The organism is Pseudomonas sp. GW456-E7 (assembly GCF_059424105.1).
Window position 1 is genome coordinate 1 of record NZ_JBWKZB010000009.1, and the last position, 57,671, is coordinate 57,671.

At 60.6% G+C, this 57,671-nt stretch carries 47 protein-coding genes and 1 pseudogene (1 of these 48 running past the window's edge); 24 read left to right on the top strand and 24 right to left on the bottom strand.

Features of this window, described 5'->3' with window-relative positions:
• The first annotated feature begins 134 nt into the window (after nucleotides 1-134).
• The 6 genes from AC07YV_RS08215 (at nucleotide 135) to yccS (ending at nucleotide 9,696) form a co-directional block, all read left to right on the top strand.
• On the top strand, nucleotides 135-1,577 hold the full coding sequence (locus tag AC07YV_RS08215; RefSeq protein ID WP_102699226.1) for a TldD/PmbA family protein: 1,443 nt from the start codon (nucleotides 135-137) through the stop codon (nucleotides 1,575-1,577).
• The gene (locus AC07YV_RS08220) at nucleotides 1,577-2,914 is read left to right on the top strand and encodes a TldD/PmbA family protein (RefSeq protein WP_102699227.1); all 1,338 of its coding nucleotides are present in this window, start codon (nucleotides 1,577-1,579) and stop codon (nucleotides 2,912-2,914) included. The genes AC07YV_RS08215 and AC07YV_RS08220 overlap by 1 nt, the downstream gene beginning before the upstream one ends.
• Nucleotides 2,915-3,047: 133 nt before the next feature.
• A complete protein-coding gene (gene mdtD / locus AC07YV_RS08225) occupies nucleotides 3,048-4,475 on the top strand; it encodes a multidrug transporter subunit MdtD (protein WP_007975478.1) in 1,428 nt (475 codons plus the stop codon).
• Nucleotides 4,476-4,580: 105 nt separating this feature from the next.
• The gene (gene dbpA, locus AC07YV_RS08230; RefSeq protein WP_238540823.1) at nucleotides 4,581-5,918 is read left to right on the top strand and encodes an ATP-dependent RNA helicase DbpA; all 1,338 of its coding nucleotides are present in this window, start codon (nucleotides 4,581-4,583) and stop codon (nucleotides 5,916-5,918) included.
• 152 nt (nucleotides 5,919-6,070) lie between these two features.
• The gene (locus AC07YV_RS08235) at nucleotides 6,071-7,249 is read left to right on the top strand and encodes a BaiN/RdsA family NAD(P)/FAD-dependent oxidoreductase (RefSeq protein ID WP_102699317.1); all 1,179 of its coding nucleotides are present in this window, start codon (nucleotides 6,071-6,073) and stop codon (nucleotides 7,247-7,249) included.
• A gap of 263 nt (nucleotides 7,250-7,512) precedes the next feature.
• Complete coding sequence (gene yccS, locus AC07YV_RS08240) at nucleotides 7,513-9,696, top strand: YccS family putative transporter (protein WP_102699229.1); 2,184 nt, start codon at nucleotides 7,513-7,515, stop codon at nucleotides 9,694-9,696.
• A 155-nt stretch (nucleotides 9,697-9,851) separates the two neighbouring features.
• Here the strand turns inward: yccS and AC07YV_RS08245 are convergent, their stop codons facing one another.
• On the bottom strand, nucleotides 9,852-10,589 hold the full coding sequence (locus AC07YV_RS08245; RefSeq protein ID WP_102699230.1) for a substrate-binding periplasmic protein: 738 nt from the start codon (nucleotides 10,587-10,589) through the stop codon (nucleotides 9,852-9,854).
• A 257-nt stretch (nucleotides 10,590-10,846) separates the two neighbouring features.
• Between AC07YV_RS08245 and AC07YV_RS08250 the strand changes: the two genes are divergently transcribed.
• On the top strand, nucleotides 10,847-11,299 hold the full coding sequence (locus AC07YV_RS08250) for a GNAT family N-acetyltransferase (RefSeq protein ID WP_102699231.1): 453 nt from the start codon (nucleotides 10,847-10,849) through the stop codon (nucleotides 11,297-11,299).
• A 96-nt stretch (nucleotides 11,300-11,395) separates the two neighbouring features.
• Here the strand turns inward: AC07YV_RS08250 and AC07YV_RS08255 are convergent, their stop codons facing one another.
• The 3 genes from AC07YV_RS08255 to AC07YV_RS08265 are packed head-to-tail and all read right to left on the bottom strand — an operon-like array spanning nucleotide 11,396 to nucleotide 14,387.
• Nucleotides 11,396-11,692, bottom strand: coding sequence for a winged helix-turn-helix domain-containing protein (locus tag AC07YV_RS08255; protein WP_007894945.1), 297 nt, complete (start codon nucleotides 11,690-11,692; stop codon nucleotides 11,396-11,398).
• Nucleotides 11,693-11,729: 37 nt separating this feature from the next.
• Nucleotides 11,730-12,218 carry a YgjP-like metallopeptidase domain-containing protein gene (locus tag AC07YV_RS08260; RefSeq protein WP_102699232.1) on the bottom strand — a complete coding sequence of 163 codons (489 nt, stop codon included), beginning with the start codon at nucleotides 12,216-12,218 and terminating at the stop codon, nucleotides 11,730-11,732.
• A gap of 45 nt (nucleotides 12,219-12,263) precedes the next feature.
• The gene (locus AC07YV_RS08265) at nucleotides 12,264-14,387 is read right to left on the bottom strand and encodes a putative bifunctional diguanylate cyclase/phosphodiesterase (protein WP_102699233.1); all 2,124 of its coding nucleotides are present in this window, start codon (nucleotides 14,385-14,387) and stop codon (nucleotides 12,264-12,266) included.
• Between the two features lie 323 nt (nucleotides 14,388-14,710).
• On the opposite strand from AC07YV_RS08265, the gene AC07YV_RS08270 reads away from it, so the two are divergent.
• On the top strand, nucleotides 14,711-15,379 hold the full coding sequence (locus AC07YV_RS08270; protein ID WP_102699234.1) for a polysaccharide lyase family 7 protein: 669 nt from the start codon (nucleotides 14,711-14,713) through the stop codon (nucleotides 15,377-15,379).
• A 128-nt stretch (nucleotides 15,380-15,507) separates the two neighbouring features.
• Here the strand turns inward: AC07YV_RS08270 and AC07YV_RS08275 are convergent, their stop codons facing one another.
• The 7 genes from AC07YV_RS08275 to tkt all read right to left on the bottom strand — a co-directional run bounded on the left by AC07YV_RS08275 (nucleotide 15,508) and on the right by tkt (nucleotide 22,429).
• Nucleotides 15,508-15,924, bottom strand: a complete 417-nt coding sequence (locus tag AC07YV_RS08275; RefSeq protein ID WP_102699235.1) for a DUF3757 domain-containing protein — start codon at nucleotides 15,922-15,924, stop codon at nucleotides 15,508-15,510.
• Nucleotides 15,925-16,072: 148 nt separating this feature from the next.
• Complete coding sequence (gene fba, locus AC07YV_RS08280) at nucleotides 16,073-17,137, bottom strand: class II fructose-bisphosphate aldolase (RefSeq protein ID WP_007975467.1); 1,065 nt, start codon at nucleotides 17,135-17,137, stop codon at nucleotides 16,073-16,075.
• Nucleotides 17,138-17,396: 259 nt separating this feature from the next.
• Nucleotides 17,397-17,738, bottom strand: a complete 342-nt coding sequence (locus AC07YV_RS08285) for an MliC family protein (RefSeq protein ID WP_102699236.1) — start codon at nucleotides 17,736-17,738, stop codon at nucleotides 17,397-17,399.
• A 56-nt stretch (nucleotides 17,739-17,794) separates the two neighbouring features.
• Complete coding sequence (locus AC07YV_RS08290; protein WP_102673433.1) at nucleotides 17,795-18,016, bottom strand: hypothetical protein; 222 nt, start codon at nucleotides 18,014-18,016, stop codon at nucleotides 17,795-17,797.
• Between the two features lie 35 nt (nucleotides 18,017-18,051).
• Nucleotides 18,052-19,215, bottom strand: coding sequence for a phosphoglycerate kinase (locus tag AC07YV_RS08295; RefSeq protein ID WP_102699237.1), 1,164 nt, complete (start codon nucleotides 19,213-19,215; stop codon nucleotides 18,052-18,054).
• 12 nt (nucleotides 19,216-19,227) lie between these two features.
• Complete coding sequence (epd, locus tag AC07YV_RS08300) at nucleotides 19,228-20,280, bottom strand: erythrose-4-phosphate dehydrogenase (RefSeq protein WP_007975463.1); 1,053 nt, start codon at nucleotides 20,278-20,280, stop codon at nucleotides 19,228-19,230.
• A 151-nt stretch (nucleotides 20,281-20,431) separates the two neighbouring features.
• On the bottom strand, nucleotides 20,432-22,429 hold the full coding sequence (gene tkt / locus AC07YV_RS08305; RefSeq protein WP_102699238.1) for a transketolase: 1,998 nt from the start codon (nucleotides 22,427-22,429) through the stop codon (nucleotides 20,432-20,434).
• A 262-nt stretch (nucleotides 22,430-22,691) separates the two neighbouring features.
• Between tkt and AC07YV_RS08310 the strand changes: the two genes are divergently transcribed.
• The 9 genes and pseudogenes from AC07YV_RS08310 (at nucleotide 22,692) to AC07YV_RS08350 (ending at nucleotide 33,780) form a co-directional block, all read left to right on the top strand.
• Nucleotides 22,692-23,687 (top strand): ArsR/SmtB family transcription factor, encoded by a 996-nt coding sequence (locus AC07YV_RS08310; RefSeq protein ID WP_102699239.1) that lies wholly within the window; start codon nucleotides 22,692-22,694, stop codon nucleotides 23,685-23,687.
• An 18-nt stretch (nucleotides 23,688-23,705) separates the two neighbouring features.
• The gene (metK, locus tag AC07YV_RS08315) at nucleotides 23,706-24,896 is read left to right on the top strand and encodes a methionine adenosyltransferase (RefSeq protein WP_007975460.1); all 1,191 of its coding nucleotides are present in this window, start codon (nucleotides 23,706-23,708) and stop codon (nucleotides 24,894-24,896) included.
• Between the two features lie 270 nt (nucleotides 24,897-25,166).
• Nucleotides 25,167-26,846: pseudogene (gene ligB, locus AC07YV_RS08320) on the top strand (NAD-dependent DNA ligase LigB).
• Between the two features lie 96 nt (nucleotides 26,847-26,942).
• Nucleotides 26,943-27,338: a DUF1090 domain-containing protein gene (locus AC07YV_RS08325; protein ID WP_102699240.1), complete on the top strand. Its 396-nt coding sequence runs from the start codon at nucleotides 26,943-26,945 to the stop codon at nucleotides 27,336-27,338.
• A gap of 133 nt (nucleotides 27,339-27,471) precedes the next feature.
• Nucleotides 27,472-27,780 (top strand): DUF485 domain-containing protein, encoded by a 309-nt coding sequence (locus AC07YV_RS08330; RefSeq protein WP_102699241.1) that lies wholly within the window; start codon nucleotides 27,472-27,474, stop codon nucleotides 27,778-27,780.
• A complete protein-coding gene (locus AC07YV_RS08335) occupies nucleotides 27,777-29,423 on the top strand; it encodes a cation acetate symporter (RefSeq protein WP_102699242.1) in 1,647 nt (548 codons plus the stop codon). The genes AC07YV_RS08330 and AC07YV_RS08335 overlap by 4 nt, the downstream gene beginning before the upstream one ends.
• 22 nt (nucleotides 29,424-29,445) lie before the next feature.
• Nucleotides 29,446-30,699, top strand: coding sequence for an OprD family porin (locus AC07YV_RS08340; RefSeq protein WP_102699243.1), 1,254 nt, complete (start codon nucleotides 29,446-29,448; stop codon nucleotides 30,697-30,699).
• A 58-nt stretch (nucleotides 30,700-30,757) separates the two neighbouring features.
• Nucleotides 30,758-32,815: a phenylacetic acid degradation bifunctional protein PaaZ gene (paaZ, locus tag AC07YV_RS08345; RefSeq protein ID WP_102699244.1), complete on the top strand. Its 2,058-nt coding sequence runs from the start codon at nucleotides 30,758-30,760 to the stop codon at nucleotides 32,813-32,815.
• 650 nt (nucleotides 32,816-33,465) lie between these two features.
• The gene (locus AC07YV_RS08350) at nucleotides 33,466-33,780 is read left to right on the top strand and encodes a hypothetical protein (protein WP_102699245.1); all 315 of its coding nucleotides are present in this window, start codon (nucleotides 33,466-33,468) and stop codon (nucleotides 33,778-33,780) included.
• Between the two features lie 129 nt (nucleotides 33,781-33,909).
• On the opposite strand, the gene AC07YV_RS08355 is transcribed toward AC07YV_RS08350, so the two are convergent.
• Genes AC07YV_RS08355 through AC07YV_RS08365 form a run of 3 tightly spaced genes read right to left on the bottom strand, consistent with a single transcriptional unit; the run spans nucleotide 33,910 to nucleotide 37,379 of the window.
• Nucleotides 33,910-34,818 carry a helix-turn-helix transcriptional regulator gene (locus AC07YV_RS08355; protein WP_102699246.1) on the bottom strand — a complete coding sequence of 303 codons (909 nt, stop codon included), beginning with the start codon at nucleotides 34,816-34,818 and terminating at the stop codon, nucleotides 33,910-33,912.
• A complete protein-coding gene (locus AC07YV_RS08360) occupies nucleotides 34,815-36,233 on the bottom strand; it encodes an aminotransferase (protein WP_102699247.1) in 1,419 nt (472 codons plus the stop codon). Before AC07YV_RS08360 ends, AC07YV_RS08355 begins: the two co-directional genes overlap by 4 nt.
• A 39-nt stretch (nucleotides 36,234-36,272) precedes the next feature.
• Nucleotides 36,273-37,379: a polyamine ABC transporter substrate-binding protein gene (locus tag AC07YV_RS08365; protein ID WP_102699248.1), complete on the bottom strand. Its 1,107-nt coding sequence runs from the start codon at nucleotides 37,377-37,379 to the stop codon at nucleotides 36,273-36,275.
• A gap of 214 nt (nucleotides 37,380-37,593) precedes the next feature.
• On the opposite strand from AC07YV_RS08365, the gene AC07YV_RS08370 reads away from it, so the two are divergent.
• From AC07YV_RS08370 to AC07YV_RS08385, 4 genes are all read left to right on the top strand, one after another.
• Nucleotides 37,594-38,376: an enoyl-CoA hydratase gene (locus AC07YV_RS08370; protein ID WP_102699249.1), complete on the top strand. Its 783-nt coding sequence runs from the start codon at nucleotides 37,594-37,596 to the stop codon at nucleotides 38,374-38,376.
• Entirely contained in the window at nucleotides 38,373-39,554 is a 1,182-nt protein-coding gene (locus AC07YV_RS08375) for an acetyl-CoA C-acyltransferase family protein (RefSeq protein WP_102699250.1), read from the top strand. Before AC07YV_RS08370 ends, AC07YV_RS08375 begins: the two co-directional genes overlap by 4 nt.
• A gap of 307 nt (nucleotides 39,555-39,861) precedes the next feature.
• Nucleotides 39,862-40,983 carry an HlyD family secretion protein gene (locus AC07YV_RS08380; RefSeq protein ID WP_102699251.1) on the top strand — a complete coding sequence of 374 codons (1,122 nt, stop codon included), beginning with the start codon at nucleotides 39,862-39,864 and terminating at the stop codon, nucleotides 40,981-40,983.
• Nucleotides 40,980-42,572, top strand: a complete 1,593-nt coding sequence (locus tag AC07YV_RS08385; protein ID WP_102699252.1) for a DHA2 family efflux MFS transporter permease subunit — start codon at nucleotides 40,980-40,982, stop codon at nucleotides 42,570-42,572. The genes AC07YV_RS08380 and AC07YV_RS08385 overlap by 4 nt, the downstream gene beginning before the upstream one ends.
• Before the next feature lie 10 nt (nucleotides 42,573-42,582).
• Here the strand turns inward: AC07YV_RS08385 and AC07YV_RS08390 are convergent, their stop codons facing one another.
• The 5 genes from AC07YV_RS08390 to AC07YV_RS08410 all read right to left on the bottom strand — a co-directional run bounded on the left by AC07YV_RS08390 (nucleotide 42,583) and on the right by AC07YV_RS08410 (nucleotide 49,458).
• The gene (locus AC07YV_RS08390) at nucleotides 42,583-45,156 is read right to left on the bottom strand and encodes a putative mucin/carbohydrate-binding domain-containing protein (protein ID WP_494990278.1); all 2,574 of its coding nucleotides are present in this window, start codon (nucleotides 45,154-45,156) and stop codon (nucleotides 42,583-42,585) included.
• 265 nt (nucleotides 45,157-45,421) lie between these two features.
• Nucleotides 45,422-45,862 carry a carboxymuconolactone decarboxylase family protein gene (locus tag AC07YV_RS08395; protein ID WP_095968033.1) on the bottom strand — a complete coding sequence of 147 codons (441 nt, stop codon included), beginning with the start codon at nucleotides 45,860-45,862 and terminating at the stop codon, nucleotides 45,422-45,424.
• A gap of 235 nt (nucleotides 45,863-46,097) precedes the next feature.
• A complete protein-coding gene (locus tag AC07YV_RS08400; RefSeq protein ID WP_102699254.1) occupies nucleotides 46,098-47,540 on the bottom strand; it encodes a mechanosensitive ion channel domain-containing protein in 1,443 nt (480 codons plus the stop codon).
• A 274-nt stretch (nucleotides 47,541-47,814) separates the two neighbouring features.
• The gene (locus AC07YV_RS08405; protein ID WP_102699255.1) at nucleotides 47,815-48,498 is read right to left on the bottom strand and encodes an isochorismatase family protein; all 684 of its coding nucleotides are present in this window, start codon (nucleotides 48,496-48,498) and stop codon (nucleotides 47,815-47,817) included.
• Nucleotides 48,499-48,591: 93 nt separating this feature from the next.
• On the bottom strand, nucleotides 48,592-49,458 hold the full coding sequence (locus AC07YV_RS08410; protein WP_102699256.1) for a pirin family protein: 867 nt from the start codon (nucleotides 49,456-49,458) through the stop codon (nucleotides 48,592-48,594).
• A 105-nt stretch (nucleotides 49,459-49,563) separates the two neighbouring features.
• Here AC07YV_RS08410 and AC07YV_RS08415 point away from each other — a divergent pair, with 105 nt between their 5' ends.
• From AC07YV_RS08415 to dkgB, 3 genes are all read left to right on the top strand, one after another.
• Nucleotides 49,564-50,472, top strand: a complete 909-nt coding sequence (locus tag AC07YV_RS08415) for a LysR family transcriptional regulator (RefSeq protein WP_095968029.1) — start codon at nucleotides 49,564-49,566, stop codon at nucleotides 50,470-50,472.
• Nucleotides 50,473-50,591: 119 nt separating this feature from the next.
• Nucleotides 50,592-51,131 (top strand): PaaI family thioesterase, encoded by a 540-nt coding sequence (locus tag AC07YV_RS08420; RefSeq protein ID WP_102699257.1) that lies wholly within the window; start codon nucleotides 50,592-50,594, stop codon nucleotides 51,129-51,131.
• 232 nt (nucleotides 51,132-51,363) lie between these two features.
• Nucleotides 51,364-52,167: a 2,5-didehydrogluconate reductase DkgB gene (gene dkgB / locus AC07YV_RS08425; RefSeq protein ID WP_102699258.1), complete on the top strand. Its 804-nt coding sequence runs from the start codon at nucleotides 51,364-51,366 to the stop codon at nucleotides 52,165-52,167.
• Between the two features lie 3 nt (nucleotides 52,168-52,170).
• On the opposite strand, the gene AC07YV_RS08430 is transcribed toward dkgB, so the two are convergent.
• From AC07YV_RS08430 to mgtA, 5 genes are all read right to left on the bottom strand, one after another.
• Complete coding sequence (locus AC07YV_RS08430) at nucleotides 52,171-55,410, bottom strand: transporter substrate-binding domain-containing protein (RefSeq protein ID WP_102699259.1); 3,240 nt, start codon at nucleotides 55,408-55,410, stop codon at nucleotides 52,171-52,173.
• Nucleotides 55,411-56,037 (bottom strand): response regulator transcription factor, encoded by a 627-nt coding sequence (locus AC07YV_RS08435; RefSeq protein WP_102699260.1) that lies wholly within the window; start codon nucleotides 56,035-56,037, stop codon nucleotides 55,411-55,413.
• Nucleotides 56,038-56,145: 108 nt separating this feature from the next.
• Complete coding sequence (locus tag AC07YV_RS08440; RefSeq protein ID WP_102699318.1) at nucleotides 56,146-56,547, bottom strand: ANTAR domain-containing protein; 402 nt, start codon at nucleotides 56,545-56,547, stop codon at nucleotides 56,146-56,148.
• Between the two features lie 127 nt (nucleotides 56,548-56,674).
• On the bottom strand, nucleotides 56,675-57,391 hold the full coding sequence (locus AC07YV_RS08445; RefSeq protein WP_007999644.1) for an MgtC/SapB family protein: 717 nt from the start codon (nucleotides 57,389-57,391) through the stop codon (nucleotides 56,675-56,677).
• Nucleotides 57,392-57,531: 140 nt separating this feature from the next.
• A protein-coding gene (mgtA, locus tag AC07YV_RS08450) for a magnesium-translocating P-type ATPase (RefSeq protein ID WP_102699261.1) crosses the window boundary here: on the bottom strand, nucleotides 57,532-57,671 show its end. The gene runs 2,575 nt beyond the window's last position; 140 of the gene's 2,715 nt are visible here — the last part of the coding sequence; its start codon lies beyond the right edge, outside the window; the stop codon is at nucleotides 57,532-57,534.

A 57,671-nucleotide genomic window follows, 5' to 3' on the forward strand; every position in this document is an offset into this window, starting at 1 on the left:
CAGTAATCCCTCCCAACACCGCACCACCCTTGATCCTCCCCCCCTCGCAGGCCTAATCTAGCGCCACGCAATCGTTTCACCCCTTCCCCTCGCAGCACCGCGCCATCGCCACTCCATACCCAGGAGGTTCACGAATGTTCGACTTCTACCCCCAGCTCAAGCAGCGCTTCGCTGCCTTGCGCACGGGTGCTGAATTCTTTTCCCTGCGTTATGTGCGCGAATCCGGGCAGTACCTGTCGGTGCGCAAGAACGTCGCAGAACCGCCGAGCCTGAGCCGTGACGAAGGGGCAATGCTGACCGTGCGGGTCAATGGCGTCGAGGCTTATGCGGCGACCAACGATCTGTCACAACAAGGCCTGCAGGCCGCCCTCGAGCGCGCCGAACTCCAGGCCCGTCGACTCAAGCCCCACGCCTTGCTGGACCTGCGTTCGCAGGCTGTTTCCAGCGACCGTGCCGATTATTTTTCGCCGAACCTCGACCAGCCCTTCCCGTCACTGAACGACTGCTACCAACTGCTCGGCGCCGAGTCGGCCGCCGTGCCCAGGGACGAGCGTCTGGTGAACTGGCAGGTCAGCCTCGGCATCACTCACGTCGAGCAGATTTATCTCAATAGCGCCGGTGCCGAACTGCGCCAGGCGCAACGCTTTGTGTACCCCGGCCTGGACGTCACGGCCTACGACGGCAACGACAGCCAGACCCGCAGCCTGGGGCGCGAGAACTTCGGCCAGCAAGGCGCGGCAGACGTTATCAGCCGCTGCGGCCTGATCGGTGCCGGCGCCCAGGTGGCTGATCAGGCGCTGCAACTGCTGCTGGCGCCAAACACACCGCAAGGCAAGCGCGACCTGCTGCTGATGCCCGACCAGATGATGCTGCAAATCCACGAATCCATCGGCCATCCGCTGGAGCTGGACCGCATTCTGGGAGACGAACGCAATTACGCCGGCACCAGTTTCGTCAAAGCCGAGGATTTCGGCCGACTGCAATACGGCTCCGGCCTGCTCAACGTGACCTTCGACCCGGAGATCCCCGAAGAACTCGCCAGCTATGGCCATGACGACGACGGCACGCCCGCCAGCAAACAGTTCCTAATCCGTGAAGGCCTGTTGCTGCGCCCGCTGGGCGGTGCGTTGTCGCAATTCCGTGCCGGCATGGACGGCGTCGCCAACAGTCGCGCCTGCGGCTGGAACCGTCCGCCGATCGATCGCATGGCCAACCTCAACATCGAGCCGGGCGATCAGTCCATCGAGCAGCTGATCGGCGGTATCGAGCACGGCGTGCTGATGTCGACCAACCGTTCCTGGTCGATCGACGATGCCCGCAATAAATTCCAGTTCGGCTGCGAATGGGGCCAACTGATAGAAAACGGCGAACTCAAGGGCGTGGTAAAGAATCCCAATTACAGGGGCATCTCCGCGCAGTTCTGGAAAAGCCTCAGCGCCGTCGGCGATGCCAGTACCTTCAAGGTCCTCGGCACACCGAATTGCGGTAAGGGCGAGCCGAACCAGGTGATCCGCGTCGGCCACGCGTCACCGGCCTGCGTGTTCAGTAACGTTGATGTATTCGGAGGAGACGCCTGATGCATCCGTCAATCAGCCAGTCCGCATCGTTCAAGGCGCTGGTCAACAGCCTGCGTGCAGCGCTTCACGAGCCCGAACAGTTCACCCTCAGCTACGCCGCCGAATCCTCGGCCTTCATACGTTTCAACCACGCCAAGGTGCGTCAGGCCGGTCAGGTGCAGCAGGCGAGCATCGGCCTGAAACTGATCAACGAAGGCCGCCATGCCGATCTGCAAATCACGTTGGCCGGCGATCCCCAGGTTGATCTGCAACGTTTGAACGAAGGCCTGCAACAGCTGCGCGATACCTTGCCGTTGTTGCCTCCAGACCCGTATCTGCTGCTCAACCACAATGGCTGGCAGAGCAACAACGTGCAGGCCCAACCGCTGCCGGACACCGAACAGGTGGTCGCGCAAATCACCCAGGCCGCCGAAGGCCTGGATCTTGTCGGTTTCTACGCTGCCGGACCGATCAGTCGTGGTTTTGCCAGTTCTTCGGGCGCCTTCGGCTGGCATCAGGCCAACAGTTTCAATTTCGACTTCAGCCTGTTCCACGAGAACGGCCAGGCGGTAAAGGCCAGCTATGCCGGGCAGGACTGGAACAGCGAAGGCTTTGCCAAACGCTTCGAGCAAGCCCGCGAGCAGCTTGAGTTTCTGGGGCGGCCGCTACGCACTTTGGCGCCCGGCCAGTACCGCGCTTACCTGGCACCGGCGGCGCTGGAAGAGATCATGGGCATGCTGTGCTGGGGGGGGTTCTCGGCACAGTCGATTGCCAGCAAAAGCAGCCCGCTGCAAAGGCTCTACGGTGGCGACAGCGCGTTCAGCCCGCTGGTCTCGCTGGACGAAAAAGTCAGCGGCTCACTGAGCCCGGCGTTTTCCGATGAAGGTTATCCGCGCAGCGACCTGGGGTTGATCGTCAACGGCAAGGCCGGGGCACAACTGGTGAGTTCGCGCAGCGCCGCGGAATACGGTTTGACCGCCAACGGCGCCAGCGGCGGTGAATCCCCGAGCGCGCTGAACATGCAAGCGGGGACATTGCCTGGCGCGGACATCCTCAAGCAGTTGGGTACGGGGCTGTACATCAGCAACCTGTGGTACCTGAACTTTTCGGATCAACCGGCCGCACGCCTGACCGGCATGACCCGTTTTGCCACGTTCTGGGTCGAGAACGGCGAGATTCAGGCACCGGTCAACACCATGCGCTTTGATGACAGCGCCTTCAGCCTGCTCGGTTCGCGGCTGGAAGCGTTGACCGCGGAGCGGGAGTTGTTGCTGTCGGCGAGTACATACAGCCAGCGGGCGACGGCTTCGGCGTTGTTGCCGGGAGCGTTGGTCAGCCGGTTGACTCTGACCCTGTAAACGCAATACCTGTGGGAGCGGGCTTGCCCGCGAAAGCGGCGGATCAGTCGACATTGATGTTGAATGTTACGGCCTCTTCGCGGGCAAGCCCGCTCCCACAGGGTCCGGTTACCTGACCACCACAAGAGGTCCCATGCCCAACCGCCCGCCTCTCGACGCTGTCACCGCCCGCTGGATACCCTGGGTCGTCGCCATAGCCTTCTTCATGCAGTCCCTCGACGGGACGATCCTCAACACCGCCCTGCCGGCCATGGCCCGCGACCTGGCCGAGGACCCATTGCGCATGCAGGGGGTGATCATCGCCTACATGCTCACGGTCGCCTTGCTGATCCCGGCTTCGGGCTGGATCGCCGACCGTTTTGGCACCAGGAAGATCTTCTTCAGCGCAATCCTGCTGTTCAGTCTCGGCTCGTTGCTCTGCGCATTGTCGAGCAGCCTGAGCCTGCTGATCGGCGCCCGGGTGATCCAGGGCCTGGGCGGAGCGTTGATGCTGCCGGTCGGGCGGCTGGTGGTGCTGCGCGCCTACCCGCGCTCGGAACTGGTGCGGATCATGGGCTTCATCACCATTCCCGGGCTGCTCGGCCCGCTGATCGGCCCGACCATGGGCGGCTGGATGGTGCAGTACCTGACCTGGCACTGGATCTTCCTGATCAACCTGCCGGTGGGGCTGGTCGGTTGCTACGCCGTATGGAAATTCATCCCGGACCTGCGCGGCTCGGAACGCACCCGTTTCGACAGCCTGGGCTTCGTGCTATTCGGCGCGGCGATGATTCTGATCACCATCGCCATGGAAGGCCTGGGCGAGTTGCACCTGCCGCACCTGCGGGTAATGTTGCTGCTGTTCGGTGGCATGGCGTGCCTGGCGGCGTACTGGCTGCGCGCCGGGCACATCGAAAACCCGTTGTTCGCGCCGTCGCTGTTCAAGACCCGAACCTTTGCCGTGGGCATTCTCGGCAACCTGTTCGCCCGCCTCGGCAGCGGCGCCCTGCCCTTTCTGGTGCCGTTGCTGCTGCAAGTGGCGCTGGGCTACTCGCCGTCCCAGGCCGGGATGAGCATGCTGCCGCTGGCCGCTGCGGCGATGATCGCCAAGTGGGTGGCGCGGCCGCTGATCGAGCGTCTGGGTTACCGCATCGTGCTGACCGGCAACACCCTGGCACTGGGCATCATGCTCGCGAGCATGGGCCTGGTCAGCGAGCAGACGCCGTATTGGCTGCTGCTGTGCCTGCTGGCGATCCTTGGCGCGATCAACTCCCTGCAGTTCACCGCGATGAACACCGTGACCCTGATCGACCTCGACGACGCCAGTGCCAGCAGCGGCAACAGCCTGTTGTCGGTGGTCGCGCAATTGTCCCTGAGCCTGGGCGTTGCCTGTGCCGGTGCGTTGCTCGGCGGCTTTACGGCGGAGATTGGTAATGATGGCGTGGAAACGGTCCTGGGGGCATTCCAATTGACCTTCGTGACCGTGGGAATCATGGCGATGCTGGCCGCTACGATCTTCTCGCAACTGTCAAAAAATGACGGACGGCGAGTTAAGCGTCCGGAAGAACACATAGAGCCTTAGGGCGAATGGCCACTGGACTGGTACACTGCGCGACATTTTGTTTTGCAGGCCAGTCCCGTGACCACCATCGCCACCGAATTTAATACTTTGCCGCTGTCTGCCGCCATGCTGGCTAACCTCGAATCCCTCGGTTATGCCCAGATGACGCCGATCCAGGCGCAAAGCTTGCCGGTGATCCTCAAAGGGATGGACCTGATCGCCCAGGCCAAGACCGGCAGCGGCAAGACCGCGGCCTTCGGCATCGGCCTGCTGAACCCGATCAATCCGCGCTACTTCGGTTGCCAGGCACTGATCCTGTGCCCGACCCGCGAGCTGGCCGACCAGGTCGCCAAGGAAATCCGTCGCCTGGCCCGTGCCGAAGACAACATCAAGGTCCTGACCCTGTGCGGCGGCGTGTCCCTCGGCCCGCAGATCGCTTCGCTGGAGCACGGCGCGCACATCATCGTCGGTACTCCGGGGCGCATCCAGCAGCACCTGCGCAAGGGCTCGCTGGTCCTTCACGGCCTCAACACCCTGATCCTCGACGAAGCCGACCGCATGCTCGACATGGGTTTCTACGACTCCATCGAAGAAATCATCATGCAGGCCCCGGAACGTCGCCAGACCCTGCTGTTCTCCGCGACCTACCCGGTGGGCATCAAGCAGCTGGCCTCGAAGTTCATGCGCAACCCGCAGCAAGTGAAGGCCGAAGCGTTCCACGACGACACGCAGATCGAGCAGCGCTTCTACGAAATCTCCCCGGATGACCGCATGAGTGCGGTGACCAAGGTACTTGGCCACTTCCGCCCGGCGTCCTGCGTAGCCTTCTGCTTCACCAAGCAACAGGTTCAGGAAACCGTCGATCACCTGACCGCCAAAGGCATCTCCGCCGTTGGCCTGCACGGTGATCTGGAACAGCGCGACCGCGACCAGGTGCTGGCGATGTTCGCCAACCGCAGTACTTCGGTACTGGTCGCCACCGACGTCGCTGCCCGTGGTCTGGACATCGATTCCCTGGACATGGTGATCAACGTCGAGCTGGCCCGCGATTCGGAAATCCACATCCACCGCGTCGGCCGTACCGGCCGCGCCGGTGAGAAAGGCCTGGCTATCAGCCTGGTGGCGCCATCCGAAGCGCAGCGTGCACAAGCCATCGAGCAATTGCAGAAAACACCGCTGACCTGGGATCAGGTGGACAACCTCACCTCCAAGGGCGGTGGTCCGCTGTTGCCGCAGATGAGCACCCTGTGCATCGCTGGCGGCCGCAAGGACAAGGTCCGTCCGGGCGACATTCTTGGCGCACTGACCGGCGACGCCGGCATCCCCGGCGCCCAGGTCGGCAAGATCGCGATTTTCGACTTCCAGGCCTATGTGGCCGTGGAGCGCGGCGTCGCCAAACAGGCCCTGCAGCGCTTGAACGACGGCAAGATCAAAGGCCGTTCGTTGCGCGTGCGCATCCTGTAAAAACGCATCGCCCCCTGTAGGAGCGAGCCTGCTCGCGATGGACGACAGAACACCGCTGGGTATCAGACACCCCGCGTTATCGTTGACGTCCATCGCGAGCAGGCTCGCTCCTACAGGTTTGTTTTGTGGTGAATCATCAAGAGGACACCGTTTTGCGCTCTACCGAAGTCGTGATCATTGGCGCTGGCGCCGCAGGGTTGATGTGTGCGCTGACCGCCGCCGGGCGCGGGCGCAAGGTGCTGCTGCTCGACCACGCGAACAAGGCTGGCAAGAAAATCCTGATGTCCGGCGGTGGCCGCTGCAATTTCACCAACATGTACACGGAACCGGGCAATTTTCTCTCGCAGAATGCCCATTTCTGCAAATCCGCCCTGGCTCGTTACACCCAGTGGGATTTCATCGGCATGGTGGCCAAGCACGGCGTGCCGTACCACGAGAAAAAACTCGGCCAGTTGTTCTGCGATAACAAATCCAGCGACATCCTCGAAATGCTGCTGAACGAGTGCGACCAGGTCGGCGTCAGCCTGCACCTGGACACCTCTATCCAGACCATCGAGAAGCTTGAGAAGGGCTATTTGCTGGACACGACGCTCGACCAGATCACCTGCGAATCCCTGGTGATCGCCACCGGCGGTCTGTCGATCCCGACGCTGGGCGCCACCGGCTTCGGTTACCAGGTGGCCAGGCAGTTCGGCCACGAGCTGCTGCCGACCCGCGCCGGCCTGGTGCCATTCACCATCACCGATCAGCTCAAGGTGTTGTGCACCGAGTTGTCCGGTACCTCGGTGGATTGCCTGGTGAGCTGCAACGACCAGAGCTTCCGCGAGAACATCCTGTTTACCCACCGCGGCCTCAGCGGCCCGGCGATCTTGCAGATCTCGTCGTTCTGGGAGTCCGGCGATACCGTCGAGATCAACCTGATGCCGGATCACGACGTGCCGGGCTGGCTGCAACAGCAACAGGCCGAACGCCCCAACAGCGAGCTGAAAACCCTGCTCGGTGAAATCTTCACCAAGAAGATGGCCAACCTGCTGGCGGACAACTGGTTCGTCTCCAAACCGATGAAGCAGTACACCCACGCGGAACTGGCTGACATCGCCGAGAAACTGGCGAGCTGGAAAGTCGTGCCGGCGGGCACCGAAGGTTATCGCACCGCCGAGGTGACCCTGGGCGGCGTCAACACCAATGAAGTGTCGTCCAAGACCATGGAATCGCTGAAAAGCCCGGGCCTGTATTTCATCGGTGAAGTGCTGGATGTCACCGGGCATCTGGGCGGATTCAACTTCCAGTGGGCCTGGGCTTCGGGCTACGCGGCGGCGCAGTACGTCTGATCCAGAAACCTACACAATCCCCCTGTGGGAGCGAGCTTGCTCGCGATGGCGGCCTATCAGTCAACATCTCTGTTGAATGTTATGGCCTCATCGCGAGCAAGCTCGCTCCCACAGGTTTCCAGGCCAGCCACAAAACTTGTGATCAACCCAGATCACCAATGCTCAAGGGAACAGATTTTGCTGTCTGATGTGATCGGCGCCATTGCGTCGGCGTCATTAGTGGCTCAATTTAGCGTCATTGCCTCGGAAGGCCTTCGCACTTCATGTCATCGACTTCGTTCCGCCAGTCTCTGCGGCGCCTTTGGGCGCTGGATAAATTCAGCTACAGCGTGCGGGTATTCATTGCCCTGACCGGCACCATGGCGCTGTGTTGGTACCAGGACGAAATGGGCCTGCTGATCCCGTTGTTCCTGGGGATTATCGCCAGTGCCCTGGCCGAGACCGATGACAGCTGGCAGGGTCGTCTCAACGCGCTGGCGGTGACACTGGTGTGTTTCGCTGTCGCTGCCCTGTCCGTCGAACTGCTCTTCCCCTACCCCTCGCTGTTTATCATCGCTTTCGCCCTGGCCGCGTTCTGCCTGACCATGCTCGGTGCCCTCGGCGAGCGCTATGGCGCGATTGCTTCGGCAACCTTGATCCTGTCGGTCTACACCATGATCGGCGTGGACCAGCGTGGCGGCGCGGTGACCGACGTCTGGCACGAGCCGGTGCTGCTGGTGGCCGGTGCCGCCTGGTATGGCCTGCTGTCGGTGTTGTGGCAGGCACTGTTTTCCAATCAGCCGGTGCAGCAGAGCCTGGCGCGGCTGTTCCGCGAGCTGGGCTATTACCTGAAGCTGAAATCTTCACTGTTCGAGCCGATCCGGCAGATGGACGTGGAAGCGCGGCGCCTGGAACTGGCCCAGCAGAACGGTCGAGTGGTGGCGGCACTGAATGCCGCCAAGGAAATCATCCTGCACCGGGTCGGCAACGGGCGCCCGGGGTCGAAGGTCAGCCGCTACCTGAAACTGTACTTCCTCGCCCAGGACATCCACGAACGCGCCAGCTCTTCACACTATCCGTACAACGCACTCGCAGAAGCGTTTTTCCACAGTGACGTCATGTTCCGCTGCCAACGCCTGTTGCGTCAGCAAGGCAAAGCCTGCCGTGCCCTGGCCGAATCGATCCAAATGCGTCAACCGTTCACCTATGACGCCAGTTTCACCGAGGCTCTCAGCGATCTGGATGCCTCTCTCGAACACCTGCGCATCCAGAGCAACCCGGCCTGGCGCGGCCTGCTGCGTTCGCTGCGGGCACTGGCGGCCAACCTCGGCACCCTCGACCGCTTGCTCAGCGATGCCAGCAACCCCGACGCCCTGGCCGACGCCACCGACAGCAGCTTGCTCGACCGTTCGCCACGCAACCTCAAGGACGTGTGGGTTCGCCTGCGCACGCAGCTGACGCCGACCTCCTTGCTGTTCCGTCATGCCCTGCGATTGCCCCTGGCGTTGAGCATCGGCTACGCCATGGTGCATTTGATCCACCCGTCCCAGGGCTACTGGATTATCCTCACGACGCTGTTCGTCTGCCAACCGAACTACGGCGCCACCCGCCGCAAACTCGGTCAACGGATCATTGGCACTGCCATCGGCCTGACGCTGGCCTGGGCGCTGTTCGACCTGTTCCCGAACCCGCTGATCCAGTCGTGCTTCGCCATTGCTGCCGGGGTGGTGTTCTTTACCAACCGCACCACCCGCTACACCCTGGCGACGGCGGCAATCACCCTGATGGTGCTGTTCTGCTTCAACCAGGTGGGCGACGGTTACGGATTGTTCCTGCCACGGCTGTTCGATACCTTGCTCGGCAGCCTGATCGCCGGGCTGGCGGTGTTCCTGTTCCTCCCGGACTGGCAAGGCCGGCGCCTGAACAAAGTGCTGGCCAACACCCTGGCCTGCAACAGCATTTACCTGCGCCAGATCATGCAGCAGTACGCGGCGGGCAAAAGCGACGACCTGGCCTACCGCCTGGCCCGCCGCAACGCGCACAACGCCGACGCGGCGCTGTCGACCACGCTGGCCAATATGCTGATGGAGCCGGGGCATTTCCGAAAGGAAGCGGACGTGGGCTTCCGCTTCCTGGTGCTGTCGCACACGCTGCTCAGTTACCTGTCGGGCCTGGGTGCGCACCGGGAAACCCCACTGCCGGCAGACGTGCGTGAACAGTTGATCGAGGGGGCCGGGGTGAAACTGGCTGCCAGCATCGACGAGATCGCCCAAGGGCTGGCGAGCAAGACTTCGATTGCGATTCAGAGCGATGAAGAAGAAGCACTGGCCAATGAGCTGGAACAGATGCCGGATGAAATCGATGAAGGCCAGCGGCTGGTGCAGACGCAGTTGGCATTGATCTGCCGGCAGCTCGGGCCGTTGCGGACACTGGCGGCGCATCTCATCAAGGATACGAGTGAGGATTGAGATTCAGGCTGGCTGTACCGGCCTCTTCGCGGGCAAGCCCGCTCCCACAGGGTTATCTGATGGTCACAAGATTTGTGTTCACCCTCGCCCACTGTGGGAGCGGGCTTGCCCGCGAAGAGGCCATCAGCAACAGTACAGAAACTGGCACAACCCACTCACATCCCATGCTGCTTCATCAACTTTTCATAACTCCCGTCCGCCTTCATCGCCGCGATCTCCCGGTCGAATCCGGCAACGATCTGCTCATGCTGCGGGTTCTTCAGGCTGACCAGAATATGCAGGCTGTTCTCGCTCAAAGCCTTGGGCAGGAATTCCACGGCGTTTCGTACCTTGGGTGACTCGCGGGCCAGGTAATAACGGGCGACGTACTCATCTTCCAGCGTCAGTTTGACCCGGTCGGCAGCGACCATACGCACGGCCATGGCGAAGCTGTGCACGGGGACTTTCTGCAACGAGTCATCATTGTCGAACCCAGGCGAATAGGCGTAACCGCGCACGATGGCAATCGGATAAGTGTGCAATTGCTGCAGGTTATTGAATTCGATGGGCGCGTCTTTACGCTTGAGAAAGCGTACGCGGTTGAGCAGGTATTCGCCGGAAAACTGGCCGAGTCTTGTACGCTCCTCGGTGTACCAGGCGTTGACCAGCACGTCGTATCGGCCCTCACCCAATCCCATCAAGGCCCGCGCCCAGGGCACTTGTTCAAACTCACTGGCATAGCCGGCCCTGGCGAGCGCGGTACTGACAATGTCCGTGGCCAGACCACCGTTGACGAGCGTGGCATCGGTAAAGGGTGGCCAGGCATCGGCGACCAACCGCAGTTTTTCTGCCGCCGCCCCCTGAACCAGCAACAGCAATCCAATCAAGGCAAAAGCTCGATGCAATCGCGGCATGCTAGAAAATCCTTAGCGGGCGATTGCCCGACGTGTTTTCAGCCAAAACCCCAAGGCCCCTGATCCGGCAATACCCGGGTACTCAACATTAGCTCATCGAAGCCATAGCACAGCGCTTCGATCCAGATTACACAAAGAAGACATCCACGCGAGAAATGAATGATGGCATTTTGGCCTTTGTCACAGATTCTTCCGCCATAAAGACTTCTGGCGTGAGTGCGCTTAGTATCGGAACGACGTTTTCAGGGAATCAAAACATGACAGTCGATTGGATCTGCAAACATCACAGTGACCTGGGCAAGGAGCAGCTGTACGCCATTTTGCAGCTGCGCGCGGAAGTGTTCGTCGTCGAACAGAAATGCGTTTACCAGGATATCGATGGCCAGGACCTGGATGGCGACACCTGCCACGTGATGGCCTGGGACGGTAACCGGCTGGTGGCCTACCTGCGGTTGCTTGACCCGCAATCGCAGGGCGGCGACGTGGTGATCGGGCGGGTGATCATTGCCCCGCAGGCACGCGGCGTGGGCCTGGGGCATGAACTGATGGACCAGGCGTTGAAACAGATCGAGAAGTACTGGCCCGGCCTGCCGGTCTACCTTTCGGCCCAGGCGCATTTGCAGGGGTATTACGGGCGCTATGGGTTTGTCGTGGCGGGTGAGGAGTATGTGGAAGATGGCATTCCACACATTGGCATGCGTCGTCCTTGAGGGCCTCTTCGCGAGCAAGCCCGCTCCCACAGGGGACCGCATTCCAGTGTGGGAGCGGGCTTGCCCGCGAAGGCGTCGGCTCAGACACTACAGATTTCAGGGATACTCCAGCACCGCCTTGATCTGCCGCAGATTACGCTCGATCCAGCCGCGATCAATCGCACCCCACTCGCGAATCCGATAGCGCCCCGCATGGTTGCGCGCGCCCTCTTCCTGCTCGAATTCACAGACGATATCCAGATCCGCCAACGCCGCTATGGTGTCCTGCGCCGTGCGCCGGGGCATGCCGGTCACTTCGGTAAGCGCCGGGACGCTGCTGGCCAGTCCGCTGTCGATCAGGTACGCCACATACAACCGACGGTAGAAGCTGCTTTTGGTCTTGCTCACGTCCATCTGATGCTCCTTAAAAGGTCGCAGACTGCGGCAGCTCCTACAGATCCCGCCACGTCAGGTACACCCGCACATCGAACTCCACCTGGTGATACCCCGGCAGCATGTGCTCGCACAGTTTGTAGAAAGCCTTGTTGTGGTCCGATTCCTTGAAGTGCGCCAACTCATGCACCACGATCATTTTCAGGAACTCGCAAGGCGCTTCCTTGAACAGCGAAGCGATGCGGATTTCCTTCTTGGACTTGAGCTTGCCGCCTTGCACCCGGGAGATCGTGGTGTGCAAGCCAAGGGCACGGTGAGTCAGGTCCAGGCGGTTGTCGAACAGCACCTTGTCGATGGCCGGAGCATTACGCAGGTATTCCTGCTTGAGGTCCAGGGCATAGGTGTACAGCGCCTTGTCGCTCTGCACACCGTGCTTTTGCGGGTAACGCTGGCTCAGGTAATCGCCCAGCCGACCGTCGGCGATCAGCTGGCGCACCTGATCCTGCAAGGTGGCGGGATAGGCCTGGAGATATTTCAACACGGTCATCGGGGCGGCAATACAGGTCACTGAAAGGTCGCCAGTGTAGCGAATTCAGCAGGGAAGCGCGCTCCAGTCAAACGGCTGTACAAAGACCCCGGCGTCCTCGGCCATCATCGGCCGGGCCACCAGAAAGCCTTGCACATATTCGCAGCCGTTGGCCCGCAACCATTCATACTGCGCGACGGTTTCCACCCCTTCGGCAATCACCAGCACCCCGAACTGTTTGCACAGGTCGATCACACTGCGCACTAGCGCCGCATCCCGTACCGAGTCCGGCAACCGGGCTATCAAATGGCGGTCGAGCTTGAGGGTGTCCAGCTCCAGGTCACGCAGGTGCGACAGGGAGCACGGGCCGGCCCCAAAGTCATCCAATGCCACTCGTACGCCCAGATTGTGCAACAGGCGTAACTGCTTGCGGGTTTCCTCGGGGTGATGCATCAAGGCCTCTTCCGTGATCTCGACCTCCAGATGACGCGGTTGCAAGCCATGGCGCTCCAGCACCTGGCGCAGTTCGGTGGCCAGATTGGGCATGCCGAACTGTGTACTGCTCAAGCTGACGCCGAGCACCAGATCCTCGGCGAACAGGGTTTCCCAGGCTTTACGCTGCCCGGCGCTGCTGTGGTAGATCCAACTGCCCAGACGACTGATCAGCCGCGCCTCTTCCAGCAATGGCAAAAACAGCCCCGGCGGCACGTCGCCAACGCTTGGATGCTGCCAGCGCAGCAAGGCCTCGAAACCACGAATCCGACCGTCCGCAATCGCAACCTGAGGCTGATACACCAGGTTGAAATCCCGGTTCTCGATGGCCGTGCGCACACTGTCTTCCAGCATCAGCCGCGAGCGCGCCCGGCCGTTCATTTCGTGATCGTAGAAGCGATATTGCTGACGCCCGGCACGCTTGGCTTCGTACATGGCGATGTCGGCCGCCCGCAGCATCCCGTCGAGATTGGCACCACAATCGGGGAACGTAGCAATGCCGATGCTGGCACCCAGGGCGATATCGAGGCCGTCGACCTGCTGACAGATCGACACGCGCTCGATGAGCTTCTCGGCGATCTTCGCCGCTTGCTCGGGGAACTCCAGATCCAGCAGCGCGGTGAATTCATCGCCGCCCATCCGCGCCAGTATGTCGAAGGGCCGCAAGCACGCCTTCAACTGTTCGGAGACCCAGCGCAGCACCCGATCGCCGGCATCGTGCCCGAGCGAATCATTGACGCGCTTGAAGCCGTCGAGGTCCAGATACATCAAGACCCAGGAACTGTCGGAACGCTCACCGCGCAACAGCAGGTTCTCTACGGTCTGGTAGAAACCGCGGCGGTTGAGCAATCCGGTCAGCGGATCGGTGACCGCCTGAAACTCCAGTTGCTGATGCAGATGGCGCACCACCGACATGTCCAGCACGGTCACTACCATTGCATGTTGCTCGGCAGGCAAAGGCGCACAGGACAAGGCCACCGGCACCTGCTGGCCGCGCGTCGTTCGCAGCAGAGCATCGTGCAGGCGCAAGGTTTCGCCACGTTTATAGCCCGTGAAAAACTCGGAATCGGCCCAGACCGGGACATGGGGTTTTTGCAGATAGTCCAGAAATTCCTTGCCTTGCAGTTCCTGCACCGGGGCATTGAGCAGCCGCGACATCGCCGGATTGGCAAAACCGATCAGACCGTCCTCCCCCAATACCAGAATGCCTTCGGCCGCGTTATCCAGCACCGACGCATTAAAGGCCCGGGCGGATTCAAGATCATGACTCAAGCGCTGCAAGGCCCGGCGGTTGCGCTGGTGTTCGAGCAATGCCTGGACCTTGGGTGTGAAGATCTGCGGGTCGAACGGCTTGAACAGGTAATCCACCGCACCGCTGGCATAGCCCTTGATCACCGCGTCCTGGGACTGTTCATTGGCGGTCAGGAAAATGATCGGCGTGAGGCGGGTCCGCTGGCTACCGCGCATCAGGCGCGCCACTTCATAACCGTCCATGCCCGGCATCTGCACGTCCAGCAGCACCAGGTCGATATCGTGTTCAAGCAACAGGCCGAGAGCCTCGAAACCCGAGGTGGCGGTAATGACCCGCCAGCCCTGGCGCTGTAACAACGCGCGCATGCTGATCAGGTTTTCAGGGTAATCGTCTACGACTAAAAGGGTTGAGCCGCCTTCTACTGGCGTGGGTTGCGCGCATTCCATGCTGCTTCTCTAATTGCGGGGTGTCAGGCCGGTTTCTCGTGAAAACCGGACAAATACTGTGCCTTCACTCTAGACCCCGTTCTGCAAAAGCAGAAGGTATCAGTGAGCCATCATTTAATCATTGTGTCTTTTTACCGACTAACGGTCGAATGTTCAGTCCGATGAAAACCGGAAAAGATGGCATTTCGACAGGATGTTGACGTCAACCACCCGTCAGGCAAGCATTAACAAAATCCCCCGCTACGCTTATAAAGGCCGCCCAAAAGGCGCGGCCTAGAGCTTCTGGCAAGTCCGTGCAGCATGAACCCAGTGGAAGAACCGACATGATCGATCTCGCAACCTGGAACCTCAGCGTTCCCGTTGGCAGCCCGCCGTACACCGTCGAAACCGCCAAACTGGTGGATGGCTTCAAGGATCAATACTTCCATTCCGATACCGGCACATTATTTTTCTGGACGCCCGTGACCGGTTCCCGTACCGAAAACGCGATTTATCCGCGCACCGAATTACGTGAAACCTACAGCAATGGCACGTTGAAAAACTGGTATTACCCGGAAGCCGACAATTTGTTGTATGCCACGCTGGCAGTGAACCAGGTGCCGAGCTCCGGCAAAGTCGTCATCGGCCAGATCCATGCCTATCAAAGCCAGAAACCTCTGGTGAAGGTCGAATACCAATACAAAACCAGCACAGGTACGGGCAATATCGTCGCCAAGGTCCGGATGCACCCGGGTGACGCTTCAGGTCGGGTGATCATCGTTGCGACGGGGGTGAAACTCGACCAGGAGTTCAACTACCTCATTCACCTCAGCCCCGGTGGCGCCTTGGGCATCAGCGCGGCAGGTTATCAGTGGGATACGCAAATCAGCGCCACCTGGCGCGACAAGCCGCTGTACTTCAAGGCCGGGGTCTATGTGCAGGACAACACCGGGTACACCAGCGAAGGCGGCAAGGTGACGTTCAGCAAACTGGACATCGATCACAACAAATAGCGACTTCATTTAAGGACGCGTTGTAGCGTGACACCCAGTCGAGAATTAAACGCTCCAACAATCCAGAAACACTTAGCACAACTAAGAGCCTTAAATCTAAGGCTCTTAGTTGTGTGATAAAAAACGACTTAATCAAATTTGAACGAACACTCGCTCAAACCAGCCGTGCAGTACTCGTCCTTCCATGCAGGACCTACAGGTTTGGCAGGTGTTGCAAAGCGCTGCGACATCCGCACGCCTGCCGGGCCCTCGCCTTCATAGTCACAAGCGATAAAGTAGACGGGGCTGCCATTATCAGTGGTTTGCCTGATCGCCGCCGAGGTGAACTCGACTTTATCCAGGTACGACTCGGTTGCTCGAGGATTCTCACCCTTCCAGCCGCCACGAATAGAATTGGCTGCATAGTTGAATCCGCGGGTTTCGCTGATCGGTGTAGCTGTGATGTTGTTCACGGTGGGGCATGATTCAGCGGCATAGCTGGTACCGGCGAAGGCAAACAAACTAAACAGCCCGGCGACAGTCATTTTTTTGAATACTTGCTTCATGATTTTCCAACTCCAACAATTGATTGAAGTCAGATACTGCAGATTATAAAAACCGTCGCCTACTATTCGAAATAACAGGCCCGCCTGAACTTAAATAAAAAAACCCGCATTTCTGCGGGTTTTTCATGCGACTGAAACGCTGATGGTCTTAGTTGACCTTGGCGTTCAACTCACCTTTCAGGTAACGCTGATACATGCCTTCCAGGGAGATCGGCTTGATCTTCGAAGCGTTGCCGGCGGTACCGAAAGCTTCGTAGCGAGCGATGCACACGTCGCGCATGGCGGTGACGGTGGCGCCGAAGAATTTACGCGGGTCGAATTCGCTCGGGTTGGTGGCCATCAGGCGACGCATGGCGCCAGTGGATGCCAGGCGCAGGTCGGTGTCGATGTTGACCTTGCGCACGCCGTGCTTGATGCCTTCGACGATTTCTTCAACCGGTACGCCGTAGGTTTCCTTGATGTCGCCGCCGTACTGGTTGATGATCGCCAGCCACTCTTGCGGAACCGAAGACGAACCGTGCATCACCAGGTGAGTGTTCGGAATGCGCTTGTGGATTTCCTTGATGCGGTCGATCGCCAGCACGTCGCCGGTAGGCGGCTTGGTGAACTTGTAGGCGCCGTGGCTGGTGCCGATGGCAATGGCCAGGGCATCAACCTGAGTGCGTTTTACGAAGTCAGCGGCTTCTTCCGGGTCGGTCAGCATCTGGCTGTGATCCAGAACGCCTTCGGCGCCGATGCCGTCTTCTTCACCGGCCATGCCGGTTTCCAGCGAACCCAGGCAACCCAGCTCGCCCTCTACCGAAACGCCGCAGGCGTGAGCCATGGCCACGGTCTGTTGGGTGACGCGCACGTTGTAGTCGTAGTCGGTCGGGGTCTTGCCGTCTTCGCCCAGGGAACCGTCCATCATCACCGAGCTGAAGCCCAGCTGGATGGAGCGCTGGCAGACGTCAGGGCTGGTGCCGTGGTCCTGGTGCATGCACACCGGGATGTGCGGGAATTCTTCGATTGCCGCCAGGATCAGGTGACGCAGGAACGGTGCACCGGCGTATTTGCGAGCACCGGCCGAAGCCTGGACGATCACCGGGGAGTCAGTCTTGTCAGCGGCTTCCATGATGGCGCGCATCTGCTCAAGGTTGTTGACGTTGAAGGCTGGAACGCCGTAGCCGAACTCGGCTGCGTGGTCCAGCATCTGGCGCATGCTGATAAGTGCCATTGTGTGTGTCTCTCCCGGTTGAGGGTCGTTAATCGTGCCAGCCTGCCGTAGCGGCGGCGGCTATTCAAGTTATTGCAGATCGGGGGTTGGCCCGGGCTGCGAATTCGGTGTTGCGAAAATCTCAAGAACTTCCCCGGAACCCTGTGGGAGCGAGCCTGCTCGCGATGGTGGCCCAGACAGCGCGGGCATTCAGGTGCCCCGCGTTATCGTTAACGACCATCGCGAGCAGGCTCGCTCCTACAGGTACGGCGTAGTCCGTTTATTGCGCTTTACAACCGCGCCCAATCAAATCATTGGTGGCGACCCAGTAAACCAGGCCTTCCTCACCTTTTATGTGAAACGCCAGCATGTCATTGCTGTACAGCGAACCCGATGCACCCGGTTCCTGCTTCAAGCGGTAGACCTGATCGGCACCGCCCAGGCGCACGTCGACTTCCCTAAGGCTGTCGTCGGTGTAGCGCCACAGCACTTTGGCCTGGCTGTCGCAGGTCCAGGTGGTCCAGTTATCCACAGGCGCGGACGACTGGAACGGGTTCAACTGATTCATCTGAGCACAACCGGCCAACAGCGCCAGCGCCGTAACGGCGATAAAACCTTTCATCCGTGTCCCTCGACTGGCGGCGCACGCTGCCAGCCCTGAGTAATGAGTCAGACCCGTCAAGGGCAGCCATGTTCCTTGGCGGGCGTCCGGGTCTCGTATTTGTCCAGGCCTTCCGGCCCGGAACGCTTGTTGAGCACCGGGTTGGTTTCGGCCTGCCAGTCGGCCTGGTAGCAGCCCTTGTCCGACTCGGACGGCGCCGGTTCCGCAGTGGCTTTCGGGTTACTCCCGCACGCCACCAACGAACTTGCGACGATCAACAGCGCTAACGTCTTGACCATGTCAACACTCCCTTGCCTGGTCAAACGGGCGACCCTCAGGCCTTGGCCCGGCTTTCCAGGACTTCAACGGCTGGCAGCACCTTGCCTTCGACGAACTCGAGGAACGCGCCGCCACCGGTAGAAATGTAGGAGATCTGCTCGGCCACGCCATATTTGTCGATGGCAGCCAGGGTGTCGCCACCGCCGGCAATGGAGAACGCCGCACTGTCTGCGATGGCCTGGGCCAGCACTTTGGTGCCATTGCCGAACTGGTCGAATTCGAACACACCGACCGGACCATTCCACAGGATGGTCTTGGACGATTTCAGCAGTTCGGCGAAGTTCGCCGCGGTCTGCGGGCCGATGTCCAGGATCATGTCGTCGGCAGCGACGTCAGCGATCAGCTTGACGGTCGCAGCGGCGCTTTCCGCGAACTCCTTGGCAACCACTACGTCCACTGGCAGCGGCACGCTGACTTTGGCGGCGATGGCGCGAGCGGTGTCGAGCAGGTCCGGCTCGTACAGCGACTTGCCGACCGGGTGACCGGCAGCGGCCAGGAAGGTGTTGGCAATGCCGCCGCCGACGATCAACTGATCGCAGATCTGGCTCAGGCTGTTCAGCACGTCGAGTTTGGTCGACACCTTGGAGCCGGCGACGATGGCCGCCATCGGCTGGGCCGGGGCGCCCAGGGCCTTGCCCAGTGCGTCCAGCTCAGCGGCCAGCAGCGGGCCGGCAGCGGCGACTTTGGCGAACTTGGCCACGCCGTGGGTCGAACCCTCGGCACGGTGAGCGGTGCCGAAGGCATCCATCACGAACACGTCGCACAGGGCGGCGTATTGCTTGGCCAGTTCGTCGGCGTTCTTTTTCTCGCCTTTGTTGAAGCGCACGTTTTCGAACAGCACGATGTCGCCGGCCTTGACGTCAACACCGCCCAGGTAATCGGCCACCAGCGGCACTTCACGGCCCAGGGCACGGCTCAGGTAGTCGGCAACCGGCTTGAGGCTGTTCTCGGCCGAGAACTCGCCTTCGGTCGGACGGCCAAGGTGCGAGCAGACCATCACGGCCGCGCCTTTTTCCAGGGCCAGCTTGATGGTCGGCAGCGAGGCCAGGATACGCGCATCGCTGGTGACAACACCGTCCTTGACTGGGACGTTGAGGTCTTCGCGGATCAATACGCGCTTACCTTGCAGATCGAGGTCGGACATCTTCAACACGGTCATGGGTCGCACTTCCTACGGTTTTTTTGAAGTTGCTGTTTGCAGATAGTGTTCTGCAACGTCCAGCATTCGGTTGGCAAAACCCCATTCGTTGTCGAACCAGGCCAGGATGTTCACCAGCCGTGGGCCGGAAACGCGGGTCTGACTGGCATCGACGATCGCCGAATGTGGGTCATGGTTGAAATCACAGCTTGCGTGGGGTAACTCGGTGTAAGCCAGCAGGCCTTTGAGCGGGCCGCTGGTGGCGGCTTCGCGCAGGATCCGGTTGACCTCGGTGGCGTCGGTCGCGGTGGCGGTCTGCATCGTGATATCGAGGCAGGACACGTTGACTGTCGGCACCCGCACGGCTTTGGCCTGAATTCGTCCGGCAAGTTCCGGCAACAGGCGTTCGATACCACGCGCCAGACCGGTGGACACCGGAATCACCGACTGGAACGCCGAACGGGTGCGGCGCAGGTCTTCGTGGTGATAGGCATCGATGACCGGCTGATCGTTCATCGCCGAGTGAATGGTGGTGATCGACACGTAATCCAGGCCAATGGCCTGATTCAGCAGGCGCAACAGCGGCACGCCGCAGTTGGTGGTGCAGGACGCGTTGGACACCAGCAGTTCATCGCCGGTCAGGCAATCCTGGTTCACGCCGTAGACGATGGTGGCGTCGACATCGGTCTCGCTGGCCATCGGCTGGGAAAACAGCACACGCGGGGCGCCGGCGTCGAGGAAACGCTGGCCGTCTTCGCGAGTGTGGTAAGCGCCGGAGCACTCCAGCACCAGATCGATGCCCAGGGATGCCCAATCGATGCCTTCGGGGGTGGCACTGCGCAGGACCTTCACGCAGTCGCCATTAATATGCAGACAATCGCCGTCGACTTTCACTTCGCCGGGGAACCGGCCATGGGTGGAGTCGAAGCGTGTCAGGTATTCGATGCTGGCCATGTCCGCCAGATCGTTGATCGCGACAATTTCAAACCCGGCCTTGTCGCCTCGCTCGAACAACGCACGCAAGACGCAACGACCAATCCGGCCGTAGCCGTTGAGTGCAACTTTGTAGGGACGCGGTTGAGGCATGGGGTTCTCGATTACCGTGGTGAATCCGTTAGTGCAGCGTTGAATGTTCCATTGTCATCGCGAGCAAGCTCGCTCCCACAGGGTATACACCGTCCATGTGGGAGCGAGCTTGCTCGCGATAGCGTCAGTTCAGACAACCCGATTTCCGGATTTAGTCTTCCAGCAGTTCTTCAGCCTGACCCAGGATGTTTTCCAGGGTGAAGCCGAACTCTTCGAACAAGGCCGACGCAGGCGCCGACTCGCCGTAGGTGGTCATGCCGATCACGCGGCCTTCCAGGCCCACGTACTTGTACCAGTAGTCCGCATGGGAAGCCTCGATGGCGATACGGGCGCTGACCTGCAACGGCAGGACCGATTGCTTGTAGCCGGCGTCCTGGGCATCGAACACGCTGGTGCACGGCATGGAAACCACGCGAACCTTGCGGCCCTGCTCGGTCAGTTTGTCGAAGGCTTGAACAGCCAGGCCGACTTCCGAACCGGTAGCGATCAGGATCAGCTCAGGCTCGCCCGCGCAGTCCTTCAACACGTAACCGCCACGCGCGATCTCTTCGATCTGAATCGCATTGCGGGTTTGGTGCTGCAGGTTCTGGCGCGAGAAGATCAGGGCCGAAGGACCGTCCTTGCGCTCCAGCGCGTACTTCCAGCACACCGCCGATTCAACGGCGTCGGCTGGACGCCAGGTGTCGAGGTTCGGCGTGCAGCGCAGGCTGGCCAGTTGCTCGATTGGCTGGTGAGTCGGGCCGTCTTCGCCCAGACCGATGGAGTCGTGGGTGTAGACGTGGATCACACGCTGCTTCATCAGGGCCGACATGCGCACTGCGTTGCGGGCGTATTCCATGAACATCAGGAAGGTCGCGCCGTAAGGCACCAGGCCGCCGTGCAGGGCAACGCCGTTCATGATCGCGGTCATGCCGAACTCGCGCACGCCGTAGTACATGTAGTTGCCGCTGGCGTCTTCGGCGGTAACGCCTTTGCAACCTTTCCACAGGGTCAGGTTGGAACCGGCCAGGTCAGCCGAACCGCCGAGGAACTCGGGCAGCAGCGGGCCAAATGCGTTCAGCGCATTCTGGCTGGCTTTACGGCTGGCGATGGTTTCACCCTTGGCAGCCACTTCGGCGATGTAGGCCGCGGCTTTTTCGCTGAAGTCGGCTGGCAGGTCACCGCTCAGGCGACGCACCAGTTCGTTGGCTTCAGTCGGGAAGGCAGCGGAGTAGGCAGCGAAACGCTGGTCCCACTCGGCTTCGACAGCCTTACCTGCTTCCTTGGCGTCCCACTCGGCGTAGATATCGGCCGGGATTTCGAACGGGCCGTGGTTCCACTTCAGTGCCGCACGGGTCAGGGCGATTTCCGCGTCACCCAGCGGGGCGCCGTGGCAGTCTTCCTTGCCTTGCTTGTTCGGCGAACCGAAGCCGATGGTGGTCTTGCAGCAGATCAGGGTTGGCTGCGCGCTTTTGCGTGCCGTGTCGATCGCGGTCTTGATCTCTTCCGGATCGTGACCGTCGACGTTGCGGATCACTTGCCAGTTGTAGGATTCGAAACGCTTCGGCGTGTCGTCGGTGAACCAGCCTTCGACTTCGCCATCGATGGAGATGCCGTTGTCATCGTAGAAGGCGATCAGCTTGCCCAGGCCCAGGGTACCGGCCAGGGAAGCGACTTCGTGGGAAATGCCTTCCATCATGCAGCCATCACCCAGGAACACATAGGTGTGGTGGTCGACGATGTTGTGGCCAGGACGGTTGAACTGCGCCGCCATGACTTTTTCAGCCAGGGCAAGACCCACGGCGTTGGCCAGGCCCTGGCCCAGTGGACCGGTGGTGGTTTCCACGCCCGGGGTGTAGCCGAGTTCCGGGTGGCCCGGGGTGCGGCTGTGCAGTTGACGGAACTGCTTGAGGTCATCGATCGACAGGTCGTAGCCGGTCAGGTGCAGCAGCGAGTAGATCAGCATCGAGCCATGGCCGTTGGACAGCACGAAGCGGTCACGGTCGGCGAACGATGGATTGCTCGGGTTGTGCTTGAGGTAGTCGCGCCAAAGTACCTCGGCGATATCCGCCATACCCATTGGGGCACCGGGATGGCCGCTGTTGGCTTTTTGCACGGCATCCATGCTGAGGGCACGAATGGCGTTGGCACGCTCACGACGGCTAGGCATCGCTGTTCTCCTGGGGGACTTGAATAAAACGAAACGGAAAAAAGGCGAGCATTTTCCCTCACCGGGCCGCCTCGGGGCAATGACAGATAGTCATCTGAAGGCGTTTTTCCAATGGATAACGACGTATTCGCCTGATGAAACCTTTCCGCTGTTCGTTTGTTGACTGAAGCTAACGTCAAGAAGTGCCATCTATCGAGCAATATCAAAACTTTTTGATATTGCTCTTGCGATGCCTTCGACCCGTGACTAGACTGCCGGCCTTATGAATTTACGCGTGCCCTCCATTCAACATGACGATTGCGATGAGCTGGCGGCCTTGTGCAAGGCTGGCGGCGATCCCCTGCGGTTGAATGTTTTGCGCGCACTGGCCAACGATTCGTTTGGCGTGCTGGAACTGGCGCAGATCTTCGGCATCGGCCAGTCAGGCATGAGCCACCACCTGAAGGTACTGGCCCAGGCCGGCCTGGTGGCAACGCGCCGCGAAGGCAATGCGATTTTTTATCGTCGCGCCCTGCCCCACACCGAACTGCTGGGCGGCAAATTGCACGCAGCCCTGCTCGAAGAAGTGGACAACCTGACGCTGCCGGCCGATGTGCAGGCGCGCATCGCCCAGGTCCACGGGCAACGAGCAGCCGCCAGCCAGGACTTTTTCTCACGGGTAGCGGAGAAGTTTCGCGCCCAGCAAGACCTGATCGCCGGCCTGCCGCAGTACCGCGAAAGCGTGGTGGCCCTGCTCGACAAGTTGAGCCTGGGCAAAGACGCCACGGCCATTGAAGTCGGCCCCGGCGATGGCGCATTCCTGCCGGAACTGGCGCGCCGCTTCTCGCAGGTCACGGCGCTGGACAACAGCACCGCGATGCTCGAACTGGCGCGCCAGGTCTGCGAACGCGACAAGCTGACTAACGTCAGCCTGCAATTGGCCGATGCATTGAACGGCGTCAGCCTCAAGGCCGATTGCGTGGTACTGAACATGGTGCTGCATCATTTTGCCGCGCCGGCCGATGCGCTCAAGCACATGGCCCACTTGCTGCAACCAGGCGGTAGCCTGTTGGTGACAGAGTTATGTAGCCACAACCAGAGTTGGGCCAAGGAGGCCTGCGGTGATCTCTGGCTGGGGTTTGAACAGGACGATCTGGCCCGTTGGGCCACCGCTGCGGGACTCGTTCCCGGGGAAAGCCTCTATGTAGGCTTACGTAATGGTTTCCAGATCCAGGTTCGCCACTTTCAGCGACCGGCTGGCGACACTCACCATCGGTAATTTCAGGAAAACATCGAGATGAGCGAATACTCCCTTTTCACCTCCGAGTCCGTGTCTGAAGGGCATCCGGACAAAATCGCCGACCAGATTTCTGATGCGGTGCTGGACGCCATCATTGCTGAAGACAAGTTCGCCCGTGTGGCGTGCGAGACTCTGGTGAAAACGGGCGTGGCCATCATCGCCGGCGAAGTCACCACTTCGGCCTGGGTTGACCTGGAGCAGATCGTTCGTGACGTGATCACCGACATCGGCTACACCAGCTCCGACGTCGGCTTCGACGGCGCCACCTGCGGCGTGATGAACATCATCGGCAAGCAGTCCCCTGACATCAACCAGGGTGTTGACCGTGCCAAGCCTGAAGATCAGGGCGCTGGCGACCAGGGCCTGATGTTCGGCTACGCCAGCAACGAAACCGACGTGCTGATGCCAGCACCGATCACCTTCTCGCACCAGCTGGTGCAGCGCCAGGCTGAAGCCCGCAAATCCGGCCTGCTGCCTTGGCTGCGTCCGGATGCCAAATCGCAAGTGACCTGCCGCTACGAAAACGGCAAGGTTGTCGGTATCGATGCGGTCGTCCTGTCGACCCAGCACAACCCGGAAGTGTCGTACAACGACCTGCGCGAAGGCGTGATGGAGTTGATCGTCAAGCACGTGCTGCCTGCCGAACTGCTGAGCAAGGACACCCAGTTCCACATCAACCCGACCGGCCAGTTCATCATTGGCGGCCCGGTGGGTGACTGCGGCCTGACCGGTCGCAAGATCATCGTCGACAGCTACGGCGGCATGGCCCGTCACGGCGGTGGCGCGTTCTCCGGTAAAGATCCATCGAAGGTTGACCGTTCGGCGGCCTACGCCGGTCGTTACGTGGCCAAGAACATCGTTGCCGCCGGCCTGGCCGAGCGTTGCGAGATCCAGGTTTCCTACGCGATCGGTGTTGCTCAACCGACTTCGATCTCGTTGAACACCTTCGGCACCGGCAAGATCAGCGACGACAAGATCGTCAAACTGGTTCGCGAAGTATTCGACCTGCGTCCATACGCGATCACCACCATGCTCGACCTGCTGCACCCGATGTACCAGGAAACCGCTGCGTACGGCCACTTCGGTCGCACCCCGGCAACCAAGACCGTTGGTGACGACACCTTCACCACGTTCACCTGGGAAAAAACCGACCGCGCCGACGCCCTGCGTTCTGCCGCCGGCCTGTAAGACTTCCCCGCAACACCCGAAGCCCCGCACGGTTCGCGCCCTGCGGGGTTTTTTATCGGGGATTCGCTTTACACCGCGTCGCAGCCTTCGCGAGCAAGCCCGCTCCCACAGTAGACGGCGGTGTTCTGACTAACTCATAACCCTGTGGGAGCGGGCTTGCCCGCGAAGAGGCCCGCACAATCACCAGAAACACTAGGTAAAAACCCCACCCGCTGCGCCAACAGATACTGACCTAGCCTTCACACACCTCACCGAGCAAGGACGCTCAAGATGCTTCCCGACCTGCGCCTGTTTTTCGCCGCCCTACTGACCCTTGCCTGCCTGAATGCCAGTGCCACCGAGTGCCCGGACTGGCCATCCGAACGCGCCCTGAAGGAAGTCAACAAACTGCAACATCAAATCGACTTATGGGACGACAGCTATCACCGTCAGGGACATTCACTGGTCGCCGATGAACTCTACGACCAGTCCCGCGCGCGACTCACCCAATGGCTCCACTGCTTCAACCTGAACCCACCCGCAGACCCCTTGCGCACTGCGCGCGGCGCGCTGCCCCACCCCATCGTCCATACCGGCCTGGGCAAACTTCATGATCGGCCTTCCGTCGAAAAATGGCTGAGTGACCGGGTGGACGTCTGGGCCCAGCCTAAAATCGACGGGGTGGCGGTGACCCTGGTTTACCGTAATGGTCAGTTGGCTCAGGCCATCAGCCGCGGCGACGGCGAGAGCGGTCAGGACTGGACGGCTCCGGCACGACAGATTCCGGCCATCCCGCAGCAGCTATCCCAGCCTCGGGATTTGCTCGTACAAGGCGAACTGTATTGGCGCCTGACCGATCATGTGCAGGCCCGGGCCGGTAGCCTCAACGCTCGCGCCACGGTGGCGGGCCTGATGGCGCGCAAGGTCCTGAGCGCCGAACAGGCCGCCGGCATCGACCTGTTTGTCTGGGACTGGCCCCTAGGGCCGACAGGCACACTTGCCCGGGCAGAAGTACTGACGGCGCTGGGCTTCCCGAATACCACAGCCTACAGCCAGCCAATCGCCTCCGTCTTCGATGCCGAACGCTGGCGCGAACACTGGTATCGCGCCTCCCTGCCCTTTGCCAGCGACGGCATCGTCCTGCGCCAGAACCAGCGCCCGGCCGCCGAACGCTGGCAAGTCCGGCCACCCTACTGGGCCATCGCCTGGAAATATCCCTTCGCCCAGGCACTGGCCGAAGTCCGCCAGGTTCATTTCAAAATCGGCCGGACCGGGCGGATCACTCCGGTACTTGAACTGACCCCGGTGATGCTCGATGACCGGCAAATCAAACACGTCAGCGTCAGCTCGCTGCAACGCTGGCGGGCAATGGACATACGTCCGGGCGATCAGGTCGCCATCAGCCTGGCCGGGCTGACCATTCCCAGGCTCGATGACGTCGTGTTGCGCAGCAGCGAGCGCGTCGAACTGAACGTGCCGACGGCAGCGGACTTTCATTCATTGAGTTGCTGGCAGCCAACTCCGGGTTGTGAGGGCCAATTTCTCGCACGCCTGACCTGGCTCAGCGGCAAACAGGGTCTGGCGCTGCCCTATGTCGGTCCGGGCACGTGGGAAAAACTTCTTGCAACAGGTCGCCTGAACGGTCTGCTGGATTGGTTGACCCTTGATGCCCAAGAGCTTGCTACCATTGACGGTTTCGGCGAACGCGGTGCGACTCGCCTTGCAGACAGCTTCAACCGGGCCCGGCAACGCCCGTTCGCGCACTGGCTGAAAGCCCTGGGATTGCCGCCGACAGGTCCGGCGCCTCTCGGCGATTCATGGCAGACGCTGGCGCAGCGAGACATCGAGCAATGGCAGGCCGAGGCCGGTATCGGGCCGTGACGCGCGGCGCAACTGAACGCTTTTTTCCGCGACCCGCAGGTCCTGGCCTTGAGTGAAACGTTACGTGAAACGGGGATTGACGGCTTTTAGCTGCCGGCCCCGTACCCACCGGGAACCCCTGGGGACCGCTGGGCTCCAACAAGCCATTGCCACACCGGCCCGCTGGCCTTCTTACATGGAGCTTTTATGAAATTTCTTTCACCGCTCGCCCTCCTGGCCCTGTGCAGCATGCTGGCCACCCCGTTGATGGCGGACGAGGAAGCGCCGGGGCTGTCCGGTTGCGCCGCCAAGAAGCAAGGTATCGTCAACCAGATCGAATTGGCCAAGGTCCACGGCAACGCCGACCAGCAGGCCGGCCTGGAAAAAGCCCTGAGCGAAGTCGAAGCCAACTGCACCGACGCCTCGCTGAAGAAGGAACGGGAAAACAAGGTGCTCGACGCCAGGCACGAAGTCAGCAAGCGTCAGGCGGACCTCGACAAGGCCATGAGCAAAGGCGACCCCGACAAGATCAACACGCGCAAAGACAAACTCGCCGATGCCCGCAAGGAATTGCAGGACGCCCTGGATGAGCTGGATAAGTAAGTACAGATTAAGGAACAAAGATTTCGGTGTTGCCAAAGCAGTCTTCGCGAGCAGGCTCGCTCCCACAGGGGTCCGGTGATAGACCCGATTACACCGTTTCACCCAAAACAAAAACAACAAAGGAGCGCGCGTCATGACACCCCAGGAAATAGAACTCATCCGCCAGCACCCGGATTTCATCCAGCTGGTTCGTCGCAAACAGAAGCTGTACTGGTCACTGAGCCTGGCCATGCTGGTGATCTATTACGGCTTCGTGCTGCTGGTGGCTTTCTCCCCTTCTACCCTCGGCCAATCCCTGAGCGGCGGCGTGACCACCGTAGGCATGCTGGTGGGTGTCGTGATCGTCGGGCTGGCCTTCGCGCTGACCGGTTTCTATGTCTATCGCGCCAACAACGTGATCGATCCTTTGAATGAAAAACTCAAGCAGGAGTGCGCCCAATGAGCCGACTTCTCGCCTTGTTCCTGCTGCCGTTGGCGGTGGTCACTGATTTGGCAGTGGCCGCCGACGGCGTCTCCCGGCCGCTGAACTGGAACGCCATCGGCATGTTCCTGGTGTTCGTCCTGTTCACCCTCGGCGTCACGCGCTGGGCGGCACTTCGCACCCGTTCCGCCGCCGACTTCTACACCGCCGGTGGCGGCATGACCGGTTTCCAGAACGGTCTGGCGATTGCCGGCGACATGATCTCGGCCGCCTCGTTCCTCGGCATCTCCGCAATGATGTTCCTCAATGGCTACGACGGACTGCTCTACGCATTGGGCGTGCTGGCCGGCTGGCCGATCATCCTGTTCCTGATTGCCGAACGCCTGCGTAACCTCGGCAAATATACCTTTGCCGACGTGGTGTCCTATCGCCTGGAACAGACCCCGGTGCGGCTGACCTCGGCCTTCGGCACCCTGACCGTGGCGCTGATGTACCTGGTGGCGCAGATGGTCGGCGCCGGCAAGCTGATCGAGTTGCTGTTCGGTATCGACTACCTCTATGCGGTGATGCTGGTCGGCGTGCTGATGGTGTTCTACGTCACCTTCGGCGGCATGCTCGCCACCACCTGGGTGCAGATCATCAAGGCGGTGATGCTGTTGTTCGGCACCAGCTTCATGGCGTTCATGGTGCTCAAGCACTTCGGCTTCAGCACCGAGGCCATGTTTGCCGGCGCCACCGCCGTGCATGCCAAAGGCAACGCGATCATGGCCCCCGGCGGCTTGCTGTCCAATCCGGTCGATGCGATTTCCTTAGGGCTTGGCATGATGTTCGGCACCGCCGGCCTGCCGCATATCCTGATGCGTTTCTTCACCGTCAGCGATGCCAAGGAAGCGCGTAAAAGCGTGTTCTACGCCACCGGTTTCATCGGCTACTTCTACTTGCTGCTGATCATCGTCGGCTTCGGCGCCATCGTCATGGTCGGCACCGATCCGGCGTTCCGTGACGCCAGCGGTGCGATCATCGGCGGCGGCAACATGATCGCCGTGCACCTGGCCCAGGCGGTAGGCGGCAACCTGTTCCTCGGTTTCATCTCGGCGGTCGCCTTCGCCACCATTCTGGCGGTGGTTGCCGGGCTGGCACTGTCCGGCGCCTCGGCGGTGTCCCATGACCTGTATGCCTGCGTGATGCGCAAAGGCCAGGCCACGGAACAACAGGAAATGCGCGTATCGCGAATCGCCACCCTGTGCATCGGTGTGCTGGCGATCATCCTCGGCCTGCTGTTCGAGTCGCAGAACATTGCCTTCCTCTCGGGCCTGGTGCTGGCCATCGCCGCGTCGGTGAATTTCCCGGTGCTATTCCTCTCGATGTACTGGAAAGGCCTGACCACCCGCGGCGCCGTCCTCGGCAGCCTGTCCGGCCTGGTCTCGGCGATTGTCCTGCTGGTGCTGAGCCCGGCGGTGTGGGTCAACGTGATGCATCACGACAAGGCGCTGTTCCCGTACTCCAACCCGGCGCTGTTTTCCATGAGCCTGGCGTTCTTCAGTGCATGGCTGTTTTCCGTCACCGACACCTCGCCCCGTGCAGCCCTTGAGCGCGGTCGTTATCTGGCGCAGTTCATCCGTTCGATGACCGGCATCGGTGCCACCGGCGCCAGCAAACACTGAATATTGGCAGGGAATAAAAATAATGAAGCCCGCACGTAACGCACCTCGTGAATCGCTGTTTTCGCTGGCCGCCGCATTAAGCCTGCCCATGTTCGCCCCCAGCGCCATGGCCGACTTCATCGGCGACAGCAAGGCCCGTATTGATATGCGCAACCACTACATCAACCGCGACTTCCGTCAGCACAACGCGCCGCAGTCCAAGGCCGAGGAATGGGCCCAGGGTTTCACGGCGCGTATCGAATCCGGATTTACCGACGGCACCTTCGGTTTCGGTCTCGACGCATTGGGGGAGCTGGGGCTCAAGCTCGACTCCAGCCCGGATCGCCGTGGCACCGGGCTGCTGCCGTTTGGCCCGCAGAGCCATGAGCCCGACGACGAGTACAGCGAACTGGGACTGACCGGCAAATTGAAAGTATCCAAAAGCGTGTTGAAGCTCGGCACCCTGCAACCCTTGTTGCCCGTGGCCACTTACAACGACACGCGCCTGCTGGGTTCGACCTTTGAAGGTGGCTTGCTCACCAGCCAGGAAATCGACGGCCTGACGGTGAATGCCGGACGCCTGACCAAGGCCAACCTGCGGGACTCCTCCAGCAACGATGACATCGGCTACGGCGCCGCCACCAGCGACCACTTCGATTTCGGTGGTGGCAGCTATGCGTTCAGTCCGCAACTGAACCTGAGCTACTACTACGGCAAGCTCGACCAGATCTATCGCCAGCAATTCGCCGGACTGCTGCATACGCAAGCGCTGGGCAACGGCTTCAACCTGCGCAGCGATGTGCGCTACTTCGACAGTCGGGGCGACGGCGCCGAGCGGGCCGGGCGTATCGACAACCGTAACTTCAACAGCATGTTCACGCTGTCCCACGGTGCCCACAAGGTCAGTGCCGCCTACCAGCAACTGTCCGGCGACAGCGCCTTTCCGTTCCTCAACGGCGGTGACCCCTATGTGGTCAACCTCGTGACGTTCAACACCTTTACCCGCGCCGAGGAGGATTCCTGGCAGCTGCGTTACGACTATGACTTCGCGGCGCAAGGCATTCCCGGCCTGACCTTCATGACCCGCTACACCGACGGCCGCCACGTCCAGGCGGGCAGCGTCGACAACGGTCGCGAATGGGAGCGTGACACCGATATCAGCTACGTCATCCAGAGCGGTGTGCTCAAGAACGTCAGCCTGCGCTGGCGCAACGTGACCTTCCGTTCCGGCAATGGCTTGACGACCGACCTCGATGAGAACCGCTTGATCGTCGGCTACACCTTGGCGCTTTGGTAATTCCGAAAGGGCGCGGTCGCGGCCGCGCCACAACCCTTCATCACCTGGAGCAATCGTGATGCCCTCTTCACCTGCAACTCTGCAAAGCTTCATCGCCGGCCGCTGGATCGGCCAACACGGCGCACAAATCCTGCGCAGCGCCATCGACGGCCATGAAATCTTCCGTACCCATGAAGAACGCCCGGACTTCGCCGAAGCCATCGAGCACGGCCGTCGCCAGGGCATCAGCGGCTTGATGGCGCTGGACTTCCAGCAGCGCGCCCAGCGTCTCAAGGCCCTGGCCCTGTACCTGAGCGAGCGCAAGGAACAGCTCTACGCGATCTCCCACCACAGCGGCGCGACCCGTGCCGACAGCTGGATCGACATCGAAGGCGGCAACAGCACACTGTTCACCTACGCCAGCCTCGGTTCGCGGGAACTGCCGTCGGGCAACGTCGTCCACGAAGGTCCGGCGCTGCAACTGAGCAAAATGGGCACCTTCGCCGGTACCCACATCCTCGTGCCGCGCGGTGGCGTGGCCGTGCATATCAATGCCTTCAACTTCCCGATCTGGGGCATGCTGGAGAAGTTCGCGCCGAGCTTCCTCGCCGGCATGCCGTGCATCGTCAAACCGGCCAGCGCCACCAGCTACCTGACCGAAGCCGTGGTGCGCCTGATGGATGAATCCGGCCTGCTGCCGGCGGGCAGCCTGCAACTGATCATCGGCGGCACCGGCGACCTGCTTGACCGCCTGCAGGGCCAGGACGTGGTGACCTTCACCGGTTCCGCCGACACCGCAGCCAAGCTGCGGGTCAACCCGAACCTGATCCGCAACTCGGTGCCGTTCACCGCCGAAGCCGACTCGCTGAACTGCGCGATCCTCGCCCCGGACGTGACCCCGGACGACGAAGAGTTCGAGCTGTTCATCAAGGAAGTCGCCCGGGAAATGACCACCAAGGCCGGGCAGAAATGCACCGCCATCCGCCGCGCCATCGTGCCGGCCAAACACATCGACGCCGTCGCTACCCGTCTGCGTGATCGCCTGGCCAAAGTGGTGGTCGGCGACCCGTCGGTGGAAGGCGTGCGCATGGGCGCACTGGCTTCCCACGACCAGCAGAAGGACGTGGCCGAGCGCCTGGAAGCCCTGTTGCAGAGCGGCGACATGCTGTTCGGCGCCCGCGACGGTTTCGAACCGCGCGGTGAACATGTCGACAAAGGCGCGTTCTTCGCCCCGACCCTGTTGCAGGCCCGTGACCCGCATGCCGAGGGCGGTGCCCATGACATCGAAGCGTTCGGCCCGGTCAGCACCCTGATGGCCTACGACGATCTTGACGAAGCCCTGGCCCTGGCCGCGCGCGGCAAAGGCAGCCTGGTGGCCAGCCTGGTAACCAAGGATCCGCAGATCGCTGCCAAGGCGATTCCGGTAGCCGCAGCCTGGCACGGGCGCCTGCTGGTGCTGGATCGCCACTGCGCCGGTGAATCCACCGGTCACGGCTCGCCGCTGCCACAACTCAAGCACGGCGGCCCGGGCCGCGCCGGCGGCGGTGAAGAACTCGGCGGCCTGCGCGCGGTGAAACACTACCTGCAACGTGCGGCGGTGCAAGGTTCGCCAACCATGCTGGCGGCGGTCACCGGCGAATACGTGCGCGGCGCCAAGGTCATCGAAACCGACGTGCATCCGTTCCGTCGCCATTTCCAGGACCTGCAGATCGGCGAGTCGCTGCTGACTCACCGCCGCACCGTCACCGAAGCGGACCTGGTGAACTTCGGCTGCCTGTCGGGCGACCATTTCTACATGCACTTCGACGACATCGCGGCCAAGGAATCGCAATTCGGCAAGCGCATCGCCCACGGTTACTTCGTGCTGTCGGCAGCCGCCGGGTTGTTCGTCTCCCCCGGCGTCGGCCCGGTGCTGGCCAACTACGGCCTGGACACCCTGCGCTTCATCAACCCGGTGGGCATCGGCGACACCATCCAGGCGCGCCTGACCTGCAAACGCAAGATCGACCAGGGCAAGAAGAGCCCGCAGGGGGTACCGCAAGGGGTGGTGGCGTGGGATGTGGAGGTCACCAACCAGTTGGGTGAGCTGGTGGCCAGTTATGACATTTTGACCCTGGTGGTCAAACGCGAAGATTGATCAGAAACCCCGGTTGACCACAGATCTCGTGGTCAACCGCCACCCCCTGTGGGAGCGAGCTTGCTCGCGATGAGGGAGTGTCAGTCAACATCAATAGTGCCTGACAGTCCGCCATCGCGAGCAAGCTCGCTCCCACAGTTCGTTCTCTGTCGAACTTCAATTTTGTGCTCACTGGCTCCCACAGGGTTGAGGTGATCCAGGCGTCAATTGGCGTAGGACATTTCTGTTTTTCCTAGGCTTCGGTCATGCCCGTTGTGCCTCACCCACAACTCACTCCCCCCGTTTTGCGGATACAAGTTCCACAGGTCCTAGGACATTTCCGGGCAAGGTCTTCGGAGATTTCCTTCGAATTGTGGCGATCTGCATGAACTGGTTTGAAAGGTGCTCAATCGATAGTCTTTGGTGGTCACTGAATTTCAGTGGCGGGGTGTAGGAACCTCCAGTTTCCCTAGTACCACGTTGGCGCCAATTACCTGGTTTGCGGCCGTTGAAATGCGTCCGTAAGATCAGCTGCGGCGGCTATGTACGGGCACGCTTCGGCGTGGTCGAGGTGCTAGGGACTCGATATTCCTACCCCGTACATGGCTGCCACCCTAGCCCGTAGGAAGGCTTTCGGTAGCTTCGATTTTCCTTTCCTAGAGTTAGAAAGCATGAAAACCATTCATCCCGATCCACCCTACGAAAAACCAACCCCACACCCCAACAACCGCTTCATGGCGCTCACCAGCAATTGCAGTGAAATGCCCACCCTCTTCGTCGACACCCACGCACCGCTCGACATCCTGATGGACGCCGCCAACTACCGAATTCGCGTCGTCACCCAAGTGCTGGAAAACCTGTCCATGCGCGGCTCGATCGAGTGCGAATCCTTCATCCTCAGCGACTTTTCATTGCTCTGCGCCATCCCCTTGCGCGATGGCTGTGATGTGCTGGATGTGGTCGGGCGACGGTTGCGGGCGCGCTGACCAACCCTGTACGAGCGAGCCTGCTCGCGATGGAGGCCAACGATAACGCGGGCGGTCTGACAGTACGCGTCGTCTGGACGTTCTTCGCGAGCAAGCTCGCTCCTACAGGGTTATCGGTGTGTCAGGTGATCAATGCCTGCGCAACCACTCGATAAACAGCGCAAACAACTCCGACTGCGAACCCACCTCCAGTTTCAGGTACAGGTTCTTGCGGTGCATGCGCACGGTTTCCGGCGAGATGTTCATCTGGCTGGCCGTGGACTTCACCGAATGCCCGCGCAATACCATGTGCGCCACTTCCCGCTCGCGTTCGGTGAGCAACTCACAACCGAAGTTCTCGAACGCCGCCTGCACGCGATGCTTGAGATCGTCGCGCAGGCCTTGCTCGTCATCACGCTCGATCCCGGCACTGCGCAGCAGTCCACGCTGGCTGAATTCGCTGATGAATTCACGCACCAGCGGTTCGACGGCTCGCAGCAGGTTCAACTGTTCGTCGCTCAGACACTCACCACCGAAACCCTGATAGAGGCTGACGGAAATCTTCGTGTCATTGCCGGTATCGACGATGTAGTAGCTGTCTTCCGAACAGCCCGCCTTCAGGTAATAGGATTTGTAGTAGTCACTGTCGAAGAAGTTGTCCGGGGCGATTTCCTCCAGGTGATAGAACCCTTGCGCCAACCCCTGCTCCACCGCCAGGCAGAAGGGGTCGAGCAAATACCCCCCGGAAAAATAGCGCTCAAGAATCGAGACCTGATACTCCTGGGCAATCCCGCGCTGATGCAGCAGCTGTGGTGCGCGGTCCTTGCGCTCCAGGCTGATCATCATCGACTCGATGGACACCAGCTGCGCCAACGCTGACGCCAGGTACTGCAGGGCGTCGGGCTCATCGACATGGGCGAATGCCTCGCGCATTCCCCCATGCCATTTGTGCAATGCCCCGAAGGGCATCGCGATCAGCGTATCGTCGTCTGGTTTGCTCATGCCCCGCAGTCTAGCGGGTGCGCAGGCCCTTGGTAAAAGCCTGTTTAGCGAGTTCATTGGCCGCCATACTGACCGCTGGCCTGAAGCTCAGCGGCCACTTCGACAATGCAATCGCGCAAGGTCTCGACGATCTCATCGACCTGGGCAAACGTCAGGATCAGCGGTGGCGACATCACGTTGAGGTGCATGATCGGCCGCACCAGCAAACCCCGGGCCTGTGCCCGCACGTGGATCTTCTCGCCAATGTTGATCTCGTCGGGGAACAGCGCCTTGGTGTGTTTATCGGCGACGAACTCCACGCAGGCCATGAGTTTCTGGCAGCGCACATCCCCCACCAGCGGCAAGTCGCGCAGGGTTGCCAGGCGCTCTTCCAGATAAGCGCCCACCGTGTCGACATGGGCCAGCAGGTTTTCCCGCTCGATGATTTCGATGTTCTTCAGCGCCGCCGTGCAGCACACCGGGTGGCCGCTGTAGGTGAAGCCGTGGGTGAAGCAGCGGCCCTTGCCCGGCTCGGCGATGACTTTCCAGATGCGCTCGGAAAAGATGCACGCGCCCAGCGGCAGGTAGGCCGAGGTCAAGCCCTTGGCGGTGGTGATGATGTCGGGCTGCACGTCGAACACATCCCGGGAAGCGAAGAACTTGCCCAGGCGCCCGAACGAGGTCACCACTTCGTCGGCGACGAACAGGATGTCGTAGCGCTGGCAGACGTCCCACATGCGCTTGAGATAACCCCGGGGCGGAATGATCACCCCGCCCGAGCCCATGATCGGCTCGGCAAAGAAAGCGGCGACCTTGTCCGCGCCGATGGCCAGGATCTTGTCTTCGAACTCCTTGACCAGGAACTCGAGGAACTGCGCCTCGTCCATGCCGTCGGGCGCGCGGTACGGGTTGGGGTTGGAGACGTGGTGGATCAGCGGGTTGGCGTAATCGAACTCCGGCACCCGGTCGGCGGCCTTGTTGCCGATCGACATGGTCAGGGTGGTGGAGCCGTGATAGGCGTTGAACCTGGCGATGACGTGTTTCTTTTCCGGCTTGCCGCGGCAGTTCTGGTAGTACTGGATCAGCCGGTACGCGGTGTCCACGGCGGTGGAGCCGCCGGTGGTCAGGAACACATGGTCGAGGTCGCCGGGGGCCAGGCTGGCGAGTTTTTCGCACAGCTGGATGGCGACGTTGTTCGACATGTCGGAAAACGGATTCGAATAGGCCAGCTGGCGCACCTGGTCGGCGATGGCCTCGGCCATTTCCTCGCGGCCCAGGCCGATGTTGGTGCACCACATGCCGCCCACCGCATCGAGAAAGCGGTTGCCCTGGGTGTCGTAGATGTAGGCGCCATCGCCGGCAACGATGTTCAACGAGCCTTGTTCGGCGTGTTCGTCGAACATGTGGTAGCCGTGCATGTGATGGGCCTTGTCGGCCTTGACCAGCCGGGACTCGTCCGCTGGGGAGAAAACGCTGCGTGTTGGCGTCGCCATAAATGAACCTCTAACCGAAATGACTCACGATCGAACAAATCAGATGCCGCTTTTCACGGTGCTCCAGACCCGGGTAATCGCCCGCATGTCCTTGGCGTCCTGGGTCTTCTGCGGGAACAGGCGCTTGCGGGTCTGTGCATCGGGGTAGATCGCCGGGTTGTCGCGCACTGCGGCGTTCAACAGGGGCGTGGCCGCCGCGTTACTGTTGGCGTAATTGATGTAGTCACTCACATCCGCCATCACCTGCGGCTGCATCAGGTATTCCAGGAATTTGTGCGCATTGGCGACGTGCGTCGCATCGGCCGGGATGTACAGGTTGTCGAACCAGATCAGCGAGCCTTCCTTGGGAATGAAGTACGCCAGGTTGATCTGCTTCTTGGCCTCTGCGGCGCGGGCCATGGCCGTGGCGTAGTCGCCGGACCAGGTCATGGCCATGCACACATCGCCGTTGGGCAGGCTGGTCAGGTAATTGACCGAGTCGAATTTGCGCACGTAAGGCCGCACGGACAGCAGCAGGTCCTGGGCGGCTTTCAGGTCCTCCGGGGCCGCGCTTGTGGGGTCGCGTCCCAGGTACGTCAAGGCCATGGGGATGACTTCGGTCGGCGCATCGAGCAGGGTCACGCCACAGTCGGCGAAGCGCGAGACGATCTTCGGATCGAAGATCATCGCCAGCGAACCGATCGGCGCGTCCGGCATGCGCTCCTTGATCTTGTCGACGTTGTAGGTCACGCCGTTGCTGCCCCAGGTGTAGGGCGCCGAGTACTGGGTGCCGGGGTCATAGCCTTGCAGATCCTCGAGGATTTGCGGGTCGAGGTTGCTCCAGCCCGGCAGCTGTTTTTTGTCCAGCGGCTGGAACACCTTGGCCTTGATCAGAGGGGGCGCGAGTGAGGCGTTCAACACGATCAGGTCATAACCGGAATGGCCGGTGAGCAACTTGGCCTGTACCGTTTCATAGGAGTCGAAGGTGTCGTAGACCACCTTGATACCGGTGGCCTTTTCGAAATCGGCGATGGTTTTTTCACCGATGTAATCCGCCCAGTTGTACAGCCGCAGCGTATTGCTCTCGTCCCCTTGTGCGGCGTAGGCATGAAAGGTCAGCGGTACAACAAACAGACTGGAAATCACCTTAAGCAGTGTCTTGCCCATAGCAAATGCACCTTATAGCGAGTTCGGCTCTGGATGAGCGGATGCCTCCACTATTGGTCGATTGGCCGGGCGGAACCATACCCCGAATGGGTGTGTGTCGTTTTTGGCACACCGGCATGGCAAAAAGCGGCAGCGCAGTTGACCCGTTTTGCCATAGATCGGGATTTGTCCGGCGCTTAAAGTGGCAGCCTGAACCGACCCTGCGGAGCCTGCGATGACAGATTTGATCAAACACGAGCAACGCGACGGCGTGTTGACGCTGACCATCGACCGCCCGGACAAGCTCAACGCGCTGAACAACGCCATGTATACGCAACTGGCCGAGCTGTTGCTGGCCGCCGACGAAGACCCGCAGACCGGCGTGATCATCCTCACCGGTGGCCCGACCTGCTTCACCAGTGGCAATGACCTGGTGGATTTCCTCCAGCATCCGCCCACTCATCTGGACGCCCCGGCGTTTCGCCTGATGAAAGTCGTCACGCACCTGCAAAAGCCGCTGATCGCGGCAGTCTGCGGGGCGGCCATCGGCATTGGTACTACGTTGCTGCTGCATTGCGATCAGGTGCTGGTCACCCGCAACGCCAAGCTGCGCATGCCGTTCGTCAACATCGGCCTGTGCCCGGAATTCGGTGCCAGCCTGTTGCTCCCACGCCTACTCGGTCACGCCCGCGCCGCGAGCCTGCTCCTGCTGGGCAACGGCCTGGACGGCAACGAAGCGGTGAACTGGGGCATCGCCAACGAAGCCTTCGATGACGGCGAGCAATGCCTGGCAGCGGCCAGAAAAATCGCCCAGCGCTTTTTGGCCCTGCCCCAGGAGGCCTTGCGCCAGTCCCGGCAGTTGATGAAACAGGCGACGTTGCCGGAACTGGAAGCCACCCTGCGCGAAGAAAACACGCTGTTCATCCAGCGCCTGAATACCGACGAGGCGAAAAACGCCTTGAACGCCCTGCTCAATCGCAGTACAGACAAGAATCCACCGAAAGGAAACCAGCCATGAACACTCCAGAAATCTACGTCGTCAGCGCCGCCCGTACCGCCATCGGTACCTTCGGCGGTTCGCTCAAGGACGTGCCCCTGGCCGACCTCGCGACCACGGCCGTGAAAGCCGCCCTGGAACGCGCCGCCGTGGATCCGGCGCTCGTTGGCCATCTGGTGATGGGCAACGTGATCCCGACCGATACCCGCGACGCCTACATCTCCCGCGTCGCGGCGATCAACGCCGGCATCCCGAAGGAAACCCCGGCCTACAACGTCAACCGCCTGTGCGGTTCGGGCCTGCAAGCGATCATCAACGCCGCCCAGACCCTGATGCTCGGCGATGCCGACATCGTCGTCGGTGCCGGTGCCGAATCCATGAGCCGCGGTCCGTACCTGATGCCGTCCGCCCGTTGGGGTTCGCGCATGGGCAACGCCCAGGTCATCGACTACATGCTCGGCATCCTGCATGACCCCTTCCATGGCATCCACATGGGCATCACCGCCGAAAACGTCGCCGCGCGCAACGGCATCACCCGCGAAATGCAGGACGCCCTGGCCCTGGAAGACCAGAATCGCGCGGCCCACGCGATTGCCAACGGCTACTTCAGCGAGCAGATCGCGACCGTGGAAATCCAGGATCGCAAAGGCGTCAAACTGTTCAGCGTCGACGAACACCCGCGCGCCACGTCCCTGGAACAACTGGCAGCCATGAAGCCGGCGTTCAAGAAGGACGGTTCGGTCACCGCCGGCAACGCCTCGGGCCTCAACGATGGCGCCGCCGCGCTGGTCATGGCCAGCGGCAACGCGGTCCAGGCCAACAACCTGAAGCCACTGGCCCGCCTGGTCAGCTACGCCCACGCCGGCGTCGAACCGGAATTCATGGGCCTGGGCCCGATCCCGGCCACCCGCCTGGCGCTCAAGCGCGCCGGCCTGACCGTCGCCGACCTGGACGTGATCGAAGCCAACATCGCCTTCGCCGCCCAGGCCTGCGCCGTCAGCCAGGAACTGGACCTCGACCCGGCGAAGGTCAACCCGAACGGTTCGGGCATCGCCCTGGGCCACCCGGTGGGCGCGACCGGCGCGATCATCGCCACCAAGGCCATCCACGAACTGCACCGCACCGGCGGCCGTTACGCGCTGGTGACCATGTGCATCGGCGGCGGCCAGGGCATTGCGGCGATTTTTGAACGCGTCTAAGCAATAGCCGCAAAAAAGGCCGGTGATCGCGCAGATCACCGGCCTTTTTCATTCCGGTAAACCAGTAGCGATCCCCTGTGGGAGCGAGCTTGCTCGCGATGGCGGCGTGTCAGGCACCATCATTGTTGACTGGACTACCGCTATCGCGAGCAAGCTCGCTCCCACAGTGGTTCTCTATCGCACGCAGATTCTCATTCTCTCGGAACAACCCACCTGACGACCGGCAGCAAAAACCATTTGCCACAAAATATTACATGCATCATATTACATGCATCATAATTAAACACCGCCTGACAGGTATCCCTCCATGACCAGTATGTCCACCGTTGAACCCGACCTGGACGCCCCGGTGCAACCGGCAAAACGTCCCCTGCTCAAGCGCCTGCTTCTGCCAACAATGGGGATGGCAGCATTGGTGTTGGCCGGGGTGTATGGCACGCATTGGTGGACGGCCGGGCGTTTCATCGAAGAAACCGACGATGCCTACATCGGCGGTGACGTAACGGTGATCGGGCCAAAGGTGGCGGGTTATATCGACGAAGTGCTGGTGACCGATAACCAGAAGGTCAAGGCCGGCGATGTGCTGATCCGTCTCGATTCGCGCGACTACCGCGCCAACCTGGCCAAGGCCGAAGGCGCAGTGGCTGCCCAGGAAGCCTTGCTGGCCAACCTCGACGCCACCGAACAACTGCAACAGGCTGTCATCGGCCAGGCCCGCGCCGGCATCGACGCCGCCGGTGCCGAAGCCACCCGTTCGCGGGATGACGATGCCCGCTACAAAAAACTGGTGTCCACCAACGCCGTCTCGGTGGAAAGCGCCCAGCGCGCCAACGCCACGTTCAAGACGGCCCAGGCCCAAAGCAACCGCGCCCAGGCGGAATTGCTGGCCGCGCAGCGCCAGTTGAATGTCATCGACACCCAGAAACAACAGGCCCGGGCCGCCTTGATCCAGGCCAGGGCCGAGCGCGATCTGGCGCAATTGAATGTCGGCTACACCGAACTGAAGGCACCGGTCGACGGCGTGATCGGCAACCGTCGGGCACGGGTCGGCGCCTATGCCCAGGCCGGCTCGCAATTGCTCTCGGTGGTACCGGCCAGCGGCCTGTGGGTCGATGCCAACTTCAAGGAAGACCAACTGGCGCACATGGTGCCGGGGCAACGGGTGGTGATCCGTGCCGACGTGCTGTCGGGGCAGGAATTCCACGGTCACCTGGACAGCCTCGCCCCCGCCAGCGGTTCGCAATTCAGCGTATTGCCACCGGAAAACGCCACCGGCAACTTCACCAAGATCGTGCAGCGGGTACCGGTGCGGATTCACCTCGACCCGGCCGACAGTGTGCTCGGCCACCTGCGTCCGGGGTTGTCGGTGACCGCTGAAGTGGACACGCGCAAGGCGCCTGAAGCGCCAGCCGTGGCCAGCGCGCCATGAGCCGCGCCCTCGCCGCCCCGGCACAACCGTTCAATGCCGCGGACATGGCGACGGCAACCAAGGTCTTCGCCTTTGCCAGCATGTGCATCGGCATGTTCATTGCGCTGCTGGATATCCAGATTGTCTCGGCCTCGTTGCGTGACATCGGCGGCGGACTCTCCGCGGGCACCGACGAAACCGCGTGGGTGCAAACCAGTTACCTGATCGCCGAGATCATCGTGATTCCGCTGTCGGGCTGGTTGTCCCGGGTGTTTTCCACACGCTGGCTGTTCTGCGCATCGGCGGTGGGCTTTACCCTGACCAGCCTGCTGTGCGGCGTGGCCTGGAACATCCAGAGCATGATCGCCTTCCGCGCCCTGCAAGGCTTTCTCGGCGGTTCGATGATCCCGATGGTGTTCACCACGGCCTTCGTGTTCTTCACCGGCAAGCAACGGGTGATCGCCGCCGCGACCATAGGCGCAGTGGCGTCACTGGCGCCGACACTGGGGCCGGTGATCGGTGGCTGGATCACCGACATCTCGTCCTGGCACTGGCTGTTCTACATCAACCTGGTCCCCGGCATCTTTGTCGCCGTGGCCGTGCCGATGCTGGTGAAAATCGACCAGCCTGAACTATCGCTGCTCAAAGGCGCGGATTACTTGAGCATGGTGTTTCTGGCGCTGTTCCTCGGCTGCCTGGAATACACCCTCGAAGAAGGCCCGCGCTGGAACTGGTTCAGCGATCGTACGATCCTGACCACCGCGTGGATCAGCGGCCTGGCCGGGCTGGCGTTCATCGGCCGGACCCTGCACGTGGCCAATCCGATTGTCGATCTGCGCGCCCTGAAGGATCGCAATTTTGCCCTTGGCTGCTTCTTCTCGTTCGTCACCGGCATCGGCCTGTTCGCCACCATTTACCTGACGCCGCTGTTCCTCGGCCGAGTGCGTGGCTACGGTGCGCTGGACATTGGTCTGGCGGTTTTCTCCACCGGGGTGTTCCAGATCATGGCGATTCCGCTATACGCCTTTCTGGCCAACCGCGTCGACCTGCGCTGGATCATGATGACCGGCCTCGGGCTGTTCGCGTTATCGATGTGGGATTTCAGCCCGATCACCCATGACTGGGGAGCCAGGGAATTGATGTTGCCCCAAGCCTTGCGCGGGATTGCCCAGCAACTGGCGGTGCCGCCCGCGGTAACGCTGACCCTCGGCGGCCTGGCACCGGCACGGCTCAAACATGCCTCGGGGCTGTTCAACCTGATGCGTAACCTGGGCGGGGCCATCGGCATCGCGGCGTGTGCGACCATTCTCAACGACCGCACCAACCTGCATTTCACCCGGCTGGCGGAGAACCTCAACAGCACCAACGAGGCCCTCAACCAATGGCTGTCCCAGGTCGGCAACAACTTCGCCGCCCTCGGCCAGAGCGGTGGCGCCGGCGTCACCGCCAGCCTGCATCAACTCTGGTTGCTGACCTACCGCGAAGCCCAGACACAAACCTATGGCGACGCGTTTCTGATGATCGGGGTGTGCTTCGTCATCGCCACGGCGATGGTGCCCTTGATGCGCAAGGTGCAACCACCGGCCGCGCCGTCAGCAGACGCTCATTGAGGGAGCCGTCCTAACTGCTCAACATCAACTTCAGATAAGCCAGATGTTTAACATGTTGCACCCGCTCAACCGAAGTACGTTCGGGAAGAGAGTCCTTAACAATCCAGCATCGTGTAGGCTCTCGATGCATAACGCTTACCGTACTGCCAGGCGCAAACGGAAGGGTCACAGTGCTTGCTTCTTCGGATTCATCTCCACGCAGCTCTCGAAAATAGACAATTTCGCCAGAAGCAGACTTCACTACGACAGACATGTACACCGAGGAGAAATATTCATGAGCTGCGCCACCCGAAAGGACGATATCGAGTCTTTGCAGGGCAAGCTTCATCTTTAAATACCCAATATCTCTGCCACCATTGCCTTGAAGACCCCATGTCATGACACTACCAAACAATGAACGATTAAACGCAGGCGGAAAAAATTCGACAGCACGATAACGCTCAAATAATTCGCTTCGAATGGGTTCTGCAAAAGAATTAATCGCCTGTCTCAGATCATTTTTCACTGGATAATCCGCATGAAGAACAAGATGTGGGGACTGTTCAAAAACCCCGACACACTTTTCGATTGCAGACTTCAAGTTTGCCCCTGAATCAGTTCCGAGTTCCACATTGACAAGCCCCTGCACTGTAACCTTCAACCTATTAGTCTGTGAAACCTCATCAATCAACTGAGATGCAGCACTATTGGAGGCAGTTAATCTTGATGGCTCCTTATGAAAGATCTCTACAGTAAAATCTTTTTCGATAGCGAACTCCTTGTGAAAGAGAGCTGTCTTATCGCCCATCATCATTCTTGAAAAAACAACTCTACCCCGATCATCTCTCAGCGTTACGGCTGCATACACCTCACCGACAAAATAGCTATGTGGGCTTTCGCTGACAACGTCAACTACCACGGTGCCCCTCGACACATCCACGGCAACAGTACAAAAAACACCAACCAGCCCGTTTAAATATACGACTTGATTTGCCAGAGTACTTGCATACTTCCTCACATAAATACAGTCAACATCGGACCTTCCGCTCTTAACCACTGCATAATGAGTCACAGACTGATAATCACCACCTGCCATATCAGGCAAGTGCAACACATAAAGCCCCACCGGCAAGCCACTCACCACCACCCGTGGGCTCGTGATTTTTAAGATTCTGGCCGGTCCTTTCCCATCCCTTAATAAAAAAACCATCCCGACTATTTCGTGATAAACAGGCTCCTCAAAATTAAACGATACGTCCCCCGTTAAACCAGTAACGGCTAACTCGGCACAACTGACCAAACTCAAAGGGCTTCTCAACCCCAACAGATTCTGGACCTGCCTTAGTTCATCTTGTGAAACCAGTAAATACAAAGGGAAAACCGGAGCGGCATTACTGTAGGCATTCTCAACTTCCTGTCGCGAGGCCAGCGGCGCCTCGGCATATGCCATATAAGTTGAAACATCAATATTTGCGACATCAACAGCTACACTGCTTAGCAACTCCATTGCCGGATGATCTTCAACTTTAAAACCTTGCCCGTTGCTGAGTCGGCGATAGCGTTGAAAAAACTCAACGATACCCCTCTCACCCATACGCTGGAACATCAGCATATAAAAGAAAAGCCTCAAACTATCGGCTTCGATAGCGCTTTCACTATCAAATGCTGCCATAGCATCTTTATAAAGCTTTTCCTCCCCACGACCGTATAACCATCCCTTCTCGTAGACCGCCTCCCCAAGCATTTTGTTCTGATAGCTGGCAGCCAGTACGTTATTCCAAACCTCTGCCATGTTAATACTGCTATTGGCCATAAACTTGCCTTGATAGCCATGACCTATTTCATGAAGGCTACCCCAGTTGGTCGCTTTAATGTCCAACCAGAATGCCGCAACCGAGTCCGAAGTTTCTGCTGTCCAGCCGCCGCTATAGTAGCCAGCACCGGCGCCAGATTTATCAGCCTTCATAAAGTAACGATTCGGTATGTTTTTATCTGTCGGCGCCAAAGGCTCAAATGAAAGCCCCGCCAGATAATTGAAGTACTCAAAAACACCATTATAGTAAGCGGTCAGGGCCTGCAAACCGGATGTTTGATGCAACGCCCTCAATACCTCCTTATCTTTAGCCGGTATCAGAATTTGCGCATAATCAGAAACAAACAATGCATACTCAGCGCTCTGCAAATCCCACAACTGGAAAAACAACGCCGCACTCCCTCCAGCCTGATAAACTGGCAGGATTTTCTGAGAACCTGATACCTCCACGTCAATAGCAATCAACTGACCAGCGACATCTGTATAAGGAGTAGATAAAAAAGGCACTGACGCATGTTTACAACAGAACTCGCGCCACTCAACTGTGACTTCGAGGTGTTCCTCTGTTTTTTGGTCGTCATTTAACAAACCAAGAATAACGCCCATATTGGACATTGGACTAGTCTGTCTAAATCGTATTGTACTGCCCACCGACAAAACCGTCCCCTTGAGGCCTCCCGTCTCCGTTCGATCGTGACGCAAACCTTTATCCAAGCCTGCTGCAATCAACCAGTCAGGTCGCTCAAGACTGCTAACTACATAGGTGATTGAATCAATCCCTTCGTCGGCCATTACAACTTCCCCTGCGGAAAAGTGTGGATGAATGAAGAGATATTAAGGTGAGAAACTCAACTTTCGAAACTGTCAAAAATGACAGCGAATTAGCACATATACGCATAAGCCATCCAAAAGCAGTTCAATCGGAAGATAAGGAGGCTCGGAAAGGAGAGATGCGACCCTGTACTCGCCACGGCGATGGTGCCCTTGATGCGCAAGGTGCAACCACCGGCCGCGCCGAGTGCCGATGCCCATTGAGGCATCGGCGGTTTGTTGAACATCAGGCCTGAGGCGTTTTACGGAAGCCGACTGCCAGGCGGTTCCAGCTGTTGATGGTGCTGATGGCGACGGTCAGGTCGACCATTTCCTTGGGCGTGAACTGTGCGCTGACCACTTCGTAGTCTTCGTCCGGGGCGTGGGTCAGGCTGAGCTGGGTCAGGGATTCGGTCCACAGCAGCGCAGCGCGTTCACGCTCGGTGAAAAACGGCGCCTCTCGCCAGGCCGTCACGGCGAACAGACGACGCGGGGTTTCGCCACCCTTGATCGCATCGGCGGTGTGCATGTCGATGCAGAAGGCACAGCCGTTGATCTGCGAAGCGCGCAGCTTGACCAGTTCAATCAGGTTTTTTTCCAGCGGCAGCTTCGACACTGCGGTTTCCAGGGCGATCATCGCCTTGAGGGCGTCGGGGCTGGCAGTGTAGAAATCGATACGGGGTTGCATGACGTGCTCCAGGGCAAGTGGGTGTGTCGCTACGTTAGTCCCTCGGCTGGTCTGCACAAATAGCCAATATTCCAGAAGTCGAGGAGGCCATTGGCGCGGGTGTGATGGGTTTCACTCTTCACTTTTGGTGAATTCACTGCCGTCATCGCGAGCAAGCTCGCTCCCACAGGGAAATGCACTCAAATGTGGGAGCGAGCTTGCTCGCGATCCGCGCAGCGGCCATTCACCACCGAGCTCAAACCCGATTGCGCAACCACCGCAAAAAGCCCTTTTTCTCCACCGCCACCGGCAGCTCCTGAGTCAGGATCTTCGCTTTTTGCAGCCGGTAATCGAGCAGGGCTTTCATTGCATCGTTGATGTCGTGACGGGCATCCAGACACGGCTTGAGGTAGGACTTTTCGATGCGGTACAGGCCACAGAATGTCTTGGCGGTAAACTGCGCAGGCAACGCGCTGTCGGTGAGAATACCCGCCTCGCCGATCACCTCCCCCGGCCCCATGCGTCCGGATTCGTAGGGCGCTCCGTGGCGCATCACGGTCACCGAGATCACGCCGGACTCGATAATGAACAAGTGATCGCTGACCTCCTCCGCTTCCAGGATCACCTCCCCGGCGCGAAAGGTTTGCAGGGTCATGTTCTGGCTGAACGTGTCTTTCTCTTCCTGACGCAGGGTGGAGAAAATCGGCGAGCTGTCCAGCAACGCCCGTTTGCGTGTCGAGTTGATCGGTGGGCTGGGCTCCACGCTCGACAACAAATTGACCCCGGACGCCTGCAAGTGCCGGTAGGCCAGGTCGTACAGCTGATTGCGCACCGAGCGTTTCTCGTCCATCGACGCGACAAACCCGCTGATTTCGTAGACCGCGCCGGTGTTGCTGGACGTTTTCAGGCCAACGCTGGGTGACGGTTTATCCAGCAGCGCACGGCAACCTTGCATGGCCCGCTCCAACGCGTCGATGACCGTGTTCGGCCTCGCGTGGGGGCTCACCTCCAGGGATACGGAGATACCGAACATGTCGTTCGGCCTGCTGAAATTGATGATCTTGGCCTTGGCCGCCAGGGAATTGGGAATCACCGCCATGCAGCCCTGGGAGGTCTGCAGGCGCGTGGCACGCCAGTCGATGTCGGTCACCTTGCCCTCCATGCCGTCGATGGAGATGTAGTCATCCAGTTGATAGGGCTTGGTGGTGTTGAGGACGATGCCGGAGAACACGTCGCTGAGGGTACTTTGCAACGCCAGGCCGACGATGATCGCCAACGCGCCGGAGGTGGCCAGCACGCCCTTGACCGGTAAATCGAGTACATAGGCCAGGGCCGCAATCACCGCGATCAGGAAAATCACCGCGCCGAGCAAATCCTGGAGCAAGCGCCCGGTATGTCCCACCCGTTGCATCATCACCGCGCCGATCAGCACGGTCAGGGTCCGCGCGCCGAACAACCACCAGCCGATCTGCAAGCCGGTGGCGGCCAGGTGCAGTGGCACGTTATCGGCCCAGGGCGGCGGCTCCATCGGGTTCAGGCCTTCGTTGAACAACAGGAGGCTGAACAACGAGAAAATCACCACCCGCACCAGCAGCCGCCAGGCACTGCCCGCGGCGCTGAGCAAATACCACAACCCGAGATCGATCAGGATCAGCGCCATGGCGCAGATCAATGGGTGTTCAGTGAGCAATGACAGCATCAAGCAACTCCATCCAGGGCCAATGACGCGAAGATAGCGTGGATTGGCACTAGTGTAGGAGCAATTGATTTGGCGGGATTCTGCAATCGCCACAAAAACAAATGTGGGAGCGAGCCTGCTCGCGAAGGCGGACTGACAGTCACTGCAACAGTGTCTGGACTACCGTCATCGCGAGCAGGCTCGCTCCCACAGGGGGGATGCGTGCTGCCGAAGTTATTTGCTGTTGGCCAGCGTGCTGTAGCCGGTCATCAGGTTGCGGTAGTCCGCAAGCCAGTTAGCGCTGGGAATCCAGCGTCTCGTGTTCGTTCGCCACTTGCTGGGCCTTGAGGTAGCTCTCGATCAGCAATTGATAATGCGGCATGGCCTGGGCGTAGACAGCGGCCCACTGTTCGGCATCGGGGCGGTTCCACGAGCCTTGCAGTTCGGAGAGCGTCGCCATGATGTCGATCGGCACCACCCCGGCCTGGGCCAGGCGGGCAACGGTCAGGTCGGTGGCCAGTTTCGAGTGGTTGCCGGAGGCGTCGACCACCGCAAACACCTTGTAGCCTTCATGCACGGCGGCAATGGACGGGAACGCCAGGCACACGCTGGTCAAAGTGCCGGCGATCACCAGGGTTTTCTTGCCGGTGGCTTTGACCGCCGCGTGAAACTCCGGGTTGTCCCAGGCGTTGATTTCGCCTTTGCGCGCCACGTACTGCGCATGGGGTGCGGCCTCGTGGATTTCCGGGATCAACGGCCCGTTCGGCCCTTGGGGAACGGAAGCCGTGGTGATCACCGGCATCTTCAGCAAGGTTGCGGCCTTGGCCAGGGCTATGGCGTTGGCGCGCAGTTGGGGCACGTCCATGTCCTTGACGATCTGGAACAGTCCGCTCTGGTGATCGATCAATAGCATCGCGCTGTCATTGGGATCGATGGTCGGTTTCTGGCCGTTGAAGTTGGCCGCGTAGACAGTACTCATGTGCGTTTCCTCTTTCTTTTGGGCAACAGCCATCCCTGGCCTGAAAACCGGCCTACTCATCCTGTGTAGCGTCGGGTGTTGAAGCGCTGCGAATTAAGCGTGCATCCGGCCGAAGCGTCCGGACTGGAAGTCGGCGAAGGCCTGGTGGATTTCTTGCTCGGTGTTCATCACGAACGGCCCGTGACCGACGATCGGCTCGTCGATCGGCTCGCCGCTTAGCAACAACACCAGCGCGTCTTCGCTGGCTTCGAGGGTCATTTGATCGCCCTTGCGATCGAACAGGGCCAGTTGCCCCTGGCGCACCGGTTCCAGGCCATTGACCTGAACCGTGCCACGCAAGACCACCAGTGCGGTGTTGCGCCCTTCATGCAGGTCCAGGGTGAGCGACTTGCCGGCATTCAAACGAATGTCCCACAGGTCGACCGGGGTAAAGGTGCGCGCCGGGCCCTTGTGGCCGTCGAACTCACCGGCGATCAGGCGCAGGCTGCCGGCGTTGTCCTGCAAGGCGATGCTCGGGATGTCAGCATCGAGAATCGTCTGGTAGCCGGGGTTGGCCATTTTGTCCCTAGCCGGCAGGTTGACCCACAGTTGCACCATCTCCAGGGTGCCGCCGCTTTTGGCGAAACCGTCGGAGTGAAACTCTTCATGCAGGATCCCCGAGGCCGCGGTCATCCATTGCACATCGCCGGGGCCGATCTTGCCGCCGCTGCCGGTGGAATCCCGGTGCTCCAGTTCGCCCTTGTAAACGATAGTCACGGTTTCGAAGCCACGATGAGGATGCTGACCGACGCCACGGCGTTCGGTGGTCGGGGTGAATTCAGCGGGGCCGGCGTGATCGAGCAACAGGAACGGGCTGATGTGTTTGCCCAGGTTGTCGTAGGAAAACAGCGTGCGAACCGGAAAACCGTCGCCAACCCAATGGGTCCGTGGACTGGTGTAGATACCGATGATGTTTTTCATGGTGTCTCCTGGTGAGAGGGGGTGAAGCCATGGACAAAGCTTAAAACCGTGACCTTTGCTGCGCTAGACTGCAAAAATCAGCTTTAGCGTTCTATTTGGAGAACGATGGTGGAAGACCTCAACACTCTCTACTACTTCACCCAGGTGGTGGAGCATCACGGTTTCGCCGCGGCCGGCCGAGCACTGGACATGCCCAAGTCGAAGCTCAGCCGACGCATTGCCGAGCTTGAAGAACGCCTCGGCGTGCGCCTGCTGCACCGCACCAGCCGGCATTGCTCATTGACGGAAATCGGCCAGGCGTATTACCAACGCTGCCTGGCCATGCGGGTGGAGGCGGAAAGCGCCGCCGAACTGATCGAGCGCAACCGCTCCGAGCCTCAGGGCATGGTGCGTATCAGTTGCCCGACGGCGCTGCTCAACACCTGGGTCGGGCCGATGCTGACCCGCTACATGCTCAAGTACCCGTTGGTGGAAGTGTTCATCGAGAGCACCAACCGCCGGGTCGACCTGATTCACGAAGGCTTCGACATTGCCCTGCGGGTACGCTTTCCACCCCTGGAAAACACCGACATGGTGATGAAGGTGCTGGGCAACAGCACCCAGAGCGTGGTCGGCAGCCCGGCCTTTCTATCGCGCCTGTCGACACCGGCCTCCCCGGCCGACCTCAGCGGCCTGCCGAGCCTGCACTGGGGCGCGGCGCAGCGCGAATATCAGTGGGAACTGTTCGGCGCCGATGGCAGCACGGCGATGATCCGGCATGCCCCGCGCATGGTGACCGATGACCTGTTGGCCTTGCGCCATGCGGCGGTCGCCGGGATCGGCATCGTGCACCTGCCCAGCGTGGTGGTGCGCGATGAAATCGCTGCCGGGCAACTGGTGGAACTGGTGCCCGGCTGGGCACCAAAGAGCGGTGTGATCCATGCGATCTTCCCCTCGCGTCGGGGGTTGCTGCCGTCGGTGCGCACGTTGATCGATTTTCTCGGGGAGGAATTCAGCCGCAGTGATATTGCGTAGGGGCAGCGGCAAGCTTTGGGCGGCAAGCGGTCAGCTGATTGGGGTAGCGGAGATTTTATTTCGGGCATAATATCGAATTTGATTACACCCATAATATTGAGCCCACCGAGGACTCCGTCATGCAAAGCCCCAACCGCGACGCCACCCTCGCCCAATGGATCGCCCAGGAACAGGCCATGCGCGCCCGCCTTGCCGGGCCCGGCAGTCTGTCCATGGCCGAGGTCAGCGCGTTGTCCCCCGCCGAGTTTTTCGAAGGCATCGGCAACGGCGAATTGCCCTCCCCGCCGATTGGCACGCTGATGGATTTCATCCCCATCGAATGGTCGGCCGGGCTGTTCATCTTCCAGGGCACGCCGGATGCCCGGCACTACAACCCGCTGGGCACGGTCCACGGCGGTTATGCCGCGACCTTGCTGGATTCATGCATGGGTTGCGCAGTCCATACGCAACTGAAAAAAGGCCAGGGTTACACCACGCTGGATCTGCGCATCAGCTACGTCCGCGCGCTGAACAACGCCAGTGGACCGGTGCGTGCCGAGGGCAAGATTGTGCACTTGGGGCGCTCGACGGCGCTGGCCGAGGGGCGGATTTATGATGTGGATGGGCGGTTGTATGCGACGGGGACCACCACTTGCATGATTCTTGAGCCTCGGGGGTAAGGCTTCAGACCGAGTCGCCACCTTCGCGAGCAAGCCCGCTCCCACATTTGGAATGCATTCCCCTGTGGGAGCTGGCTTGCCAGCGAAGGGGGCGGATCAGACACCACCCCCCACCAGACTGCCGGAGATTCTTGATTTACGGTAAACATTGCTTTGCCCATCCAGCGGTTTTTCTCACGGATGCAGGCGCGGATACTGCCGCCCATTCCCACTGCAACCTCTGGAGTCATCAATGTCCATTCCCGCCTTCGGCCTGGGTACGTTTCGCTTGCAAGGCCAGGTGGTCATCGATTCGGTGAGCACCGCCCTGGCGCTCGGTTACCGGGTGATCGATACCGCACAAATCTACGAGAACGAAGCCAAGGTCGGCGAGGCTGTCGCCGCCAGCGGCATCGCCCGGGAAGACCTGTTCATCACCAGCAAGATCTGGGTCGCCAACCTGGCCGGTGATCGACTGATCGAGAGCCTGAAGGAAAGCCTGGACAAACTGCAGACCGATTACCTGGACCTGACCCTGATCCACTGGCCGTCGCCGGACGATCAAGTGCCTGTCGCAGCGTTCATGGGCGCCCTGCTCGAAGCCAAACGCATGGGCCTGACCCGGCAGATCGGCGTGTCCAACTTCACCCTCGACCTGATGAAACAGGCGATTGCAGCCATCGGCGCCGAGCACATCGCCACGAACCAGATCGAACTGCACCCCTACCTGCAAAACCGCAAGGTCGTCGCGTTCGCGCAGAGCCAGGGCATCGGCATCACGTCCTACATGACCCTGGCGTACGGTGAAGTCCTCAAGGACCCGCTCATCCAGCAGATCGCCGAACGCCTGCAAGCGACACCGGCTCAGGTCACCCTGGCGTGGGCCATGCAATCAGGTTACTCGGTGATTCCGTCGTCCACTCGCCGGGCCAACCTCGAAAGCAACCTGAAGGCTCGCGAACTGACCTTGAGCGAGGCCGACAGGGCCTTGATCACAACACTGGATCGCGGCCACCGGTTGACCAGCCCCAAAGGCATCGCACCGAACTGGGATTGAGCCTCAGTCCTGCTCGAGACGCTGGTCCAGGCGGGCCATGGCTTGCTGCAACTGGTCGACGGCGTCGTCGATCAGTGCCGCGCTGCCGTCATTGCAGGCCTGCTCCAGTCGTTCGCAACACTCGACCAGGACAAGCGCCCGCACCATCAGCGCCCCGCCCTTGATCCGGTGTGCCAGCGTCTGCAAACCAGGGCGATTGCCGCTGGTGTGCAAGGCCAGCAAATGCACACGGTCCTCGCGGTTGGTCAGCGCCAGATCGTGCAGCAATTGATCGATCAGCTCACGATCCGAATCCGCATAGCGCTCCAGCCCGCTCAAGTCGAACCCGGCCAAACCTGGATCGTCATTTGCCGCCGGGGGAGCGCTGGAAAACCGCTGGGCCAGCCACGCCTGCAAATCCACCAGGCGAATGGGTTTGAACAGGCAATCGTCCATGCCCGCCGCCTGACACCGGGCTTTCTCCTCGGCCTGCGCATTGGCGGTAAAGCCCAGGATCAGCGTCGGCGACAGCCCCTGCAGCCGCTCTTGCTCACGTATCGCGCCGGCCAATTCATAACCGCTGAGCACCGGCATGTTGCAGTCGGTAATGACCAGTTCGAAACTCTGTTCGAAACTCTGTCCGCGCCACTGTTCAAGCCCCTGCGCCCCGTCCTCCGCCAGCACCACACGGTGGCCCAGATAACTCAGCTGCCGCGAGAGCAGCAGGCGATTGGCCGGGTAATCGTCAACCACCAGGATCGACAACGCCCGGGTCGTGAGCTGCGCCGAGTCCTGGGGCAGCCCCTCCGCGGGCAACGCTTGCAGGGCGGGCAGCACCAGGCTGATGTCCACCCGCGTGCCGCGCCCAGGCTCACTGTCGAGACGCAACTGCCCGCCCATCATTTCGCACAGGGTACGACTGATCACCAGGCCCAGGCCGGACCCTTGCCGGGCAGTCTGCTGATTGTTATCGGCCTGCACGAAGGGGCTGAACAGGCGTTGCTGGTCGATAGCGCTGATGCCGATACCGCTGTCCTCGATCCGTACGCTGACGGCGAGATGCGCCGGAGCTTGCGGCCGCGCTCGCAGTGTCAGGCTCACCTGGCCCTCACGGGTGAACTTGATGGCGTTGCTCAGCAGATTGGACAGCACTTGTTTGAAGCGCACGGGATCGAGCATCACATCGCGGTCACTGTGTTCGGCGAGTTCGACCCGCCATTGCAGATTCTTCTGAATCGCCAGCCCTTCGAAAACCCGGCAGACCGACGTCACCAGCGCATGCAGGTTGACCCGCTCCGGCGCCAGCGACAAATGCCCCGATTCGATCCGGGCGACGTCCAGAATGTCGCCGATCAAATCCAGCAATTGCTGCCCGGCGTTGGACGCCACCTCGATGGCGGCACGGTCGGTCACCCCTTCATCGGCCCGCTTCAGCGCCAGTTCGAGCATGCCGATCAAGGCGTTCATCGGCGTGCGGATCTCATGGCTCATGGTGGCCAGGAACGTGGTCTTGGCCCGGTTGGCGTCGTCCGCCGCGTCCTTGGCTTCCTGCAATTGCCCGAGCAATTGCTGACGCTGGCGAATCTGCCGGCGCTGCCAGACGATTCCGGCCAACGCGAGCAACAGCAAGACACCCGCCAGCGCAAAGGCCTGCACGATCGCCTGTCGGTGTCGCAACCAGTAACTCTGCTCGACTATCGAGTCATAGCGCCAGGGTTGAGTCAGTTCGTCTATTTCTTCGGGAGGAATGCTTAACAGCGCCTTGTCCAGGATCGAATGCAGCTCAGTGGCCTCGCGACTGGTCGCCAGGGTGCTTCGGACAGGGTTGGCGCCCACGGTGCTGGTTACTTGCAGGCGATCGCGATACTGCCGGGAAATCAGGTAACGGGCGCTGATCAAGGAGTTGATGCCGCCGTGGACCTTGCCCTGGGCGACCATTTTCATGGCGTCCGTCGACAGTGGCGCATCCACCAGCTGGATTTGCGGGTAGTGCTGGCGAAGGTACTCGCCGGCAATATTGCCCTGGGTCAGTGCCAGGGCTTTTCCCGCCATGTCTTCCAGCGTCCTGGGGCTGTCCTCGGCCGCTCGGGTCACCAGCACCGAAGGGCTGCTCAGAAACGCCCGGGTGAACAGCAGTTCATCCTCACGCTGGGAACTGAGGCCGATACCGGCCAGCACATCGATCTGCCCGCTGGTGATGCCCGACACCATATCAGTCACTGATTTCATGCTCTGGATGTCAAATTGCAGCCCGGTGCGCGAAGTGATTTTCGCCAGCACATCGACGCTGATACCGCGAAATTTGCCTTCGCTGTCGATAAATGAAATCGGCGGGATATTGTCGTTGATCGCCACCTTCACCCGCGGGTGGCGTTCGAGCCAGTGCTGTTCCGCCACACTCAATTGCAATGACTGGGTGCCGTGGATAGATACGCCATTGGCCCCCCAGCGACGCAGAATGTTCATCTGTTCATTGGTGGTGATGGCCGCCAACGCCTTGTTGACGATGTGCAGCAGCGAAACGTTGTCGCGGGTCATCGCGAAGGCAAAGCGCCCGGACTCCATGGGCGAGAAGTCGGTCAGTTGCACGTTGTTCAGGTTGTTCCTGCTGATCAGGTAGTGGGCATTGATCGCATCGCCCAGATAGACATCGGCCTGGCCGAAAGCCACGGCCCCCATCGCCGCCAGTGTCGAGGGAAACAGCTCGACCTTCGCCTTGGAATAGAACTGTTGCACGCTGTATTCGGGCAGGTAGTGATACAGCATCACCAACCGCTGGCCGGCCAGTGTCGGGTCAAGCACCGGAGGGGAATCGGTGCGGGTGACCAGCACCGGTTGATCGACCGCGTAGGCGCTGGACATCTGTAGCTGTGGGTCCTCGGCTTCAAATCGATTGGCCGTTCCCAGCAGGTCTGCCCGCCCGTCCTTGATGGCCTGCACCGCGTCGGCTCGCGACGGATAACAGTGCACCTCTATGTCGATGCTCAACAATTGTTCGAGCAACCCGGCGTAATCGGCTGTCACGCCTTCGAACACCTTGCCCGCCGCATTGAACTCGAAGGGGGGATAGTCTGGCCCCGAGACAGCCAGCACCAATCGGCCCTTTTGCTGCAGCCAGCGTAACTCGGTATCCGACAACCCGGCGCTCAGGCCTTCGGCACTCGAGCGTCCCAACAAGGTCAACGGCTGTTGCGCACCGACAGTCGATGTCCAAAGAAGAAGGCCCGTCAGCACCCAACCGGCCAGCCGTCGGAGAACGTTCATTCAGATCAGATGATTGCGCAGGGCGAAATCCCTCAAGTGCACCGACGAGCTCATGTTGAGCTTGAGGGTGAGCCGGGTCTTGTAGGTACTGACGGTCTTGTAGCTCAGGTGCATGATCTCGGCGATTTCCAGGTTTTTCGAACCCCGGGCCAGGTACTGCAGAATGGTCAGTTCACGATTGGAGAGTTTGTCGATCAACTGCTTTTCACTGCGTTGCAACTGCCCCATCGCCACGGAGCTCGAGGGGATCTGGGCGAAATAGGTGTAGCCGGCCATCACCGAATTCACCGCCGCCTTCAAATCATCCAGGTCCTTGCTCTTGGAAACATAGGCCACAGCCCCGGCACGCATGCAGCGGTCCTGATAAAACTGCGCCTCCAGCGAGGTGAACACCACCACGCGACATCGGGTGTTTTCGACTTTGATACGATCCATCACCTCAAGCCCCGCCACACCGGGAAGGCCCAGATCAAGCAACACGACATCCGGTTGATGCCCCCGGATCAACGACAGGACCTCGTCGCCACGAGAGGCCTCGTAAATCTGCTTGAATCCTTCGCCCTTGAGTACGAGTTTGATCATGGAGCGAACCACCGGATGATCTTCCACAATCAGTGCTGACTTCATGAGAACTCCCGTGCAAAACAACACGATCGGGCAAAAAATGCCCTCCAGGCACCGCAGCGGTTGGGCACAACGCTGCGCATAGACTCTTGCATGGAAGGTTTGAAAGAACTACCTGACAGAAATGACAGTTCCGACGAACGGCAGACGACGATCGACGACGCTCATCAACTGCGTGATTGACGCAAGGTCAGGCAGAGCAGCCTGGCTGACCTGGACCTTGCCCGCGACGGGCGACACCGGCGCCTGCTGCTCATTGAAAATAAACCCGTGATGAACCTGCGGGTTGTCGGCCAGGAAACTGAACAGGTCCAGCCCTTCGCTGGCCATCGCCCCATTGACGAGCACCAGGTCCAGCGGCTCGCCAGCGTACTCCACCAGTGGAAGGAGCTCGTCGAGGCTGTGCACCGGCGCCACCCGAAAGTAGCCGAGCTGGTTGAACAGCCGCTCGATCCGCAGGCAGTTGAAGTGCTGCGCATCGGCGATCAGGATGCGCAAGGATTTATCCGGCAAGGTGACCTCCAAAAGGATGTCGGTTTCAAGAGGTCGCAAAGCCTACGGAAGACCTCCCTGGGTTTATGTAGGAATATTCCTAAAAATCTGCAGGTTAGTCTGACGCTTGCCAGGGAAACCTTGGCCTTCACTCTGTGGTACTCGGACTCCAGAACGCCTGCACCACCAGGGTCGAGGTTGAGATCCGTGCCACCAGCGCATCCAGTTCATCACCGTCGACCGAGGTGGTCGCCAGGGTGGCTTCGATTTCAATTTCATCCGTGCCGAAGGCGTGCACATCGACATCGCTGGCCGGATAGTTGCTGCGTTCCAGCTCGGCTTCGAGCAAGGCCAGCACGGTTTTTTGCTGCGTACGCCGGGCGATGACATAGACGATGTTGGTGACTTCCGCCGAAATCACGTCCAGCGGCTGACGGTTGATGTTGTTGACGATCGGCCGCAGCAAGGTGTTGGCCGCGAGCACGAACAGCGTGCCGAGCAAGGCCTCGGCCAGCAGGTCGGCACCGGCGCAGGCACCGACCGCCGCCGAGGTCCAGAGGGTGGCGGCCGTATTGAGGCCGCGCACATTGCCCTCTTCACGCATGATCACCCCGGCACCGAGAAAGCCGATGCCGGAAACCACGTAGGCCACGACCCGCACGGCGCCCTCGGCACCGGCGAGCCGGTTGGCCATGTCGACGAAAATCGCCGCGCCCACCGCCACCAGCACGTTGGTACGCAGGCCGGCGGTGCGCTGCCGATACTGGCGCTCGAAACCGATCAGGCCTCCGAGGATGAAGGCCGCGCTGAGGCTGACCAGGGTGTCGAGCAGGGAGGTCAGGTTGAGGTTGTTGATGGCTTGCATGATGAAATCCTTGAAAAATACACGATCCCCTGTGGGAGCGAGCTTGCTCGCGATGGTCTCAAGAGCGCCGCGTTTAGCCAGTAAACACGCGTTATCGTTAACGACCATCGCGAGCAGGCTCGCTCCTACATCTGGCAGCATTACTGCCAGCCAAACCGCCGGATGTAGAACCCCTTCACCGCCTGGGTCAGCGCCATGTACGCCAGCAGGATCACCGGCAGGAACACGAAGTACAGCGATGGCAATGCCTGCAACTTGAAGTAATGCGCCAGCGGGCCCA

Coding starts and splice junctions, on each gene's coding strand:
- AC07YV_RS08215 (WP_102699226.1), top strand. CDS start 135: ATGTTCGACTTCTACCCCCAGCTCAAGCAGCGCTTCGCTGCCTTGCGC.
- AC07YV_RS08220 (WP_102699227.1), top strand. CDS start 1,577: ATGCATCCGTCAATCAGCCAGTCCGCATCGTTCAAGGCGCTGGTCAAC.
- mdtD (WP_007975478.1), top strand. CDS start 3,048: ATGCCCAACCGCCCGCCTCTCGACGCTGTCACCGCCCGCTGGATACCC.
- dbpA (WP_238540823.1), top strand. CDS start 4,581: ATGCTGGCTAACCTCGAATCCCTCGGTTATGCCCAGATGACGCCGATC.
- yccS (WP_102699229.1), top strand. CDS start 7,513: ATGTCATCGACTTCGTTCCGCCAGTCTCTGCGGCGCCTTTGGGCGCTG.
- AC07YV_RS08245 (WP_102699230.1), bottom strand. CDS start 10,589: ATGCCGCGATTGCATCGAGCTTTTGCCTTGATTGGATTGCTGTTGCTG.
- AC07YV_RS08250 (WP_102699231.1), top strand. CDS start 10,847: ATGACAGTCGATTGGATCTGCAAACATCACAGTGACCTGGGCAAGGAG.
- AC07YV_RS08255 (WP_007894945.1), bottom strand. CDS start 11,692: ATGGACGTGAGCAAGACCAAAAGCAGCTTCTACCGTCGGTTGTATGTG.
- AC07YV_RS08260 (WP_102699232.1), bottom strand. CDS start 12,218: ATGACCGTGTTGAAATATCTCCAGGCCTATCCCGCCACCTTGCAGGAT.
- AC07YV_RS08265 (WP_102699233.1), bottom strand. CDS start 14,387: ATGGAATGCGCGCAACCCACGCCAGTAGAAGGCGGCTCAACCCTTTTA.
- AC07YV_RS08270 (WP_102699234.1), top strand. CDS start 14,711: ATGATCGATCTCGCAACCTGGAACCTCAGCGTTCCCGTTGGCAGCCCG.
- AC07YV_RS08275 (WP_102699235.1), bottom strand. CDS start 15,924: ATGAAGCAAGTATTCAAAAAAATGACTGTCGCCGGGCTGTTTAGTTTG.
- fba (WP_007975467.1), bottom strand. CDS start 17,137: ATGGCACTTATCAGCATGCGCCAGATGCTGGACCACGCAGCCGAGTTC.
- AC07YV_RS08285 (WP_102699236.1), bottom strand. CDS start 17,738: ATGAAAGGTTTTATCGCCGTTACGGCGCTGGCGCTGTTGGCCGGTTGT.
- AC07YV_RS08290 (WP_102673433.1), bottom strand. CDS start 18,016: ATGGTCAAGACGTTAGCGCTGTTGATCGTCGCAAGTTCGTTGGTGGCG.
- AC07YV_RS08295 (WP_102699237.1), bottom strand. CDS start 19,215: ATGACCGTGTTGAAGATGTCCGACCTCGATCTGCAAGGTAAGCGCGTA.
- epd (WP_007975463.1), bottom strand. CDS start 20,280: ATGCCTCAACCGCGTCCCTACAAAGTTGCACTCAACGGCTACGGCCGG.
- tkt (WP_102699238.1), bottom strand. CDS start 22,429: ATGCCTAGCCGTCGTGAGCGTGCCAACGCCATTCGTGCCCTCAGCATG.
- AC07YV_RS08310 (WP_102699239.1), top strand. CDS start 22,692: ATGAATTTACGCGTGCCCTCCATTCAACATGACGATTGCGATGAGCTG.
- metK (WP_007975460.1), top strand. CDS start 23,706: ATGAGCGAATACTCCCTTTTCACCTCCGAGTCCGTGTCTGAAGGGCAT.
- AC07YV_RS08325 (WP_102699240.1), top strand. CDS start 26,943: ATGAAATTTCTTTCACCGCTCGCCCTCCTGGCCCTGTGCAGCATGCTG.
- AC07YV_RS08330 (WP_102699241.1), top strand. CDS start 27,472: ATGACACCCCAGGAAATAGAACTCATCCGCCAGCACCCGGATTTCATC.
- AC07YV_RS08335 (WP_102699242.1), top strand. CDS start 27,777: ATGAGCCGACTTCTCGCCTTGTTCCTGCTGCCGTTGGCGGTGGTCACT.
- AC07YV_RS08340 (WP_102699243.1), top strand. CDS start 29,446: ATGAAGCCCGCACGTAACGCACCTCGTGAATCGCTGTTTTCGCTGGCC.
- paaZ (WP_102699244.1), top strand. CDS start 30,758: ATGCCCTCTTCACCTGCAACTCTGCAAAGCTTCATCGCCGGCCGCTGG.
- AC07YV_RS08350 (WP_102699245.1), top strand. CDS start 33,466: ATGAAAACCATTCATCCCGATCCACCCTACGAAAAACCAACCCCACAC.
- AC07YV_RS08355 (WP_102699246.1), bottom strand. CDS start 34,818: ATGAACTCGCTAAACAGGCTTTTACCAAGGGCCTGCGCACCCGCTAGA.
- AC07YV_RS08360 (WP_102699247.1), bottom strand. CDS start 36,233: ATGGCGACGCCAACACGCAGCGTTTTCTCCCCAGCGGACGAGTCCCGG.
- AC07YV_RS08365 (WP_102699248.1), bottom strand. CDS start 37,379: ATGGGCAAGACACTGCTTAAGGTGATTTCCAGTCTGTTTGTTGTACCG.
- AC07YV_RS08370 (WP_102699249.1), top strand. CDS start 37,594: ATGACAGATTTGATCAAACACGAGCAACGCGACGGCGTGTTGACGCTG.
- AC07YV_RS08375 (WP_102699250.1), top strand. CDS start 38,373: ATGAACACTCCAGAAATCTACGTCGTCAGCGCCGCCCGTACCGCCATC.
- AC07YV_RS08380 (WP_102699251.1), top strand. CDS start 39,862: ATGACCAGTATGTCCACCGTTGAACCCGACCTGGACGCCCCGGTGCAA.
- AC07YV_RS08385 (WP_102699252.1), top strand. CDS start 40,980: ATGAGCCGCGCCCTCGCCGCCCCGGCACAACCGTTCAATGCCGCGGAC.
- AC07YV_RS08390 (WP_494990278.1), bottom strand. CDS start 45,156: ATGGCCGACGAAGGGATTGATTCAATCACCTATGTAGTTAGCAGTCTT.
- AC07YV_RS08395 (WP_095968033.1), bottom strand. CDS start 45,862: ATGCAACCCCGTATCGATTTCTACACTGCCAGCCCCGACGCCCTCAAG.
- AC07YV_RS08400 (WP_102699254.1), bottom strand. CDS start 47,540: ATGCTGTCATTGCTCACTGAACACCCATTGATCTGCGCCATGGCGCTG.
- AC07YV_RS08405 (WP_102699255.1), bottom strand. CDS start 48,498: ATGAGTACTGTCTACGCGGCCAACTTCAACGGCCAGAAACCGACCATC.
- AC07YV_RS08410 (WP_102699256.1), bottom strand. CDS start 49,458: ATGAAAAACATCATCGGTATCTACACCAGTCCACGGACCCATTGGGTT.
- AC07YV_RS08415 (WP_095968029.1), top strand. CDS start 49,564: ATGGTGGAAGACCTCAACACTCTCTACTACTTCACCCAGGTGGTGGAG.
- AC07YV_RS08420 (WP_102699257.1), top strand. CDS start 50,592: ATGCAAAGCCCCAACCGCGACGCCACCCTCGCCCAATGGATCGCCCAG.
- dkgB (WP_102699258.1), top strand. CDS start 51,364: ATGTCCATTCCCGCCTTCGGCCTGGGTACGTTTCGCTTGCAAGGCCAG.
- AC07YV_RS08430 (WP_102699259.1), bottom strand. CDS start 55,410: ATGAACGTTCTCCGACGGCTGGCCGGTTGGGTGCTGACGGGCCTTCTT.
- AC07YV_RS08435 (WP_102699260.1), bottom strand. CDS start 56,037: ATGAAGTCAGCACTGATTGTGGAAGATCATCCGGTGGTTCGCTCCATG.
- AC07YV_RS08445 (WP_007999644.1), bottom strand. CDS start 57,391: ATGCAAGCCATCAACAACCTCAACCTGACCTCCCTGCTCGACACCCTG.